Source organism: Methanocalculus sp. MC3 (assembly GCF_054767395.1).
In genome coordinates, this window is sequence record NZ_BAABMP010000002.1 from 341,162 (window position 1) to 396,180 (window position 55,019).

The 55,019-nt window shown below is 49.8% G+C and carries 62 protein-coding genes and 2 tRNA genes (2 of these 64 running past the window's edge); 14 read left to right on the forward strand and 50 right to left on the reverse strand.

Translation table 11 applies throughout. The features are described 5' to 3' along the window. The 17 genes in view from ACYUBO_RS05330 to ehaB are tightly spaced (at most 5 nt apart) and all read right to left on the reverse strand, a layout consistent with a single transcriptional unit that may run on beyond the window. Positions 1-11, reverse strand: partial view of a formylmethanofuran dehydrogenase subunit A gene (locus ACYUBO_RS05330; RefSeq protein ID WP_460372915.1) — the 5' end (the start) only. Its footprint begins 1,690 nt before the window's first position; 11 of the gene's 1,701 nt are visible here — the first part of the coding sequence; the start codon lies at positions 9-11; the stop codon falls past the left edge of the window. After that, positions 4-1,296 carry a formylmethanofuran dehydrogenase subunit B gene (locus ACYUBO_RS05335; protein WP_300331715.1) on the reverse strand — a complete coding sequence of 431 codons (1,293 nt, stop codon included), beginning with the start codon at positions 1,294-1,296 and terminating at the stop codon, positions 4-6. Before ACYUBO_RS05335 ends, ACYUBO_RS05330 begins: the two co-directional genes overlap by 8 nt. Beyond that, complete coding sequence (locus ACYUBO_RS05340; protein ID WP_460372917.1) at positions 1,286-1,675, reverse strand: molybdopterin dinucleotide binding domain-containing protein; 390 nt, start codon at positions 1,673-1,675, stop codon at positions 1,286-1,288. Before ACYUBO_RS05340 ends, ACYUBO_RS05335 begins: the two co-directional genes overlap by 11 nt. Further along, positions 1,672-2,274 (reverse strand): 4Fe-4S binding protein, encoded by a 603-nt coding sequence (locus ACYUBO_RS05345; protein WP_460372919.1) that lies wholly within the window; start codon positions 2,272-2,274, stop codon positions 1,672-1,674. Before ACYUBO_RS05345 ends, ACYUBO_RS05340 begins: the two co-directional genes overlap by 4 nt. Positions 2,275-2,279: 5 nt before the next feature. Next, positions 2,280-3,365, reverse strand: coding sequence for a hydrogenase large subunit (locus ACYUBO_RS05350; RefSeq protein ID WP_460372921.1), 1,086 nt, complete (start codon positions 3,363-3,365; stop codon positions 2,280-2,282). After that, complete coding sequence (locus ACYUBO_RS05355) at positions 3,362-3,817, reverse strand: NADH-quinone oxidoreductase subunit B family protein (RefSeq protein ID WP_300331704.1); 456 nt, start codon at positions 3,815-3,817, stop codon at positions 3,362-3,364. The genes ACYUBO_RS05350 and ACYUBO_RS05355 overlap by 4 nt, the downstream gene beginning before the upstream one ends. Continuing rightward, positions 3,814-4,194, reverse strand: a complete 381-nt coding sequence (locus ACYUBO_RS05360) for an EhaM family protein (RefSeq protein ID WP_460372923.1) — start codon at positions 4,192-4,194, stop codon at positions 3,814-3,816. Before ACYUBO_RS05360 ends, ACYUBO_RS05355 begins: the two co-directional genes overlap by 4 nt. Further along, complete coding sequence (locus ACYUBO_RS05365) at positions 4,191-4,439, reverse strand: hypothetical protein (protein WP_300331698.1); 249 nt, start codon at positions 4,437-4,439, stop codon at positions 4,191-4,193. The genes ACYUBO_RS05360 and ACYUBO_RS05365 overlap by 4 nt, the downstream gene beginning before the upstream one ends. After that, positions 4,436-5,278 (reverse strand): respiratory chain complex I subunit 1 family protein, encoded by an 843-nt coding sequence (locus ACYUBO_RS05370; RefSeq protein WP_460372924.1) that lies wholly within the window; start codon positions 5,276-5,278, stop codon positions 4,436-4,438. The genes ACYUBO_RS05365 and ACYUBO_RS05370 overlap by 4 nt, the downstream gene beginning before the upstream one ends. Before the next feature lie 5 nt (positions 5,279-5,283). Then, a complete protein-coding gene (locus tag ACYUBO_RS05375; protein WP_300333032.1) occupies positions 5,284-5,487 on the reverse strand; it encodes a hypothetical protein in 204 nt (67 codons plus the stop codon). A gap of 2 nt (positions 5,488-5,489) precedes the next feature. Next, on the reverse strand, positions 5,490-6,146 hold the full coding sequence (locus ACYUBO_RS05380) for a hypothetical protein (protein ID WP_300333035.1): 657 nt from the start codon (positions 6,144-6,146) through the stop codon (positions 5,490-5,492). Next, a complete protein-coding gene (locus ACYUBO_RS05385; protein WP_460372927.1) occupies positions 6,139-6,741 on the reverse strand; it encodes an EhaG family protein in 603 nt (200 codons plus the stop codon). Before ACYUBO_RS05385 ends, ACYUBO_RS05380 begins: the two co-directional genes overlap by 8 nt. Further along, positions 6,738-7,193, reverse strand: a complete 456-nt coding sequence (locus tag ACYUBO_RS05390; RefSeq protein WP_460372929.1) for an EhaF family protein — start codon at positions 7,191-7,193, stop codon at positions 6,738-6,740. Before ACYUBO_RS05390 ends, ACYUBO_RS05385 begins: the two co-directional genes overlap by 4 nt. Then, positions 7,190-7,429: an EhaE family protein gene (locus ACYUBO_RS05395; RefSeq protein ID WP_460372931.1), complete on the reverse strand. Its 240-nt coding sequence runs from the start codon at positions 7,427-7,429 to the stop codon at positions 7,190-7,192. The genes ACYUBO_RS05390 and ACYUBO_RS05395 overlap by 4 nt, the downstream gene beginning before the upstream one ends. Then, positions 7,426-7,659: an EhaD family protein gene (locus ACYUBO_RS05400; protein WP_300333050.1), complete on the reverse strand. Its 234-nt coding sequence runs from the start codon at positions 7,657-7,659 to the stop codon at positions 7,426-7,428. The genes ACYUBO_RS05395 and ACYUBO_RS05400 overlap by 4 nt, the downstream gene beginning before the upstream one ends. Further along, the gene (locus ACYUBO_RS05405; protein WP_460372933.1) at positions 7,656-7,904 is read right to left on the reverse strand and encodes an EhaC family protein; all 249 of its coding nucleotides are present in this window, start codon (positions 7,902-7,904) and stop codon (positions 7,656-7,658) included. The genes ACYUBO_RS05400 and ACYUBO_RS05405 overlap by 4 nt, the downstream gene beginning before the upstream one ends. Next, entirely contained in the window at positions 7,892-8,377 is a 486-nt protein-coding gene (gene ehaB / locus ACYUBO_RS05410) for a [NiFe]-hydrogenase-3-type subunit EhaB (RefSeq protein WP_460372935.1), read from the reverse strand. Before ehaB ends, ACYUBO_RS05405 begins: the two co-directional genes overlap by 13 nt. Before the next feature lie 122 nt (positions 8,378-8,499). Between ehaB and ACYUBO_RS05415 the strand changes: the two genes are divergently transcribed. Further along, the gene (locus ACYUBO_RS05415; RefSeq protein WP_460372937.1) at positions 8,500-9,522 is read left to right on the forward strand and encodes an AI-2E family transporter; all 1,023 of its coding nucleotides are present in this window, start codon (positions 8,500-8,502) and stop codon (positions 9,520-9,522) included. A gap of 288 nt (positions 9,523-9,810) precedes the next feature. Further along, positions 9,811-9,895: transfer RNA gene (locus ACYUBO_RS05420), tRNA-Leu, on the forward strand. Positions 9,896-10,419: 524 nt separating this feature from the next. Here ACYUBO_RS05420 and ACYUBO_RS05425 read toward each other — a convergent pair. Then, a complete protein-coding gene (locus ACYUBO_RS05425; RefSeq protein WP_460372939.1) occupies positions 10,420-10,647 on the reverse strand; it encodes a hypothetical protein in 228 nt (75 codons plus the stop codon). Position 10,648: 1 nt separating this feature from the next. Here ACYUBO_RS05425 and ACYUBO_RS05430 point away from each other — a divergent pair, with 1 nt between their 5' ends. The 3 genes from ACYUBO_RS05430 (at position 10,649) to ACYUBO_RS05440 (ending at position 16,081) form a co-directional block, all read left to right on the forward strand. Then, on the forward strand, positions 10,649-14,425 hold the full coding sequence (locus ACYUBO_RS05430) for a hypothetical protein (RefSeq protein ID WP_460372941.1): 3,777 nt from the start codon (positions 10,649-10,651) through the stop codon (positions 14,423-14,425). 181 nt (positions 14,426-14,606) lie between these two features. Next, on the forward strand, positions 14,607-14,759 hold the full coding sequence (locus tag ACYUBO_RS05435) for a hypothetical protein (RefSeq protein WP_460372943.1): 153 nt from the start codon (positions 14,607-14,609) through the stop codon (positions 14,757-14,759). Between the two features lie 941 nt (positions 14,760-15,700). Beyond that, a complete protein-coding gene (locus ACYUBO_RS05440; protein ID WP_460372945.1) occupies positions 15,701-16,081 on the forward strand; it encodes a DUF2080 family transposase-associated protein in 381 nt (126 codons plus the stop codon). 156 nt (positions 16,082-16,237) lie between these two features. Here ACYUBO_RS05440 and ACYUBO_RS05445 read toward each other — a convergent pair whose 3' ends face one another. The 5 genes from ACYUBO_RS05445 to ACYUBO_RS05465 all read right to left on the reverse strand — a co-directional run bounded on the left by ACYUBO_RS05445 (position 16,238) and on the right by ACYUBO_RS05465 (position 19,742). Continuing rightward, positions 16,238-16,555: a hypothetical protein gene (locus tag ACYUBO_RS05445; RefSeq protein ID WP_460372947.1), complete on the reverse strand. Its 318-nt coding sequence runs from the start codon at positions 16,553-16,555 to the stop codon at positions 16,238-16,240. Further along, the gene (locus ACYUBO_RS05450; RefSeq protein ID WP_460372949.1) at positions 16,552-17,115 is read right to left on the reverse strand and encodes an MT-A70 family methyltransferase; all 564 of its coding nucleotides are present in this window, start codon (positions 17,113-17,115) and stop codon (positions 16,552-16,554) included. The genes ACYUBO_RS05445 and ACYUBO_RS05450 overlap by 4 nt, the downstream gene beginning before the upstream one ends. Next, a complete protein-coding gene (locus tag ACYUBO_RS05455) occupies positions 17,112-18,998 on the reverse strand; it encodes a hypothetical protein (RefSeq protein WP_460372951.1) in 1,887 nt (628 codons plus the stop codon). The genes ACYUBO_RS05450 and ACYUBO_RS05455 overlap by 4 nt, the downstream gene beginning before the upstream one ends. Further along, positions 18,991-19,176: a hypothetical protein gene (locus tag ACYUBO_RS05460; RefSeq protein WP_460372952.1), complete on the reverse strand. Its 186-nt coding sequence runs from the start codon at positions 19,174-19,176 to the stop codon at positions 18,991-18,993. The genes ACYUBO_RS05455 and ACYUBO_RS05460 overlap by 8 nt, the downstream gene beginning before the upstream one ends. 401 nt (positions 19,177-19,577) lie before the next feature. Beyond that, complete coding sequence (locus ACYUBO_RS05465) at positions 19,578-19,742, reverse strand: hypothetical protein (protein WP_460372954.1); 165 nt, start codon at positions 19,740-19,742, stop codon at positions 19,578-19,580. A gap of 286 nt (positions 19,743-20,028) precedes the next feature. Between ACYUBO_RS05465 and ACYUBO_RS05470 the strand changes: the two genes are divergently transcribed. Then, a complete protein-coding gene (locus ACYUBO_RS05470; protein WP_460372956.1) occupies positions 20,029-20,619 on the forward strand; it encodes a hypothetical protein in 591 nt (196 codons plus the stop codon). 5 nt (positions 20,620-20,624) lie between these two features. Here the strand turns inward: ACYUBO_RS05470 and ACYUBO_RS05475 are convergent, their stop codons facing one another. The 4 genes from ACYUBO_RS05475 to ACYUBO_RS05490 all read right to left on the reverse strand — a co-directional run bounded on the left by ACYUBO_RS05475 (position 20,625) and on the right by ACYUBO_RS05490 (position 25,697). Then, positions 20,625-21,764, reverse strand: coding sequence for a site-specific integrase (locus ACYUBO_RS05475; RefSeq protein ID WP_460372958.1), 1,140 nt, complete (start codon positions 21,762-21,764; stop codon positions 20,625-20,627). Between the two features lie 166 nt (positions 21,765-21,930). Beyond that, positions 21,931-23,514 carry a tetratricopeptide repeat protein gene (locus ACYUBO_RS05480; RefSeq protein WP_460372960.1) on the reverse strand — a complete coding sequence of 528 codons (1,584 nt, stop codon included), beginning with the start codon at positions 23,512-23,514 and terminating at the stop codon, positions 21,931-21,933. Between the two features lie 225 nt (positions 23,515-23,739). Then, positions 23,740-23,970, reverse strand: a complete 231-nt coding sequence (locus tag ACYUBO_RS05485) for a rubredoxin (protein WP_300328282.1) — start codon at positions 23,968-23,970, stop codon at positions 23,740-23,742. A gap of 77 nt (positions 23,971-24,047) precedes the next feature. After that, positions 24,048-25,697 carry an ATP-binding protein gene (locus ACYUBO_RS05490; protein ID WP_460372963.1) on the reverse strand — a complete coding sequence of 550 codons (1,650 nt, stop codon included), beginning with the start codon at positions 25,695-25,697 and terminating at the stop codon, positions 24,048-24,050. 93 nt (positions 25,698-25,790) lie between these two features. Between ACYUBO_RS05490 and ACYUBO_RS05495 the strand changes: the two genes are divergently transcribed. Beyond that, entirely contained in the window at positions 25,791-26,996 is a 1,206-nt protein-coding gene (locus tag ACYUBO_RS05495; protein ID WP_300328276.1) for an FAD-dependent oxidoreductase, read from the forward strand. Here ACYUBO_RS05495 and serS read toward each other — a convergent pair. The 5 genes from serS to ACYUBO_RS05520 form a co-directional block, all read right to left on the reverse strand. Further along, positions 26,981-28,258: a serine--tRNA ligase gene (serS, locus tag ACYUBO_RS05500; protein WP_300328273.1), complete on the reverse strand. Its 1,278-nt coding sequence runs from the start codon at positions 28,256-28,258 to the stop codon at positions 26,981-26,983. The genes ACYUBO_RS05495 and serS overlap by 16 nt on opposite strands. Positions 28,259-28,415: 157 nt before the next feature. Then, positions 28,416-28,616, reverse strand: a complete 201-nt coding sequence (locus ACYUBO_RS05505; protein ID WP_292735060.1) for a CxxC-x17-CxxC domain-containing protein — start codon at positions 28,614-28,616, stop codon at positions 28,416-28,418. A gap of 290 nt (positions 28,617-28,906) precedes the next feature. Further along, the gene (locus ACYUBO_RS05510) at positions 28,907-29,095 is read right to left on the reverse strand and encodes a CxxC-x17-CxxC domain-containing protein (protein WP_300328267.1); all 189 of its coding nucleotides are present in this window, start codon (positions 29,093-29,095) and stop codon (positions 28,907-28,909) included. 93 nt (positions 29,096-29,188) lie between these two features. Continuing rightward, positions 29,189-29,521: a hypothetical protein gene (locus ACYUBO_RS05515; RefSeq protein WP_300328262.1), complete on the reverse strand. Its 333-nt coding sequence runs from the start codon at positions 29,519-29,521 to the stop codon at positions 29,189-29,191. Positions 29,522-29,576: 55 nt separating this feature from the next. After that, positions 29,577-31,595 (reverse strand): thioredoxin domain-containing protein, encoded by a 2,019-nt coding sequence (locus tag ACYUBO_RS05520; RefSeq protein ID WP_460372965.1) that lies wholly within the window; start codon positions 31,593-31,595, stop codon positions 29,577-29,579. An 87-nt stretch (positions 31,596-31,682) separates the two neighbouring features. On the opposite strand from ACYUBO_RS05520, the gene ACYUBO_RS05525 reads away from it, so the two are divergent. Then, a complete protein-coding gene (locus tag ACYUBO_RS05525) occupies positions 31,683-32,483 on the forward strand; it encodes a hypothetical protein (RefSeq protein WP_460372967.1) in 801 nt (266 codons plus the stop codon). A 55-nt stretch (positions 32,484-32,538) separates the two neighbouring features. Here ACYUBO_RS05525 and ACYUBO_RS05530 read toward each other — a convergent pair whose 3' ends face one another. Continuing rightward, positions 32,539-34,695: a PAS domain S-box protein gene (locus tag ACYUBO_RS05530; protein WP_460372969.1), complete on the reverse strand. Its 2,157-nt coding sequence runs from the start codon at positions 34,693-34,695 to the stop codon at positions 32,539-32,541. A 93-nt stretch (positions 34,696-34,788) separates the two neighbouring features. Here ACYUBO_RS05530 and ACYUBO_RS05535 point away from each other — a divergent pair, with 93 nt between their 5' ends. Next, entirely contained in the window at positions 34,789-35,529 is a 741-nt protein-coding gene (locus ACYUBO_RS05535) for a SagB/ThcOx family dehydrogenase (RefSeq protein WP_460372971.1), read from the forward strand. Positions 35,530-35,666: 137 nt separating this feature from the next. On the opposite strand, the gene ACYUBO_RS05540 is transcribed toward ACYUBO_RS05535, so the two are convergent. The 16 genes from ACYUBO_RS05540 to ACYUBO_RS05615 form a co-directional block, all read right to left on the reverse strand. After that, a complete protein-coding gene (locus tag ACYUBO_RS05540; RefSeq protein ID WP_460372973.1) occupies positions 35,667-36,464 on the reverse strand; it encodes a tetratricopeptide repeat protein in 798 nt (265 codons plus the stop codon). 464 nt (positions 36,465-36,928) lie between these two features. Beyond that, positions 36,929-37,038 (reverse strand) — tRNA-Met (locus ACYUBO_RS05545). A gap of 141 nt (positions 37,039-37,179) precedes the next feature. Then, entirely contained in the window at positions 37,180-38,667 is a 1,488-nt protein-coding gene (locus tag ACYUBO_RS05550) for an acetyl-CoA carboxylase biotin carboxylase subunit (RefSeq protein ID WP_460372975.1), read from the reverse strand. Continuing rightward, positions 38,664-40,406, reverse strand: coding sequence for a pyruvate/oxaloacetate carboxyltransferase (locus ACYUBO_RS05555; protein ID WP_460372977.1), 1,743 nt, complete (start codon positions 40,404-40,406; stop codon positions 38,664-38,666). Before ACYUBO_RS05555 ends, ACYUBO_RS05550 begins: the two co-directional genes overlap by 4 nt. Positions 40,407-40,482: 76 nt before the next feature. After that, entirely contained in the window at positions 40,483-41,745 is a 1,263-nt protein-coding gene (locus ACYUBO_RS05560; protein WP_460372979.1) for an ATP-binding cassette domain-containing protein, read from the reverse strand. Then, positions 41,742-42,350: an ATP-binding cassette domain-containing protein gene (locus tag ACYUBO_RS05565; protein WP_460372981.1), complete on the reverse strand. Its 609-nt coding sequence runs from the start codon at positions 42,348-42,350 to the stop codon at positions 41,742-41,744. Before ACYUBO_RS05565 ends, ACYUBO_RS05560 begins: the two co-directional genes overlap by 4 nt. Continuing rightward, positions 42,347-42,883, reverse strand: coding sequence for a biotin transporter BioY (locus ACYUBO_RS05570; RefSeq protein ID WP_460372983.1), 537 nt, complete (start codon positions 42,881-42,883; stop codon positions 42,347-42,349). Before ACYUBO_RS05570 ends, ACYUBO_RS05565 begins: the two co-directional genes overlap by 4 nt. Before the next feature lie 43 nt (positions 42,884-42,926). Continuing rightward, positions 42,927-43,907 carry a biotin--[acetyl-CoA-carboxylase] ligase gene (locus tag ACYUBO_RS05575; protein WP_300331203.1) on the reverse strand — a complete coding sequence of 327 codons (981 nt, stop codon included), beginning with the start codon at positions 43,905-43,907 and terminating at the stop codon, positions 42,927-42,929. 5 nt (positions 43,908-43,912) lie between these two features. Next, positions 43,913-44,335 carry a DUF2111 domain-containing protein gene (locus ACYUBO_RS05580; protein ID WP_460373600.1) on the reverse strand — a complete coding sequence of 141 codons (423 nt, stop codon included), beginning with the start codon at positions 44,333-44,335 and terminating at the stop codon, positions 43,913-43,915. A 31-nt stretch (positions 44,336-44,366) separates the two neighbouring features. Next, the gene (locus tag ACYUBO_RS05585; protein WP_460372985.1) at positions 44,367-44,906 is read right to left on the reverse strand and encodes a hypothetical protein; all 540 of its coding nucleotides are present in this window, start codon (positions 44,904-44,906) and stop codon (positions 44,367-44,369) included. A 38-nt stretch (positions 44,907-44,944) separates the two neighbouring features. Beyond that, positions 44,945-46,378: an RtcB family protein gene (locus ACYUBO_RS05590; RefSeq protein ID WP_460372987.1), complete on the reverse strand. Its 1,434-nt coding sequence runs from the start codon at positions 46,376-46,378 to the stop codon at positions 44,945-44,947. Between the two features lie 11 nt (positions 46,379-46,389). Beyond that, entirely contained in the window at positions 46,390-46,797 is a 408-nt protein-coding gene (locus tag ACYUBO_RS05595) for an archease (protein ID WP_300332395.1), read from the reverse strand. After that, positions 46,787-47,071, reverse strand: coding sequence for a hypothetical protein (locus ACYUBO_RS05600; RefSeq protein WP_300332397.1), 285 nt, complete (start codon positions 47,069-47,071; stop codon positions 46,787-46,789). The genes ACYUBO_RS05595 and ACYUBO_RS05600 overlap by 11 nt, the downstream gene beginning before the upstream one ends. Positions 47,072-47,143: 72 nt before the next feature. Then, on the reverse strand, positions 47,144-47,458 hold the full coding sequence (locus ACYUBO_RS05605; RefSeq protein ID WP_300332399.1) for a DUF2551 domain-containing protein: 315 nt from the start codon (positions 47,456-47,458) through the stop codon (positions 47,144-47,146). Between the two features lie 523 nt (positions 47,459-47,981). Then, entirely contained in the window at positions 47,982-48,764 is a 783-nt protein-coding gene (locus tag ACYUBO_RS05610; RefSeq protein ID WP_460372989.1) for an ABC transporter permease, read from the reverse strand. Between the two features lie 3 nt (positions 48,765-48,767). Beyond that, positions 48,768-49,733 carry an ABC transporter ATP-binding protein gene (locus tag ACYUBO_RS05615; protein WP_460372991.1) on the reverse strand — a complete coding sequence of 322 codons (966 nt, stop codon included), beginning with the start codon at positions 49,731-49,733 and terminating at the stop codon, positions 48,768-48,770. A 70-nt stretch (positions 49,734-49,803) separates the two neighbouring features. Between ACYUBO_RS05615 and ACYUBO_RS05620 the strand changes: the two genes are divergently transcribed. Beyond that, positions 49,804-50,166 carry a hypothetical protein gene (locus ACYUBO_RS05620; protein WP_300328961.1) on the forward strand — a complete coding sequence of 121 codons (363 nt, stop codon included), beginning with the start codon at positions 49,804-49,806 and terminating at the stop codon, positions 50,164-50,166. Positions 50,167-50,177: 11 nt separating this feature from the next. Here the strand turns inward: ACYUBO_RS05620 and ACYUBO_RS05625 are convergent, their stop codons facing one another. Next, positions 50,178-51,560, reverse strand: coding sequence for an MFS transporter (locus ACYUBO_RS05625; RefSeq protein WP_460372993.1), 1,383 nt, complete (start codon positions 51,558-51,560; stop codon positions 50,178-50,180). 291 nt (positions 51,561-51,851) lie between these two features. On the opposite strand from ACYUBO_RS05625, the gene ACYUBO_RS05630 reads away from it, so the two are divergent. The 4 genes in view from ACYUBO_RS05630 to ACYUBO_RS05645 are tightly spaced (at most 2 nt apart) and all read left to right on the forward strand, a layout consistent with a single transcriptional unit that may run on beyond the window. Beyond that, a complete protein-coding gene (locus tag ACYUBO_RS05630) occupies positions 51,852-52,646 on the forward strand; it encodes a 2-amino-3,7-dideoxy-D-threo-hept-6-ulosonate synthase (protein WP_300328967.1) in 795 nt (264 codons plus the stop codon). 2 nt (positions 52,647-52,648) lie between these two features. Next, on the forward strand, positions 52,649-53,434 hold the full coding sequence (locus ACYUBO_RS05635; protein WP_300328970.1) for a 2-amino-3,7-dideoxy-D-threo-hept-6-ulosonate synthase: 786 nt from the start codon (positions 52,649-52,651) through the stop codon (positions 53,432-53,434). Further along, positions 53,431-54,417: a 3-dehydroquinate synthase II gene (locus ACYUBO_RS05640; protein WP_460372995.1), complete on the forward strand. Its 987-nt coding sequence runs from the start codon at positions 53,431-53,433 to the stop codon at positions 54,415-54,417. The genes ACYUBO_RS05635 and ACYUBO_RS05640 overlap by 4 nt, the downstream gene beginning before the upstream one ends. After that, positions 54,407-55,019, forward strand: partial view of a prephenate dehydrogenase/arogenate dehydrogenase family protein gene (locus tag ACYUBO_RS05645; RefSeq protein ID WP_460372997.1) — the 5' portion only. Its footprint extends 230 nt past the window's final position; only the first 613 of its 843 coding nucleotides appear in the window; its start codon is at positions 54,407-54,409; the stop codon falls past the right edge of the window. The genes ACYUBO_RS05640 and ACYUBO_RS05645 overlap by 11 nt, the downstream gene beginning before the upstream one ends.

Here is a 55,019-nt window from a genome sequence, read left to right on the forward strand (position 1 = left end):
ATCTCAGCCATGTGATCTCATCTCCCGAATACGTGTGACTATCCGCTCAAGAATCTCCTGATCGGTTGGAAACTCGGTTTCAAGTACTTTCTTCATCCTGATCGGAACTCCATCCATCCGGTATGCGGTTCCGGCAGCTTCGATCCCGGTAATTGCAACAGGTATCTGCACCTGGCAGAGAGCGGTTGTTGCATTGACACAAGGATCAATCTGTACTGTTGGTATCGCTGCCATATGTTCAATCGTTGATTTTGGGAAATGTGCACCGGGATCGCTTGCTACAACCAGGCAGGCATCCGGCTCTTTTCTCTCAAGGAGATCGATGACGGTAGTCTCGCCGGGATTATAGAAGGCGATACCCCGTGAGAAATCAACTGCAAACGGATACCCTGCCATCCAGGTGAGGACTTCATTGAATCCATAGACATTGAAGTGGCCACGCATTGCACTGATAGTAAATTTCGTCTTCCTGTTGAGCTCTGATACGAGTTCGATTGCATTTCTGACATTCTTGTATTTGCCACGGCTCATCGTGACCCCGAGTCCAAAGAATACGGCGCCAAATTTTGCTTTCATCATCAGATCAGCGACACGCTGGAGCTGGACTTTTTTCACACCGGCAACAGAATCCGGTATTACATCCCCTCTTCCGCGGACAATTGCACGGAGGGCTGAAAGGACAAGATAATCGCCACCCGGTTTCACCTGTATGAATTCATCTGCAATCTTTGCCCCCTCGGATCTCCTGATATCAACAACAATGACTTTTCTATCGGTAGCTGTGTTATCGATGAAGTATCCGTCGGCATAGGTTGTGTACCTGCTCATGTGCCTCGGATGTGCTTCAATCGGATTGCATCCCCAGTAGACAACGAGATCGGCACGGTTCTTCACCTGGCCGAGAGTACAGCCGGGGTGTCCCACCTCCTGGATTGCCAGGATGGATGGATTATGGCAGACTGAGGTTGTACTGTCGATAAGTGCCCCTATCTCTTCTGCAAGGTGGACACCAACAACCTGTGCCTCTCCAATCGTTCCACTCCATCCATACAGGAGTGGACGCATTGCGTCTGAGAGGATGCGGGCTGTCTCATCGATCGCCTCTTCATAGGTTACTTCAACCCATTTCCCGTCTCTTCTCATGATTGGGTGTTGTAGCCTGCCTTTTGAGAGGAACTTGGCATTCCCGAGAGTACAGCAGTTTTCAACGCCGGTAATCCTGTTATCCTCTAGCCGGACACTGATATCGTCACAGAGACACCCACAGAACGGGCAGGGAACATCCTTAATGTCCATAGCGAAGCCCTCCAACTATCTCCATCAGATCCCATACGGTGGGCACAGGATCGTCTGTTGGCTCAATTTCAACGGTAATATCCTTATAATCGGGCATCCCGGTTGCATGGGTATAGCCTCCTGTGATCGCATTCGCATATGGACCGAGTGCGATATAGACACAGCCTGTCTGTATATCCTCACTTGTTTCTGTGGTAAGAACAACAGAACCAAAGTCACTTGTAACATGTACCCGGTCACCTGATTCCAGTCCAAGCTCCATGAGATCGAGTGGGTGAATGTATATCATTGAGGTTGCCCTCTGGTATCCTTTCGAGAGCTTATGTTCGATGAATGAACCCTGGGGGACTGTCCTTCCGGATGAGAGTGCAAATCTCATTCTTCCACTCCCTGGAGCGCTTCAACAACACGGGCAACCCGGATAGCCTGGTTTGAACAACTCTCTTCACAGGTCTTGCATCCTGTGCATTTCTCTTCATGGAGCACCTTGTTCTGGCCGGTGTCCACACGCATGATCACCTCGCCTGAGCTTGATGTTCCGCTGGAACGGAGTGACGGATCGATCTCCCTGTTCACCGGGCATGCAACTGTACAGTTCCCACATCCCATGCACTTAGACTGGTCGATCTCAATATGAAATGTGCCCTTGAGTGTGAGCTCTTCTTCTTTTTTGTATGCCAGTATTCTTCCGCTTGTAAGCACATCTTCAGGACATGCCTCAATACAGAGTCCGCACCTGATACAGTGTCCTTTTGTGATCTCTGGCCGCCAGATTTCCTCCCGCTTTACAACAGTAATTGCATCAGGAGCCGGGCAGATCATCATGCAGGCAAGGCAGTGTGTGCATTCCTTGTCTGTTAACTCTGGAAAATCCCGGAAGTACGGGGGAGTCACAAGGGGGGCGGTTTTCGCTGTGAAGAATGTAGTAATCCATTTGGGCCGCAGAAATTCCCTGATATAGTAGATGATCGAGAACACGGAACTTACCTCTCTGTACAGGCGATGCAGGGATCTGAGCTGATGAAGATCGAGGTTATATCAGCTGCCGACTGCGCATCTATCAGCATTGCATGGGAGCAGACCTGGATGTTCGGAATTGATGGTGTCTGGATGGCTATCTCAAGAATCCTGCCATAATCGTCTGTTTTGAGTTCATAGAGGAGTTCGCCTCGCGGGGCTTCACCCCGATAGCTGATCGACCCTGCTTTGATTACGCCTCCTCCACGGATCGGCCCTTCTTTCATGGCGGCAAGTGCCGATCGTATGAGGCTTGTGCTCTGGAATACCTCTTCAAACCTGACCATAATACGGGCATAGTTATCCCCTTCCTGCCTGATGATGGGAGAGAAACCAAGTGCCCTGTATGTGGGGTGAGTTGATCGCTGATCATTGTCGATTCCGCTCGCCCTCGCAGTAGGGCCGACAGCATGCGATTCGATAGCCGCTTCCCTGGTGAGTATGCCGATCTCTCTTGAACGGAGGGCGATGAGTGGCCCTGTCTCAAATATCTTCACAAACCGTGACAGTTCGGCATCTATGTGATCGAGCGCGGATTTGAGTTTTTCTGCATCATCCGTGGATAGATCAGAGCGGACCCCTCCCGGTACAATATATGCGCAGGTAACCCGTGCTCCCGTGATCAGCTCGAGCTGATCCATCACCGTCTCACGGAGGTTTAACAGGTACATCGCAAGGGTTTCGTGCTCGATTGTATAGCAGTATGAGTAATTTGCAAGGAGATGGCTCTGCATCCGGTCGAGTTCGTTTACGATAACTCTCAGGAACGCGGCACGTCCTGTTGGGACAATGCCACTGATATTCTCCACTGCTTCAATGAAGACAAAGTTATGAATCACCGAACAGATCCCACATACACGTTCTGCAAGGAACATCACTTCCTGCCAGGGCCTTCCCCGCATGATCCGCTCGATCCCTTTCTTCACATAGCCCAGTTCAACCTCGGCTGAAAGGACATATTCGCCCCGTGTTTCGCATTTTATACGGCATGGTTCCTTAAAGCAGGGATGCATCGGGCCAACCGGGAGGGATATGTCGACTGTCTTTTTCATTTCTTCGTCTCCTCGTAATCTTTGAAGATTATTGGTGCCAGCGAGAGGATGGTACTGATGATCTCTGTCGGGCGGGGGGGACAACCCGGGATCTCAGCTGCTATCGGGATATGTTTTGATACCGGCGGATCGACAAGGGTCTCCGGACGGTTGAAGACGCATCCTGATATCGGGCAATTTCCGATGGCGACTGCAACTTTTGGATGAGGGATCTTATCCCAGAGCGGCTTGAGCTTGTCTTCCCACTGCGGACTGAAAGCTCCTGTGATCAGGAGAACATCGGCTTCTCTTGGATTGTTGTGCACATAGATTCCGTACTGTTCGATATCATAGCGGGGAGAGAGACATGCGAGAATCTCGATATCACAGCCATTACAGGATCCGACATTGACATAGGCAACATGGATTGAGCGTGATCGGACGGCATTTTTGAGACTTTGAAGAAGACTCATGATCGGATCATCTCCAGCACCTCCATCTGTGCCTTGGAAATCGCAACCTCCTGTGTGATACCATTCTGTATCCTCTGAAGGTACTGTTCCCTGACCCGGGCCCCCTCTTCCCTTGACAACAGATGAAAAGCCTGGACAAGGAGAGGGATGCCAAGCAGCCTCTCAGTCTCGTCCCCCGTTTCTCTTGCCGCATCAGAGCGTGCTGGAAGATTCTCAAGAAACATCATATCGGAGCTCTCAATGAGTATCTTTCTGAGCTGCTGGCGTTTTATACCAAGGGTTGCGGCAAGCTCCTGCACGACTGCATCATGGCGTCTGCTCTCGAGGATGATGAGTTTCATCTGCCTGAGATCCTTTTCATAGAGATACCTGTTCATAGAATCCCTCCGGCAACCAGGAGTCCGTATATCGCAAAAACCAGTATGGAACACCAGATTAAGATCATCTCAACCCTCTTCAGCTGTTTTTCATCAGAGATGAAGAGTGTGGAACCAATTCCAAGAAGAATGAGGATTCCGATGATGGCAGCAACAAGTACAGCGCCTGTGGCTGTACCCTGTATCAGAAAAATACAGATATACAGGAGAAGACCTGCAAGAAGGCAGTTACGAATCAGGTTCATGCAAATACCCCAAGATAAATGATATAAATCGCAATGAGTCCGGTTGTGAGTGTCTGAACGGTAACGCTGTCATAGGGTGAGAGCATCGGGGTGGCTGCACAGACAAATGAGAGTGTTATCATCAGGATCAGAATTGCAAGCAGCGTGAGGGGAAGGCCGATTGGCCCGATGAAGACGATCACAAACGTATACAGGAGGACAAACGTCTTCAAACCAAATGCAGCATTCATCAGGCCTCTCCAGACACCGAAGTGCTCTGTCCAGTATCCGCTCACGATCTCTTTTGCCTCAACAATCGAGAAGGGGCCATAGTGGATCTTTGAGAGAATTACCATATAAAGAGCGATTGCTGCCGGGAATGCCACAAAAAGAAGCGGCCCGTTGACTGCCTGGTATGCCTCGATATCACGGAGCATAAGCGATCCAGTGATGAGATAAATGAGGGCGACACTTGAGAGGAGGGGAAGTTCAGATGCGGCTGAGACAACTGATCGTATTGCTCCGAATTTGGCATAGGGTGATCCCGAGGCAAGACCGATTCCGTGTTCGACTATCTTGTGGAGCACGTAGAGTGCAAACAGAAGGAGAAGGCTCTCCTGCGTGATCAGGAGCATCAAAGCTGCGGTCCAGATCGCAATTGAGATCCCAACCACGGTAACAAAAACACCCTGGCTTGCTGTTTTTGGTATCCATGACTCCTTTGCAAGGAATTTAAGGGTATGAAGTATCTCCTGCCAGATCGGTGGCCCCGGCCTTCCCTGTATCCGTGCGATCACTTTCCGGTGGATACCGTGGAGCAGGAGTCCGGCAAACATTGCAGCAATGATGTATTCGATCATAGATTCTAGTACCCCATAAACGGAATGTCCCCGTCAATTACTTCAGCCGAGAAGAGAAGCCCGACTGAGATAAGAAAAACAGGTGCCAGTACGATACTCAAAACAGCAGCAACAGGCACCGATACAATGCCCTGGTGTCCTGATACTGAAAGTACAATAAGAAGGATGCCGGAGATGATGGCAATCAGCTGGACATAACTTTTCTTCATCTTCAAATCACCAGGACTATCTCTGTTACCCGCAGGAAGAGCAGGAGTGAACTGAAATGGATCATCAGGACAAAGGGAGCTCCCTGTGCCCTGATAATCTCGGCTTTACCGATATACAGCGGTGCGATACCCTCTCCCATCACGCCGAGGATTAACAGCGCCTTTGCAAGCAGAGGCACTGCTCCCATCCCGGCAAGCGTCCAGATCGAGAGTGTTCCTGTGGTTGCCAGGATGATTGCGGCTGCGCCAAAGAGTGGAACCGTTGCGATCATTGCAACGATTCCATACTGAAATGCAGCATTTAAGACATGGCGGTTCCCGGCAGATGCGACAATTGCGATATTTGTGATTCCAACCAGAACCGCAAAGAGGGTGAAGTTGAAGATATCGCCTGTCAGCACTGCTCCTAGCGTGGCAAAACCACAGGCAATCGCCATGAACCGGGAGAATCGTGTGTCATCTTCTTTTATCTCCTTTTCATAGTACGCATCACCGCCAAATATGATATTCAACTGCCGCTCAGGGTGGTCGAATGCCGAGATCAGGATGAAGATCAGGACAAATGCAGCAAGTGTGGCAGAATAAATACTAAAGTACGGGACAATATCTCCAAATGGAAGTGCAAAGAGTTCTGCACCCTCAATATTCAGATCAAACATCTGATTCACCCCGCATGGTGCCGATTAGGGAGAGCTTCGCTGTTACTTTGATGAGGATTGCGCCACCCGCAATCATCACCGCCAGGAACCATTGTGACGGGAAGATCAGCATGATAAAGAATGCACCAATCCACGCAACCCAGGCATATCCGCTCACTGTCTCAATCAGCTCAAAGCGTTCCTGGTGCCCTTTGCAGATGATATAGAAGATGACTCCGAGTCCTGCGACTGCACCGCCGGAGAATCCGGAGAGGAAGATCCCGTATAGTACCAGGATCGACGCCAGGATTGCGGGGGCACTCTGGAGCACCTCAATATCAAGTGTCCTTACCGGCTGGTTCCCCCAAATCCCCTCTTTCACAAGGTAAATCTCAGCAAGTGCCATCAGTTTTGAGATGGTGACCACAAGGCCGGGGAGAATCAGCGCCTCAGCAAGGTCGGTTCCAACAAGCGCAATCAGGAAGAGCGCCATCACCGAGGCGAGATCGGTGAGGAGAAGCCTGTGCAGGTCATCGGTCTCTTTCATAAACGAGAAGAAGGCGATGATGATGCAGAGGGATGCTGCAAACATCCCGGTATGGAATGTTTCGATCATTCGTCCTCCCTCCGGCGGAAGAGGTATGCGGCAACGGCAAACCCGACAAAGAGAATTGTCGTCTCTACAACGGTATCGAGGCCACGTGTTGCATAGAGAATCTCATCAATGATCCCGCCCGGATGAGCTACAATGGTTGTTCCCATATGCGGAGTTGCGCTGGCGAGTGCAAGGGAAAGCGGAGTAAGATACGCCGTGATGTACCCAAGATATGGTGAATTGCCGGGATACTCTGCTAAGATGCCTGTTGATTCAAAGGGGATGCCGCCCCGATCATAGGGATCGAGCGGACTGTCGCGATCGATCGTCTTCGGATAGAGGCGGTCACCCTTGTAATCGAGGGAAGGGATGCCCGCTATCCCGGCAAGCACGACAATGATCACCAATATGGCATAGACCCGGGAGAGATTCGTAAAGTTTGAGAGGATCCCGGAGATTCTGCGGATGATCATTTTCTCGCCTCCTTCTTCTCGATTGCACGGACAAAGAGGAATGTTGAGATGGCAGTGACAGCAATAAAGGTCAGGAGTGCCAGCGTCTCGTCAAATGAAAGCATCACAAGGAGGATGCCAAATGCCGGAAGTTCGAGATTTATCAATCGGGTGATATAGTCTTTTGGAGATGGCCAGGCTGTGGCAACAGTTCCGAGGATAATGAGACCAAACCCGATAATAAACTCAGGACTCATCGGACTTCCCTCCCGAGGAGGAGGAGAACCAGAATTGTTGTTATTGGAATGACAAGGGAGATGACGATTGCAACATCAAGATAGCCACGCATTACAATAAGCGGAATAACCCCCGCAGAGAGGAGTGAGAGGCCGATCAGCTTGTCAAAGGGATTCTTCCAGAGGGCGGTTGCTACCGCTCCAAGGAAGATCAGTCCCGCGAGGGCGAGTGTAATGATCTGCTCGATCATTCCTGCCTCCTCCGTGCAATTGCGCTTGCTATCGCATTTGCTTCAAGGGTGGATCCAACAAAGTATGCGGCAGCGGCAACAAGGGTGAGCGGATGAGGAAGAATAAAGACGATTAAACCGGCGATCCCAAAGTTCATGACATTGACAAACGGGAGTTTCAGGAGTGTTTCCTTTTCAAGGACTGTTCGAACTGCCCCATAGAGAGCGATACTCATGCAGATTGCTTCGGCAATCAGGCTCTCCACCTCCAGAAATATCCAATTAACCGGCTGGCATGGATATGGGAGATCCCCTGTATTGTGAGGATGGCCAGTACCATTCCGGCAATGAAATCTGATGCGAAAAATCCGATCTGCATAAATCCGGCAATGATAAGCGTCGCTATCAGGGCTCCGCTTGTTCCTGCATACCCCTTATCATGGCAGATCCGGTTTCCTATATAGACGAGAACAGCGGCTGCGATCCCCCCCGGGATGCCTGCAACAAAGACACCACAGGCGGCAAGGAGGGTTCCCGCCGATGCATCAGGTGAGCAGACGATGTTGCCCATCATCCATCCGCCATGCTGATCTCCATCACGGCCGGCAATTGCCTCTCCAATTGCATCCGCGCCACTAACGCCTCCCTTTTGGGGAAGGCGCCAGAATATATCGAGCGATAGAAAGAGAATCCATGCGATGACGGCGGCAACCACTATTCTTCCGAACTCTTCAAGCATGGTGCATCAGAATTGAAACGTTATATCAGCACCAAAATAGTAAAACCTTCTGATATTACCAATTGGGTTTTTCCGGTGTATCTGCCTATCTTATTACCTATTGAGGAGAATCACTTTGCTATATGATGGGTGGGAATTATCCTGACAGATATGTCATTATTACGGTATGCGCAATAATGATTGCCGCCGCCCTCGCCTTCTGGCAACTGATTGGCGTTATAATCCTTGCAGGTACTCTTGCTGTTGTTCTTCTTCCCATTCACCGGAAGTTCATCCGTGTGATAAATCCGGCTGTCTCTTCATTCCTTATCGCATCGCTTGTGCTTCTTGTGGTAACGTCCGCAATCGGTTTCACAATTACCATTTTGTATACGCACTCTGAATACATCTCTCTCATCATCAATACAATCCTTGTATGGGTCTCCTCACTTGCTGCAACAGGAACCCCCACAATCGGGCAGAGTGAGATGAGTGAGTGGATTATGCTCCAGCTTGACACGTTCTCCGAATGGACATCAGCCCTGATCTACCAGGCACCGATGATCCTTGTCAAGTGCGTGGTCTTTTTGATGGCCCTCATGGCATTCATTTACAAAGGGGATGAGATCTACACAGAGATCGTCGAGTCACTCCCCGGCCGCCTCTCCTCGGGAGTGAAGGAGATCTCAACAACAGCAGTTGGAACCCTCTATGCGATCTATGTCGTGCACGTGATCACGGCAGTCATCACATTTCTCCTCGCCATTCCATTCTTTTATTTCCTCGGATATGATTACGTCCTCTTTTATGCGACAATTGCAGGGTTGTTCCAGCTCATTCCGATCCTGGGGCCCTCACTCCTGATGATCTTCCTTGCAATCTATGCACTATCCATCGGGGATCTGAGGGGTGCGGCTCTTATAGCGTTAATAGGCTATCCGATCGTCTGTGCGGTCCCGGATCTCGTTTTCCGCCCTCTTATCATGGGAATGCGAGCCAAGCTCAGTCCTCTCCTGATGTGGATCGGCTTCTTCGGCGGCCTTGCAGTGATGGGACTGATCGGCTTTATCCTCGGACCACTCATCATCGCACTTGTAGTATCCGGGTATGTGATCCTGATCAGGGAGCTGAAGGCTGCAAAAGCAGAGGAGAATGCAGTATCGTAGCGAATACACCCGTTATCGCGTGATGGTGTGAAGAAGAAAGAGTCATAATGAGTGTTGGGGGATGAGTTGAAGAGGGTGATTCCTCTCCCTGCCGCCGGAGCGCCATACCATCATTTTGCTCACCTTTAAAAGAATTGCAGAATAATCGAGGCTTCTATTTTTATCTTTTGAAGGCAAATATGCATGGTGCAGATTCATTTGCATTATTTATTCTGAGCGAGGGTTGCCAAGCCAGGCCAAAGGCGCTGGGCTTAGGAATCTGCACGAAGTAAGGCACAAGGTAACGGGGCGTGAGTAGCCGAGCCTGGTCAAAGGCGCAGGATTTAGGGTCCTGTCTCGTAGGGGTTCGCAGGTTCAAATCCTGCCTCACGCATACTTTTATAAATTAGTTGATAGACTTTATGGCATGCCTAAGCGTTCCCTGCCCTGTCCCCGGTGTAAGGCCCCGATGCAGCGGATCTATGTCCGGGGTGTGATCGAGGGTAAGAGATCCTATCTGCCAGTGGGGTATCTTTGCCAGGATCCATCATGCAAGTTTGTATCAATGGATTAATCATATAAATCATTTGAGAATCGCAGACTTTATTGATAGGTTCATGACTGTTTTTAATCAAATCTTCCAAAAAGATCATGATCACGGTGCTTCGTCCTCCGATGGCAAACGGGGCTTAATCCTTCGAGGAAAACTATCATTCTGGGAACTATCAGAATCGGGGGTATGCTATGGCATGGGTAAACCCACTTTGTGAGCTGTAACCCCTCCCACAAGCCATACTGGAGTGTTTTAATTGATTCTGATCGATCACCGACCTGAAGGTTATCAGCTCCTGGTGATCGGCTTGTATTTGATGTTAATATTGGTGCAAAGTTTAATGAACTTGGTTAACCTTTGAGAGATCATGAAGACACAGATACAATACGAACAGCCGAGGAGGTCTTAATCATGTCAAGAGGCGGCAGCGGTACCGGCGGCAGCAGCACGATGTCAACCAGATCGACCAGACCGGGCCTGCCGAGCTTGGCCGGCGGCACCGGTACCGGCGGCAGCAGCACGATGTCAACCAGATCGACCAGACCGGGCCTGCCGAGCTTGGCCGGCGGCACCGGTACCGGCGGCAGCAGCACGATGTCAACACCCGCCCCATCAATGAAAGATGTCTATACCGGGGCGCACCTGCCCGGCACCGCCATCACAATTGAGGGCCACATATACCGGATAGATAGTGCTCCGGGTCAAGCTGCAATCGCCGCCGGTAATGTCTCCCATATCTTTGATTTCGACCGGGGCGGCTCATCGCTTGATGTCTACGTCACCCGGGCGGCAACCCGTGCTGCAGAAACACAGGCGGAAGTGCTGGCACAGGATATCCGGTTAGCCGAAGCCCGGATCGCCACTGCCGGCACAATTATCGAACGAAAAACAGCCGAAGCCGAACTGAAGATCCTCCAATCAGCCGTAGGCAAGAACTGGCAGGCGATAGATTCGGCCAGGAAATCCGCAGCAGAGGTTGAAACCGCCGTTAGAACAGCAGAGAAGGCAAGTATCGAATCCAAACTCACCGCGATCTTCGGTAGTGTCGGCGGCCAGCCGGCACCCTCTGTCATCTCTCCTCCGCCGGCTCCCCGGTCACAGGTCACCATGACCGATCCCGTCAAAGCCGCCACAGCCGGTATGATTACGGGTATGGGTAATCTACAGGCCACCTCAGCCCGTGCCCAGGCAGCCCAGTCACGGCATGATTATGATGCCTGGATGCAGACACAGCAATCCATCGACCAGACCCGATCACAGCTCTATACAGATGTCGGCCTCGATGCCCCGGCCCCGTCAACCTGGGACTGGTCTCCTCCACCCTCAGCAGCCCGACCGTTCACTGAAGCAGACTCGGCCGCCCTCCAACGCCAGATGGCTGCTCAACCGAGCGCTCCCGGTCACAGCTCGATGATGAGCTCCCCCCCAACCAAAGCACCCGAGCCAGAGATCGGATCGATCCTCTGGTCAGAGAAAACCGGCCAGGTCACATTAGGCACGCCCTCCGCAATGGCTCCGGGTCCCGACCGTGACATTCAAAGGGGCTGGGAACAGGATTTGCTTAATTTCAGGACAGCAGAATACCAGCTTGACCGGGAGATGCAGCGGATCGCCTCCGATCCCCTTACGTCATTCAGCACCCCGGCACCTTCCACCAAACACCAGGCACAGCACACAGGCCATCCCGCGATCGGCGTTGTCGCTCCCTCGATCGATGCGGGGCTTCACCGTGCACTCGAGGACGTTGATAAGACATACAGTCTGCTTATGCGTGAACGTGGTGGCGGCGGGTTGCAGGTGATACGGCATCAACCTGTGCCATATCGATCTGATATTCTCACCTGGGAGGGTGAGGTGAGATCCGGCGTCCGGGCTCATGAACAGATCACCGGATACCTTGATGCGGTGCATACTGCCAGGGTGAAAGGCGCCCCGCTGCCCGATATCCCGTATGGGTTTCACGATCGAGTGACTGTTGCCGGTTATGATGAGTCGGTCAGGACAGAGATGTTTGCCTGGTTATCCGGAGAAGACGGTGTCCCTGTGGAAGGAGCCAAACCCGTCAAGAGCCCTTCGGGATCGGAGCCGGTGCGGGTGGATCAGATGAGTATGCTTGACCGTGCCAGCTTTGAGCTGACAAGAGCACAGTCAACATATGATAAACAGTTTACTCAGAGGCTTGACCGTCTTGATGTGGGGGTATCAGACCATTCAGTATTGAGTTCGATTGATATTGCCATGAAAGCCGCAGCCATCCCGATAATGGGCCCTATGGCTATCCGGCAAGATTCGCATGTCGGGGTATCCGGGGGATTAGGTATCATTGAGGGGCCGGGCAGCCTGGCATTTATGACAGCAGGCCTGGTTATCGCATCGCCCCGGCTGGCTTCATCAGCCTGGGATATGGTTACAACCCGGCCAGCAGAGATCCCGGGTGCTGCTGCCAGTGGCGGGATCGCAATGGGTGAGCATATGCTGGCACAAGCCGCCACACCTCGCGGGTTAACCCGTCTTGGCACAGAGATGCAGCTGGGCGGGTTAGTTCTTGGGAAAGCCTGGGGAGTGGTTGCACAAAGCAAGTATGGTGCGTATCTCGGAGATGCAACACTTGGCCGAGTGAGAACGGCATACCATGCCATCCGGCACCCAGGTGAAGCCGGAGTTATCCGGGCAGCTGGTGCAACTGCCCGAGATGCTCATTTCATCCCGGCATCAACCACAGAACGGAGCCTGGCACTCGTCACCCGGACACCGGTAGATGATCTGGTAGCAAAACAGACCGCTCACATCATCGGGAAACACCAGGGAACCGTGTTTGGGAGTGTGACAGCTCACCAGAACATCCGGATACTTCGCCGGACAACAACCGCTGCTGATGTCCGGGGTCAGGTAGGCCGCCTGGCAAAAGACATTGATCTCCGGGTCACCAGTCCTGAGAAGTTTATTGATGATCTCTGGACGAATGTGTATAGCAAGTTACCGGGATACAAAAGGACACCGACCGCGATCGAGACAGCTGCCGGCCAGCATGTGTTTGATGTCAAAGACGCGGTCGGTCAGGGGATCCCTGGTGCTGCATCCGTAACCCCTCCATCTACTCCACCGGGCACAGGGTTCTTTACAACCATCGTCCGGAGAAGTGCAGCACCTGGCACACATGATATCATCAGGACCGGAGCATATGGGCAGGAGGCATACGCCTTCCAGCTGTCACAGAGGAAGGCTGCGGGCATGTATGAAATTCTACGAGGCCGTGCACATGCTGGCCGAGTGAAGGATGTCTATGATTTTGTCGAGGGGCACCGGATTCTTGCCGGTTCAATCCGGGAATCGGCATCACAGGCTGGCACGGTAAAGGGTGCTTTACTCACCCGGAAAGCTGGCCGCCTGGAAGCCAGGGGAGAATATCTGAAAGGTCACCCGGCCATCAAGCCGCATTATGATGCTGCTGCGATCGAGGTGGCAGCCGGGCAGGTCTCTGATGTTCAGCGGATCTCCCAGGTGCTGAAACTTCAGCCAGGACAAATCCCACAGACGATACCAGGCGGGGTTTCTGGTCCGGCACCGGTAAGGATCCGGGTATCATCATCCCCCCCGGCACCGAAACCGATCACAGGCCTGATAGTGGGGAGTATATCGCCTGCCATAAGCCGGAGCGTATCCCCGGCCATTCATTCACCATCTCCGGGATTGCCGTCATTCTCTCCGGTGAGATCACCATCTCCGAGAAGCAGCCCGGCACCGTCTCAGGGATTGCCGTCATTCTCTCCGGTGAGATCACCATCTCCAAAGATTCGGGTATCATCATCCCCCTCACCCTCACCTGACTTCTCCATATCTCCGAGACTGGTATCAACGATACATGGAGGCAGCCCATCCGGATCCCCGCCATCATCTCCACCGGGATCCCCGCCATCACCCCCGTCACTACCTCCATACATACCAACGTATAGCCCGCCGGGATCCCCGCCATCACCCCCGTCACTACCTCCATCTTCGCCACCATCTCCTCCGTGGGCTCCTCCATCTTCACCGCCACCCCCTCCCATCAAGCAGCGGACGGATCAGCGGGGTCGCCGTGATGCCAGGGATCTCTATATCGATTATGAGGATCTCATCTCACCAATAGCGCAGCTGGAGCGAGCTTATACCGATGTCCGGGATCCGAAGATAAAACCGGTCCGGGCTGTCCGTGACTTTGCCAGGCTGATCTTTGGAGATCAGGATCTTCTGCCCTCGACCAGGTCACCGGGTAAGCTGCCAGCGGTGAAAGTGAAGAAGCGGCAACCCGATCCCCTGTGGACCAGGAACCCGAACCAGATTGATCTTGCGGGGATGCTTTCAGGAAAACCGAAACGGAGGAGGAGATAATGGGCGGTGTTTGCAGCTATTGCGGGGCTGTCATCGAGGAAGGGAGAACCGCTTGCCATGCTTGCAGCATGTGTTTGCTTACCTGGAGGCATCATTTGGCATATGATGCGAGCGTGTCCCTCAGTGAAGAATTGGGGTATGCGGATCATTGGGACACACACATAATCATGGGTGATTAATCATGCCCCTAAGCATTCGGATTCCAGCGAAGATCAGGCAGCAGGCCGGGCTTGAAGTAGGAAAAGTGTATCGCCTTAATCAAGCACTCTTTTTAATTATTCAATCTGATCCATCCTGTCCGGTCGTCCGGGCAGCCTGGCGTGTGGGCAAGTGAGCAGGAAAGCTGATGTGGTGGGCGGTGGCCTGTCCGGGAGGATCCGGGAGACAGGACGGAGATCCTGGCAAGGTCTCCTGCCACACCACACATCTTATTGTAAAGATAATCTCTTTAACTTTGCCTCCTGTTAATGAAAAGTTATTTACTTACAGGGTGGAGATAGAACTCTATGAAGGTTGCACAGTTCAACGAGCAAACGGATCTTATCTGTCCTGGCTGTGGCTCATCGGATCTTGTGCCTGGAGGATCAAAGCTTTTAGAAGATGGTCGCAGGTTGAAGCGGTATCGCTGCCGGGCCTGTGGCCGGAAAACACAAAAGCCTCTTTTATCTCCGGAGAAAGCCGCGGCTGTGTCGAATCATATAATCGTTTATGATGTATCAGAACTGCCTCCGGCTTGTGCTTGTGGTTCTTCTGACCTGGTTGCCGAAGAGACATTCTTTGTCTGTTATCGGATTCTCAGGTATCGGTGCAAGACCTGCCGGACCGTAAGCCAGACAGGCAAATAACTCTTTTTTCCCTTTGTAAACACCTTTTGAAAATGTTTGAAAGAGACCCCAGGGGGCGGTGGAACTCGAAAAATGATCGCGGGATATATAACTCCCCCCTCTCTACCCATATAATTATTATTGAATTGTCGATAATATTCTTTATTTAAGATAAAATATTGGTGTATTTCTAATTAATAATTAACTGTTTAATAGGGGTTTCAATAGTTAGGTGCTGTGGATGATAGTTGATGCCCCTGTGCCCCTATTCAGTCGGCGGTGCTTCCCGTTGGCAAATTGTTTGCTCTTGGCACCGTGTATTGGCAGGGGGAAATTGTTACCTCTTGGCACTAACTATCAGGGATAGCCGATATATTTATTATAGTGTGGTGTGATATAAGCATATTATACGCACTATGGTTGTATGATATGCGTATAGGAGAAGAGAAGAATGGAAGAGAAGGTTAAGTTTGAGCTGATAGGGCAGGAGCTCATCAGGAAGGAAGTCAAGCGGTATGGCAGCGGGACGAGTGCAACCCTGTATCTGCCTGGTGATTGGGCCGGTCAGATGGTTGCCGTTATCCGGCTTGGTCCGGCAAGTGATAAGGAAGATACAGAGCTCCTGCCCTGGGGCCAGTGGGTGAGGGATCTGCCTGGTGAGGGTATGCGGGTTTGGCGGTGTCCGTATTGCCTGGAGGAGATACACTGTGAGGCATTCCCTGACGGGCCGTTTGAGTCTGACGAGCGTGTTCTTTGCGAGTGCGATCGATATTTCAAGATCGGGACGGGTGCCAGGTGGAAGCAGCAGATTGCTCTTGAAGAAGAAGAGTGAAAAATTAACCCTTAATTATCTTTTCTTTTTTGAATCGGGATGATATTATCCCTTGAAAAGTGGGTTTCTGGGAGAGGTCTTTTCTCTCAGGTGTTGAGGTGTGGGGTAGATGGGCCATCCCCCCAGAGAAGGAGAAATAAACCAATTTAAGCGATTTTAACCCCATACAGTGATATCTTTGACTGTGGGGTAGATGTATTTAGGGTTTTGTTGTGACTGGCGTGATAACCACATCAGGGCTTTGGCGGAGGCTCGATAGACGCGACGGCCTTTCAGCACAATTACGATCTCTCGGCTCTGAATTATTTTCAGACGGCGGTTTGGTGTCCCAACCTCGCAACCGGATACGAACCCTCCAGGAGGGATCTTGAACTTGTGTCTTTCATCTCCATGAACGAGCTCGAGCTCATCGGCCTGATCGGGGCTCTGCCTCTTGTGGAGATATATCCTGGGTTCTGGTTCTTGGGTGATCATGATTGATCACCCAACTGGATTTCATTACCGAAAGCATCCCACCCTGATCGCTGCAATCGTGCAAACAACTCGATCCTCGGTGAGAGTCCCTTTTCATCAAGACAGGGCTCTATCAACTTCCAGAACGTTTCTGGTTTTTCCGAGTGGCGGCGTGCCTTTTCAGTGAAAAGATTTCGCTCACTGGAACGGAAAGCAGGAACTTTCCCCCGGATACCGATCAGGCATGGCTCAATCTGGCCTCTATACCAGAAACCCATGCCATATCGGTCTTTATCCCAATAGAGAGCGGCTTTGTATTGATACCCCCATGCCTGGAGTAGTTCGATACCTTCAGGAAGAAGCGGAGAAGTCACCCACAGAATGAGAATACTATCTCTTGCCGAAATATCCCGGACGGGGATCGATTTTAGTTCTTCGATATCCAGATTTGGGTACTTGGTGGCTGCCCCAGACTGCATTGATCCCCCCGTCTTTTTGTTTCGGTATGACCAGGGGGGATCGGCTACAATGACCTGATATTGATTCCTAGGGATTTCATCAAATGAGATATAGGCAGTCATGATCGATCACCTTCCGGGTGGGGAGTTTGGGAGTTTGGGGAGTTTGCCGTCAGCCCATCTCTATCGCGTATACGATCACGTATATCATCTCTATTCTCGCGCGTAGTAGGGGCTGAAACAAACTCCCCTAACTCGTTAACTCCCCTATCTGATACTTCGGGTTCAAATCTCTTAACAACCCATTCTGTAGCCCGATGTGATATCCCTCCTCTTAAAAGCATTAAACCGGATGGATACCTCCGATCCACTTTTGCCTTGAAGGCGTTCCCCATCTTCCTCGAAAATGATTGGCGGGGATCTGCCCAGGCGTCAGCCAGGGGGTCCGGGAGTACATCAAGCAGGCTATATGATGCATCCTCTGCCTGATCAATAGTGGATTGTCTTTCTTTTCGACCATCCGCCTCCCCACGAATCCTCTTTTCAAGTGCTGATACTGTAAACGGATTCCCTTCTCCACCCCATAAAATCAGGGTTTCGAGGAACATCTCCCATTGTTTCAGCTCAACATCAGCCTCTTCATAGACCGCCCTGGCATTCTCTAAAAAGGAAGGAACCTCAGCAACCTGAAGAATCCCGCCAACAGTATGAAGCCACGCTTCAAACTTGGCAAGGGGTGGAAGATCGGGCTTTGGTCTTCCAGCTCCAATCCACGCCCTGACAAGCGTATGGATTGCAGCAATAATTTCTCCTCGTTTCTCCTGGCACCATCCTAAAAGATTGGGGTGTTTGAATCCTCCCCTCAGGAAAGGTAAAGCGGTTTGGGGGTCGATCCGTGACAGGAATATTCTTCGGGCCATATCCCCCCCTATCTGAAGGTTATTGCCGTTTACCATCAGGAAACCCCGGTTTTTAAGCCGTATCATCTCACTTTTACCCAATACCCTTCCCTCAAAAAATTCAGAAGTTACAAGGTTTGCAAGCACTCCGGAAGAGAATTTGCGATCAATGTTGTCGATGATATTGATTAGATTTCCACCCATCAACATCGATAATATGACTTTTTGAAATTCTTCCTTCGTTGTTGGCATATCCTGTTTTGCCGGGGTATCTCCAGCTGCGATCTGACCTACCACTTCCTGGAGAAGTGTTGCACCTGATCCCGCCTGAGGCTTATCACATACCCAGACAGGAACCAGGCCAGGAATGATTGGTCTGATAACGGCGGTTATCAGTGCTGCATATGCGTTTGCCCTGGATGATTGATCTACGAATGGAAAATCATAGAATATATCATCGAGAAGATCAACAGCCTCTTTTATGTCCTGGTCTGAAGGTTCTTCAGGAACGGGTTTTGAAACGAATCCCTCGCGCCCGACATAATATAACCAGGAAACCGGATCATAACCCTCTTCTTCCCATATTGACCCGTCCGGGTGAATGATTGGATAATCAACGATACCGGCGATTGGCGGGCACTTCCATAATGAGGGTGGGGCTGCCAGAACATCCTCCAAAACACTTTTCGGACATTGAGATGGATGATAATCAACCTCCTGGGTCTTCGGGTTGTATTTGGCCTCGTTATACCGAATGAGGCGTTCTAAAATGAAACGAAGGCTGGGAACATCTAAATTCCTTATCGTTGGTCGTTTCGTTTCATCAACAACAACCCTGCATAACTGCCCCGATCTTACAAAAACGAAAGGAGGTTCGTTCCTTTTATGAAGTGTATTGAGCGATTGTTTCGTCATTTCCTCGATATGAAGCCGATTTACAATGATTTTTGGATAGCGCTTGGGCTGCTTTGCCTTCCAATCATCGTATGCTGCATCCTCTTCCTTGGTGGTATTGACCGTGATCTCAAAAACTTCTGACTCTCCGGGCTTGCTGATGATCTTTGAGGATGTCAAATACTCCCCGACTTTTTCGGTAAAGTCACTCATCGGATCCACCCTCCTCCAACTCCTCCAGCGGGCAGCTTTCCGGGAACTTCTTTGAATCCGGGCATGGGCTCTCTCGCGCACCGGCGTATGATCGGTAATAACCACATCCATACTGCCCGTTTTCCTCCAGGCGGTAATGGCAATCGGCGGGGCTATCAATGAGCTCAAAGCGAGTCATTACACCTGACCCCCCCAGAGCGGCCGGAGCTTCCCCGGCTGTGGCCTGCCAGCATCATTGATGAAAAGACAGGGCAAAGTTAATATTAAAGAACACCTTATAAAAGACAAGGTTACTTTAGCCGGTGCCCGTCTGGTTGCGCCTTGAGGAGGGCGCTTCCATCCTTTCATTCTGAATCACCGCCTATTCTCCGGTATGGCATGAATTTGTAGAGGGGGCATGTCTTATTTTGACAATCAACGCCTCCATCTGCGTAAAATCCCGCGCAATCAAAGCATTTTGCCAGAATCCGCTCCCTCTGTGTGCAATACTGCCCTTTGAGGATTTTGATATATTCTGTGCGTCCTATCCTCCGGGGTCCCCTCTCAATTTCTCTGATAAGGCGGCGGCGGGCCGGATCTTCAGTCAGCTGCATCAGCTTTCACCCCCGGCTCTCGAAGTCTCCACTTCCCCTTTCCTACCAGGATATCTACTGTCATCTGATGCAGCGGTCCCAGGTGATCATAGATGTCACGGTCAATCGTGACAACCTGATCAGAAGTTCCTTTAACATCTGAGGCAGACATTTACTGCCCTCCTGGCGAGGGTGCCCGGTGCCCATCTATCGTTTGGTCGCGGCGGATGGGCCGGGGCTGATAGTATTCTTCTTTTTCAACATTCCAGTGCCTTGAAGTGCACTGGGGGCATGCAACAGGCCGTGGCACTCTGGGTGTCCAGTGATACCCGCATCTGTGGCAAACCACTACAGGGAACGCTATCACGTTTTCCATACTATACCTATATGTTAGATTGGGAGTATATGCTCCGAAAAACGTAACTCATTTATATATGAAAGTGTAACAGTATGTAAGAATGAAGCCGCCTGACCTTGATGAGATCCAAAAGCAAGAGAGGGACTTAATGAAGCCTGTGAGAAAGGCGCTTGAGGAAGGCATGACACACATGCAAAAGCGGGGTGGGAAGCAGGCCCGGCTTAAACTCATCCATCTATTAAAGAATAATTCCGATTGGAATGATATTATCCAAGGTCTTAACGAATTACGGAAAACCGATCCTTTCATTGAGGAGGCATTTAAACCGTTTGATAAGGCGATTGATGAAACAAACGAGATGATTCCCGAACGCACCGTGCTTGTAGGAACCGGTTTGGGGGGGAAGAAGCTTGGCATTATTCGGGGCTCTCCTGAAGAGTCCCCACCCCGGTCCGCGACATCATATATTATGAAAAACTATCCGGTTATTGAGAGTGCTAAACCCCCCAAAGAAATACTCAATAAAGCAGAAGATATCCAATCAAAACTTAAAAAGGAGTTAAAACAGAAAAAGAAAAGGTGTTATGAAAAAGTCTGTGTGGTATGTCATAAACCATTCTTGACAGATCGGGCTCATACAAAAACTTGTAGTGATGCATGTCGCATGAAAAAAAGCAGAATGGGGATATAGAATCTCTATCCCATAAGATCCTGCCTCACCTTCTCCTTCATTGCACCCAGAAGCGCCTGGTATTCGGGTGTCTCCTCTACCTTTGCCTGTGTCGTTTCAACAAGAGCAATGGCTTCTTCTGATAGCATCATCCCGCAAGCCATACAGAACCGTGCTCCTGGTGCGTTCACATATTTACATCCCGATCGAGGACACTTGACCGGGTCCATCGGGCTCTTCTGGATCTCGTCCTCCTGGAGGAGGCCTGCCAGCTGAAGCTCCTTCGTCTCCAGGTCACGGCCTGACAGGTGCACATAAACCCGGCTCATCCCGGATCCCGGCTGCCATCCAAAGCGAAGGTTCATCTCTGCCTCTGTCAGAACCGAAGCCTTCTCAGTTGCTCTCCCATGCCTGAAGCCGTGTGGGTGCACCCGCTTTGATACCCCTGCCTTCTTCTGAAGATGTTTGAGGATGCCATGAATACGCCTGGTAGATAGCCGCCTCCGCTCTGCTGATCTCAGTTCGATGAAGAGCGGGGCATGTGGATCGCTTGCGCATGGATGCATATTGATCCAGAGTTGCAGATCGGGCACTGCATCAATGAGCCTGGCACGCCTCCGGCCGGTCTTGCCATCGAGGATACAGACTCCTCCATATCGGTCAAATTCAACCCGGCCAACATCGAGATCGATCAGCTCACCCAGGCGGCAACCCGTATCCCACATCAGGGCCACTAGTGCCCGGTCTCTCTGGTTATCACATGCCTCAAGCAGCCTGGCTATGTCTCCGGGGCTGAGGACTTCATCAACCGGAAGGGTTGTCTTTGGCCGCTTCAGGTTCAACCCGGAAAACATATCCTGGTATTCATCGGGTTTCAGCCATTTGTAGAACCGCTCATACTCAGTAAAGTCATTCCATACGGTGCGTGGTGTCTGGTGCTCTCTCCGGTGAAGATAGAAGGTCTCTATATCCTCCCTGGTCAATGTGGATATATCCCGGTATTCGAAGAACTTGATCAGAGTGACGAGTCTCCATAGCTTTGTGGCTATGGTCTGGTCTTTCAACCCGGTGAGTCGTTGAGTCCTGGCAAAGCGGGTGATAAGATCCCGGTTCACCGGATCAGCCTTGCTGATGATCGGTTCAAAGTCTATGGTCGCGGCTTGCATACACTATGCTTAGCGGTGAATATGATAAGCCTTGTGCCATAGTTGGAAGGTAGCTTAGGACCCAGTCCCGTAGGGGTTCGCCGGTTCGAATCCGGTCCCTCGCATTTTGCCTTTTATAAGTGTTAATATTCCCTGAAAAACGTTTAATTGCACTCCTTATCCACTCTCACAAATACTGCTTCTGCGGCCGCTGGCTGATGAAACTCTGGAGCAAAGCCTCTTCCCTCTTCACTGCCTCTTCAAGAAGGCCAAGCCGGGACTGCTCTCTTTCCACGATCGTCCTCTGTGAGTTGACTCTTTGCTGGAGGCTCTGTGCATACTGGTATTCTGTATGGGTCAGCTGTCTGCCGACATAGGTATTCAGCTCATCCACTAGCGTATTGTAATAATCGACCTCTCGTTTCCATGTAGTGTATGCATTGAGGTAGTCTGCCTGAGTGTTCCGCAATCGTTCAACCTGGTCGTTATGACGGGTCATCAGGTCAAGATAGTCCTTGAATTCACGAGGATTATCGAAGAAGAATCCCTGGTAATAATTCCGATTATTCCCACGTGTCACGGTGAAGCCGCCTGTTGTCTCAAGGGCAAGCCAGGTGCCGGGAGCGATCTCAGCCATAACCCATGCATGATTATATTGTGTCGGAGAGGCAGCTGCATCATCAATATTTCCAACAGCAATCACTGCATTGATCCCCCGTGTCTCTATCATATTCCAGACACCAATCGACATGTCTGTACAGACAAAGAAGTCGATCTCGCTGTAGGTATGGCTTTTGTAGTATTCCTGCACAATTGCCCCTACGATCCAGGTATTCTTCTCTTCCTCCGATATGGTTGCTCCGGGATAGTCCGGGTCGATTGTGAGCACCCTGTTGTATGCCGAAATCGCATCATCGAAACGTCCGTTTTTACGAAGAGCGCTCCCATACTGATACCATATGTCGGCATCATCGGGATTGATGGAGATTGCTGTTTCAAATGAGGAGATCGCTTCAGCTACACGTCCGGTCTCTTCATACATCACTCCCCTTTTAAACCAGATTTCAGCATCTGTCGGGTCAATTGCGAGTGCTTTTTGAAACGATTGAATCGCCTCGTCGTATCTTCCGTTATTTGCCTGGATGATACCACGTGATTTCCAGATACCCGGATTCCCCGGCTCTATTGCAAGAGCGTTATCAAAACTGGCAATTGCATCATCATACCTTTTGAGGTGTGAATAAGCAAACCCGCGGTTAACCCAGGCATCGGTGTAGGCCGGATCGATTGCAAGTGCCGCATCATATGAATCAATCGCATCCCCGAATCTTCCAAGGGCAATAAGTGCCTGACCCCGGTTATTCCATGCTTTAGTATGCAGAGGATCGAGTGTGAGAGCTTCCCTGAATGAATCCAATGCATCATCTGTTCTCCCAAGGTCAAGAAGGATCACTCCACGGATAAACCAGGCATCTCCATTCTCAGGATCAATGGCAAGAGCACGATTATAGGAAACAAGTGCTTCATCAGGATCGCCGAGTTCACGATAGGCATCACCCCGGTTCATCCAGGCGGGTATGTACCCGGGATTGATCTCAAGTGCCTGATCAAATGCATCAATGGCTTCATAATAGAGCCCTGCCTCTGCAAGTGTAACACCCTGGCTGGTTAACTCCCGGGCCTGATCAACACATCCCGCTGAAAGCGAAAATGCGAGAAGGAGAATGATGACTGGAACGAGTGCAAGCCCTAATGTGTTACCCCGATCCATGACAGTCACCTGTATGTATCATTTATACTGCTATTGCAGATAATTATGGTTTTTCAGATAAAACTTTACATGACTTCCAGATAGTCAGGGGAAATATGAAGTGTACAAGAGCACATTCTTATTCATAAGAGTGCATTGAACCGGATTCAAAGAAAATCACCAGGGAGTATCTGTGACCAACTTGAGATATGAAAAGCAAAATCCGGTCTATGGGCAGTTCGCCGCTTATGCACCGTTCCAGGAAGCCCCGTCAGGCCCACAGGTCTGCCCGGCAGTTTCAATCCTGACAAAAGCAGAGTTCTGTGTCAGGACGGATACCCCGCAGACCGGGCAGGTATAATCATCAGGAAGATCTTCGAATGCGGTTAAAGGCTCAATTCCCCGTCGTGGATCGCCCCGTTTTGGATCATAAATAAACCCGCATACAAGGCATCGAAAAGAATCCATTTCTTCCATATTCTTTCAAAGACGTTGTTTATGATATAAATTCCTCTCCAAATAGATGGAAAAGGCAGTAATCAGCCCCTGTTCTGTCAGGGGTGAGGCATTCCATTGATCTCGCGCCCGGTCACCCCATCAATAAAGATCCGCCGCTCACCAGAATCTGATGCGATCATAGCTTCATAAACCGGATAAAAGATCACTTTGATCTTTGTTATTTCGGCTGTTCTTTCAAGACCCTTGATGATCTTTCTGAGTTCATCTTCAGTGAATGAAGGGCCTCTGCTCTCTCCGGAGAGGGTGGTGAGTTTCATGGTTTGTAACTGGTTCAGATTTGAGAGTTTTGGGATCGGCTTTTCGAGAAGGGGTATGTAAACAATGACTCCATCTTCTGTCTTCTTCGTGGTGATACGTTTTTGTTTCTGGAGGCTTTTCAACGCTTTTTTTACATCTGCTGGCATAAGGCCGGCATCAGCTTCGATCTCAAGCGCTGTCAGCCCGGCAGTCGTCAGGATCTTCAGAACCGCAACTGCCGCCTCATCAAGCCCGATCAGCTCGGAGAAACCCGGCCGCACCATCAGGCCATCCGAGAGATCGGCTCTATCTCCGTGAAATCCCTCCAGGATAAATGATGAACGCTTCGTCGTCTTCTTCAGGATACCACCATGGTACTTCACCTCAACCGAGAGCAGTGGCCACGATACCCGATCCAGAGAGATGATCCGATCCAGATACGCTCGTCTCCAGAAACTCCTTTTGCAGAGGCTCTGTACAACCCTGAGCGCCTCATCGCGTTGAAGGAGTGTCGGGATGGCATTCTTTGTCCCATCCTCTTCATCGGCAGGCCCTCCACTCAGAATAACCTGATCTGCGTCTTCTGCTTCTACCTGTACAGGTTGTGGTTCCGGAGGGCTCTCCGGCTTTGCCTCTGGAATTGGATCTGTTTCTGCCTCTTTTTTCTCATGAGGCCTGCCGGGGAGAATCTGAGGCGTAACCCCCCGATGTTGTGTCTCCCGATCTCCAAATTTCATCAGGATCTTCTCCCGGACAAGTCCCCCCATCACAAAAAACTCACCGGGATCAAGAGTGATCAGCTCCTCAACCTCTTTCCGTGCATCAAAGAAATGGGATACAGCCTTGAGATCGTTGTCAATTGTCAGTTTGCCGATAATCTGATTGTTGCACTGGCTGAGCACATTCTTCTGGACAAGAGAAGGGCGCTGGGTTGCTACAAGAAGACCAAGCCCGCGTTTTCTTCCACGGCGGGAGATCTCCTCGATCATCTTGATGGAGTCACGGGATTGCGGGATAAATTTGTCAGCTTCTTCAACGATCAGCAGAAACGGTCTCCTCAGTTCTGATTCAAGCTCATAGAGGATGTTCACAAGGGCTGTTGCTTTTGCCCGCATATCAACTTCTGATACATCAAAGACAACAAACCGTGAGGATAGGATTGCATCCCGCAAAACCGAATGGAGATCAACTGATTCAATATCGTAATCACAGCTTTCATCAGATCCAATCCAGATGATTGGAAACCGATCCTTAAGGGAGAAATATTCGCCTTCGGTATCAATTAAGCAGAATCCAAGATATGATTTGCAGAGATGTTCACAAAGAACAGCTATTCCCCAGCTCTTCCCGGCTCCTGACTGGGCAATAACGCATGTCCTACCCGTAACCAGCTCCTGCGCACTTATGCCAAGATCCTGATCTCCTACCCGTCCAACGCCCAGATCCATACTATCTACAGAAAAATGGATGGAGAAAGAGTTAACAGTTGGGGCTGATCGATTGGGAAGATACTTAATCTTCGCTTCCCCCTATCGATCATCATGGCGATAGTGATCGGATCTGGTGCCGGTGGTGCAGCTGCTGCCAGGTATCTTGCAGAATCTGGCCATGATGTTCTTATTATTGAACGGGGTCCGGAGGTGCCGGGAAAAGATGCTGGTCACTATTATGCAAATGTCGATGCCGGTGTTCGCCTGATGCGCACCTTCTGCCTTGGCGGGACAACGATGGTCTCCGGCGGCAATGCACTCCGCTGCCTTGAAGAAGAGCTGAAGGCTCTTGGAATCGATCTCAGAGATCACTATGCAGCTGTTGAAAAAGAGCTTGATGTACAGCTGCTCCCCGATGATCTGCTTGGTGATGGTACCCGCCGACTGATGGATGCTGCTTGCAGAATCGGCCTGCCTGTACATCGGATGCCGAAGTTCATCAATCCTGATCTCTGTTGCAAGGACGGGCTCTGTGCTTTTGGGTGTCCATTTGATGCCCGGTGGTCAGCGATAAAATTTATCAGAAAAGCAGAAGAGTTTGGAGCACGGGTGATCACAGAGAGAGTTGCAGATGAGGTGATCATCCGTCATGGCGAAGCAGCCGGGGTCAGGTGCGGAAATGAGATCTTCTGGGATGATCGTGTAGTGCTGGCAGCAGGGGCGCTGGAAACACCCGGATTTCTGACTGCCCTCTCACTTCCGACAGCCCCTCTCTTTGCCGATACCTTCGTCTCAATTGGAGGTTATCTCCCAGACATCGGCATGAACCGTGATGTTCCTATGGGGGCGTATATCCCCTTTGATGGTGGAATCATCCTCCCCCATTACTCGCGCCCTCTTCATGCCATCATGAATGACAAAGGGATCCCCGCTCAGCCAGAAGATATCATCGGAATGATGGTGAAGATCAGGGATGAGGATTTCGGATCTGTACATGAAACAATCCAGAAGAACGTCACGGTGCGTGATGCAGGGCGGCTTATTTGTGGCTCCACATATGCTGCATCCATACTCACAGAAGCCGGCGCCGATCCGGCGACATTTGTGACCACTCCCCTCAGGGGCTCGCATCCTTGCGGAACAGCAAGAATCGGCGTCTCGGTTGATCTGAATCTGGAGACAGCTATTCCGGGACTCTCTGTTTGCGATGCATCAGTACTTCCGTCTGCACCCGGTGCCCCGCCAATTCTGGCAATAATCGCCCTTGCCAGATATGCTGTAGAAAAAATGAATGTGAGAGATCAGAGGAATTCCTGATCGTTCATATACGGTCTGAGCACGTGTGGAATCTCAACAGAGCCGTCTTCGTACTGGTAATTCTCAAGGATGGCCCGGATTGTTCGGGAGGTGGCCACTTCAGTTGAGTTTAAAGTGTGAATATGATGTTTGGTCTCGAAATCATCGGGATCACGCATCCTCATTCCTAATCGGACAGCCTGGTATGAGGTACAGTTCGAGCAGGATACAACCTCCCGGTATGCCTCTTCCCGTGGCATCCAGACCTCGATATCATACTTCTTTGCAGCAACCGTTCCTATGTCGCCGGTGCAGATGAGGACGACATGGTAGGGGAGGCCGAGATTTCTATAGAGCTCCTCGGCATTTGCAAGGAGTTCTTCATGAATGGCAGGAGAATCATCCGGCTTGCAGAAGACAAACTGTTCGACTTTATGGAACTGGTGAACGCGGAAGAGCCCTTTTGTATCGATCCCGTGAGATCCAATCTCTTTTCTGAAACAGGGGGAGAGTCCTGCTAACCTGAGTGGAAGATTCTTCTCTTCAAAGATCTCGTCCTGATACATCGCGCAGAGGGGATGCTCGCTTGTTGCGATCAGGTATGATTCCGAATCCTCGATCTTGTACATGACATCCTCGAAATCCGAGAGATCGGTCACTCCTTCATATGAGGAGCGGTTCATCATGTACGGGGGGATGATCGGGGTAAAGCCCTTCTTCACCAGGAGGTCGATTGCATATCTCTGAAGTGCCATATCAAGGAGTGCAAGGTTTCCTTTCAGGTAAGAGAATCCTGCACCTGCTGCACGTGCTGCCCGTTCAAAATCGGCCCAATCCCTCTCAACAGCAAGCTGACCGTGATTTTTTATGGGAAAGGAAAATTCACGCTTTATCCCGACCTTCCGTATCTCAACATTTCCGCTCTCATCTTCACCAACAGGGACACTTTCATCGAGGATATTTGGAAGCCGCATCAGGTAGTACCTGACCTTTTCAAGAGCTGCATCTTTCACCGAATCAAGCTCTTTTATCTTCTCAGGAAGTGCTTTAGCCTCTGCCAATAGAGCTGAGGTGTCACGACCCGCTTTCCGCTCGGTATTGATCTCGCGGGAGATGGTGTTTCTCCGCTGGCGAAGCTGGTCGATCTCGACTTTCAGTTCCCGCACCTTCTTATCGGTCACTAAAAGGTCATCAACCCAGGAAAGTTTCTCTGAATCATTTCTTTTGATCAGATCGTTTTTGATCGTCTGGGGATATTCACGTACAAATTTAATATCAAGCAAGTAAGCCACCCTCATCTGAAGAGAATCTATCTATGATCTCTGTATGCAAGGTGTTTATGGTTTTCACCGGAAGCTTTCAGGAGAGATGTGGATCACTAAATGATCAGAAGATACATGACTCCGCGCAGGTAAGCGGACTATGTTTAAAAAAAGGTATTTAGAACCGGGGTTTCCGGTGCTTTGGGAGGCAGTCACGGCAATAGACGGGTCTGCCCTCTGTTGGCTTAAAGGGGACTTCACATTCACAACCGCAATCTGCGCAGATTGCCTTTGACATCTCACGTGGACCATCAAAGTTTCTTGGGCCGCCGAAATTACCCCGGCCGCCAAAATTTCTTCCTTCCATTGTATAACTCATGCAGTTTTTAAGTTCTGCACATAATATATGTTCTTTTAGTATAAAATACCCTCATAAGATACTGAGGAAAGAGCTGTTGGGATGAAGCCCGGAGATTCAGTCAAAAAACTCAATATTCCTTGTATTTTGAAGTATAGAATCCATAATGAACCTTTCTTTCAATAAAGAGAATCCTCAGGTGATACATGATAGCGGGAGTGTGGTGTGTTTCAAAATCATTGATATCTGTGAATCTGGGTATTAATCAATCACAATGAATGCCACTCTTTCAGAGATGGCGGAAAAAAAGATTAGAACCGGGGTTTCCGGTGCTTTGGGAGGCAGTCTCTGCAATAGACTGGCCTGCCCTCTGTTGGCTTAAAGGGGACTTCACATTCGCAACCGCAATCTGAACAGACTGCCTTTGACATCTCACGTGGACCATCAAATCTTCTTGGGCCGCCGAAGTTACCCCGGCCGCCAAAATTTCTTTCTTCCATTGTTTAGCTCATGCAGTTTTTAGGTTCTGCAAAAAAATATTGATCCCGAGACTATAAAAGACCATCCCAAGAAGCAACAATCCTTCCGTTCACCTATTTCTTCTCAATTGCTCTTTTTGCAGCCTCTGCAAGCTCACCAACAGTCTTCTGGAGTTCGTCACCAATCTGGCGGGTTTTATTCTCAATATGGTCACGTCCCTCCTGTGTCATGAAGAGCTTTTTACCAAGGACAATAACACTCTCAACGGTCAACTCCACATTTTTTGAGGTGAGCTGGATGAGATCTTCGATGGATGGGGTTTTTGATGTGGTGTCGTGAGAAGCTTCTTCTCCTGTAGATCCTTGTTCCTGTGCCGCCGCCACTGGCTCTTCATCAATGACATACCGGCCTTTGACAAACCGTCCCTGTCTCTCTTCTGTTGTCATGGGGATGAATTATGATGCTGACACTATTGAACCCTTCGACTCTGCACAGACACGACTACCCGGGAGTGTGATGAAATGCAGAATGGAGCAGTTCTCTGAGTTCATCTGGGTCCCGTACCGGTGGAAGGCAGCCTCCCTGCCTGCATGGATAGGCAACAGGTTCATCGGTATCTGTTGGGTAATCCTGAAATTTTGGCATTATTTCATTGAATTTTTCGAGAGTATGCGAGAGGTGAAGATGGGTTGCAAGCAGGTTGCCGGATGATCTGATTGCATCATCAAATATCCCGCTTTTACCGGTAGTTACCAGATCGATTGCGGCAGGAGAGAGATGATGATATGAACTTATACTATGGATATAGGCATTTGGGTGCTGGAGGAAGGCAGGTTGCAGACTCGACATCATTGAATCAGCAATTTCCCAAAAGTCCGGATTTCCGGTAATTCTGTTGAGGAGGAGAAGGTTATGAAGCATCACTGCATTACCTGATGGCCCGGCAGAATCTTCAGTATCCCGTGTCCTGAAGAGTGTGGTATCACCTGCTTCAAACCAGAACCATCCGCTTTTGGGATTGTAAAAGCAGCGAATAGCTGCTTCTGTATATTCAACTGCGAATAGAAGGTACTCAGACTTCTGCGTTCCCTGATGGAGCTCAATTGATGCTGCAATCAGATCAGCATAATCTGAAATGTAGGCAGATGAGGTGATTGTACCATTTATCATGGAATGGAAGAGCGACCCTCCGAATTCACTGAAGACTGATTGAAGCGTTGAAAAGGCATGTTCAGCTCTCAAAATGAGCTCCGGTTCCCTGAGGAGAAAACCAGAGCGTGCCAGGGCACCAATGATCTTCCCATTCACATCGAGGAGAATCTTCTCATCACGGAAAGGGCGGGGACGGGTTCTGCGAGCCTCAGCAAGTCTTTCTCTCACTCCGGGCAGCCATGAAGAATCATCTGTTTCAGAGGTGAGGGATAGGGGAAGCTTCTCTTTATCGGCTGCATTTCCAAGCAGGAAATTGGCAGCTTTTTCTCCCTCTTCCTCATCAAAAAGTGATCGGATCTCCTCTTTTGACCAGAGATAGAAGCCACCCTCTTCTCCTCCGCTCTCAGCATCCTCAGCTGTATAGAAAAGCCCTTCTGGTGATGTGAGATCGGTTTTTATATAAGCTGCAATTCGGAGTGCTTCGGTTTTCAGGAGTGGATCTCTGGTAACGGCGTATCCTTCGGAAAAAGCATGCAGAAGGAGAGCCTGATCGCAAGCCATCTTCTCATAATGAGGGATCTTCCATTGCCTGTCGGTGGTATACCGGTGAAAGCCGCCACCAACCTGATCGTTTATCCCGCCTCTTCTCATTGCATGAAGAGTTGCAAGTGCCATCTCTGTGGCTTTTGGAATGCCTACAATACTCCCGTGACGCAGAAGGAAGCTGATACAGTGGGGTGAGGGAAATTTCATACGATCTCCAAATCCGGCATACTCCCGATCAAATGTTCTCAGGAGGGAATCATATGCAGCATCTGAGGGATTCTCTTCCTGTTGAAACCTCTCTGCCACCAGTATATCTCCGGCAAGGTATGATTGAACATTTCCTTCGACACGCCTCCCAAGTCTCTCAGCATCTTTGCGCCTCTCCTGCCATAACTCCCAGATCCGATCAAGGATTACGAGAAGTCCTGCACTTCCATACCGGGGGTCTTTTGGGATATAGGTCCCGGCAAAAAAGGGGCGCTTATCCGGCGTCAGAACCAGTGTGAGTGGCCACCCCCCGCTTCCGGTCATCAGCTGGCAGGCGATCATTGCAATCCGATCAACATCGGGGCGTTCCTCGCGATCCACTTTTACCGCAATAAACCTCCCTGAAAGTGCCTCTGCCACCTCCTGACTGGAGAATGACTCCCTGTTCATAACATGACACCAGTGGCAGGTTGAATATCCGACTGAAAGAAAGACCGGAATATCCGCTTCCCGTGCCTTCTCAAATGCCTCATCAGAGAACGGGTACCAATCAACTGGATTTTCTGCATGCTGACGGAGATAGGGGCTCTTCTCATCCAGAAGCCGGTTTGCCATACCGGATAATCGCAACTGATATGCTATTAATCCTCTCCTGCGGGCAGAGAGAAATCGGTATATACCTTAATTGAGTATTGTATTGATATGGAAAGACGTGGATTAACGCTTCATATCGCTTTATTTCTCTTTTTGGCAGGATGTATACTTTTTGCAGGGTGTGTTGGCGAGGAGACCGGACCACAGGCTCCGCTTCCAACAGCCACTCCAACGCCCACTACAACACCGACAGCTGCACTCACAAACGATGGTGCTGTTTCTTTCTCAGGAGCCGGGGATCAGAAGACCGTAATGCCCCTTTCGGCTGGTGTTCACCTGATTACACTCGAAATCGAGAAGCCGGATGGATCAGAACCCGGTGTATCAAGAGTCTCTATCTCAGGCGAGAAAGATGCCATTATGGTTGAAGGTAATTATACTCCTGAAGTCCGGTCTGATGCAATTATTGACGGGCATTACCGCTGGACATATGCATTCATGCTTTCTGAGAAAGCCGATGCAACAGTTGAAGTCAGCCAGACGGCACCCTGGAAACTTACCTTCGGCTTCCCTGAGATGATCAATGGGATCCCACCACAGACATTTACTGGTGTTGGCAACAAAGCCACTCCGTTTTTCATGATCCCGGCTGGAAATTATAGCTCTCAGATTACAGGTGAGAATCTGACTGTCATCAGTGTGTGGCTTATGGATTACAATGGAAAATTCCTGATGGATGGTGATAGTGTTGCACCCCTTCCCTTCCACGAGCTACGGAATGACGACTTTGAACTCTATGTCGGGGATTATGCAACAACGGTTCCTGTTACAATCAAAGAAGGCGGCAATTATCTCTTTAACGTCGTCTGTGATGGCAGCTGGTCTGTTATATTCTCACCCGTAGAATAAAAGAGTCGGCAGGAGAATGGGAGAGATCTCTTTGATCTCCCCGGAGAATCGTTTTTTAATTGAAGCTATACACCTCTTTTGGAATAATTATCTCAAACTGTGCCCCATCACCGGGGGTGCCTGTCTCCCTCATGAGCATGCCGGTAATCGCGAGGATCTCCCGAGAGAGGAAGAGTCCAAAACCGGTATTTTTACCAACTCCGCGTTTAAATATGGCGTCTTTCTGATCGTTGGCAACACCGACTCCGTTATCTTTCCAAATGATATGAAGATCCTCATCACTCCGGCGGCAGTCAATGGTCACGGTGGTGGCATGCTCACCGTGACGAATGGTATTATCAAGAAGGTTTGAAAAGACCCTCTCAAGCATCGGATCTCCAAAGATTGAGATGCTTGTGCAATTATTTGTGATTATTACCGGATCTTTTGATTTCGGAATAAGCGCAGCAAGCTTCTGCCATTCCGGCTCGCTGATACCAAGGTTCTCATAGAGGCGGGTGAACTCGATATGGCGCTGGATTGTTCTCCCCGCCTCCCTCACCTTCTCCAGATATTTCCCTACCTCCGGATCATCACTCTTCTCTTCGGCAAACTCCAGATTACCGAGCAACACCATCACCTCATTGAGGATATCATGTCTCGTGATGCTGGAAAGAAGCTGGAGCTTTGTATTTGCAATTCGAACTGCCTCCTCTGCAATTCTCCTCCCGGTAATATCCTGAAATATCCCTCTTGTCTTCAGCTTTCCGTCCTCGACGAATGAATTGACATTCCCTTCGATATGGATCCGACGCCTGTCTTTTGTAAGAAAGACCGCCTGAACCCCACTCACCGCTTTTCCCAAGAGAACATCCTGAAATATGCTCTGGCAGTGAGCAAGGGAATCCGGATGAATTATCTCAAAGAGAGAAAGGTTCTCTATCTCCTCATCTGAAAAACCCATCTTCTCTTTCCATGTCCTGTTAACAAAGATGAAACGCCCCTCTTCATCAACACTCTGGATCATCACATTGGCATTATCAAAGAAGTCGCGGTACCTCTCTTCACTCAACCGGAGCTCCATCTCAATCCGCTTCTGGTTTGTAATATCCCTGCTCGATCCGACGATATGCGTTATTCTTTCATCACGAATAACTGGTGTAAGGAGTGTCTCCCATGTTCTTTCACCAGCGGGAAGGATTAGTGTCTCTTCATAGATGATCGGCCCTTTGGTATCGAGACACCGCTGATAGTTCTCTGATACAACTGATCCAGCCTCTTCACCCAGGAGCTCTTCCGGTGTTTTCTCATGTAACATCTCTGTTGTCAGTCCCGTTGCACTCTCATGTGCGAGATTATTACGGATGAATCGGAACTTCCCATCATCTGTCACCCTGAGGAGGAATATGCAATCCTGTGTTCCATTAAAGACTGTTTCATACTCGGTTGCGATGCTCCGGATCTCCTCCTCAACCCGCTTCCTCTCGGTGATATCAGAGATCTGCTCAACGATGAAGATTACTTCTCCATTATCATCCAGAACCGGGTAGGATCGGCAATCCAGATAGCGATTCTGCTCAGGAAGGTACTTCTCTACCCTTTCCAGCTTTTTTGAACGAAGGGCCTTTTCTGTTGCACAGATGTCACACTGTCGACTTTGCCCGATCAACACAAAGCAGCGTCTCCCTCTCACCTCATCCGGCCGCTTATTCAGAAATGCGTACCCCGCCTGATTGTAATAGACAATCTTATGATCCGGCGTCTGGATGCCGATAATATCAGGTATGGCATCAAGTGTTGCCTGAAGGAGAAGTCTGTATCTCTCAAGATCTCTCTCCCTCCTTCTCTTCAATGCAGCATCTCTGATCCTGTTTTTTATAATGACTGCTATACTCGCAGGATCTTCTGATTTCCTGATATAATCAACTGCCCCCTGTTTATATGCCCGGAGAATGGTATCTGCATCATTCTGGCTGGAGAGAATGATGCAGGGGGTCTTGTCATTTTTCTCTTTTTGGTGAAGGAGTATGTCTGTTCCTTCTCTCTCAGAAAGGTGATATTCAGAGAGGATAACATCAAATTGGAATGTATCAAGGATCTCAGCTGCCTCTTCTTTCCGTGCAGTTGCAACGATGATATCCCCATCATCTTCGATAAATCCCCTGTATATTTCTCGCAAGGCACCATCGTCTTCGATATAGAGAGCTGAAATGAGATCAGGATTATCGGGCATATTCAGCATGAGGAGCTAGTCTGTATTAATTCTTCGTCTATTGTTCTATTGTTGATAGGATAATTCATAATCTCCGCTGATCATAGAGACGGTATGCAGAACGCTGGCAGAGTTTTTATGGAGATGACCCGGTATATGCATCTGACAGCATCAGATCAGCAGATGGGTATAACTCCGCCCCCACTTGAAAAGCCTTATCCTGAAGATGGAACATTCATTCAGTTGCCGCCGGTTGATCGTGTTCATGATTCAACAACCTCTCTTCTGGAGGTTATCGAAGCCCGCCGTTCCATACGCACTTATTCACAGGAATCATTGGCTCTTGAGGAGCTTGCGTACCTCCTCTGGTCAACCCAGGGGATAATGGATAGCAGGGCACCCCACTTCACTCTCAGAACCGTGCCCTCTGCCGGAGGCCGCCATGCATGTGAGACGTACCTCCTGATCAACCGTGTAGAGGGAATCCCACCGGGACTGTACCGGTATCTCGCCTTCTCGCACCGCCTGATTGAGATCGATACATCATCAGGGATTGTTGATAAAGTGATGTCCGCCTGCCTCGGCCAGCCGTTTGTAAGATCATCTGCTGTCACATTCATCTGGTCATGTGTTATTTACCGGATGAGCTGGCGATACAGTGAGCGGGCATACCGGCTCGTCCATCTCGATGCCGGACATATCTGCCAGAACCTCTACCTTGCGGGTGAGCAGATTGGTTGCGGCACCTGTGCCATAGGAGCGTTCGATGACGAAGAGATGGCACGGATTATCGGGGCAGACGGGATAGAGGAGTTTGTCATCTACCTCGCAACAGTCGGCAAGAAGAAAATATGAGGGGAATGTGATATCCCAAAAGATCAGTTCTCTGCCGGATCTCCGTCAGTCAGAAACAGGAGGAGGGGTATAACGATCTCTTCCTGTGCTGATGCTGTGAGCGCGAATTTAGGTTGATCTTGCTATTCCTTTTGTAATTATCTCTTATCTTTCTGTAATTGTTTCTGCCTTTCTATATCTGCGAATTTATCTTTATTTTCCTTAATCCGCAGATATATTGATCGAATAGAAATAAAAATTAGAGCTATAATTACAATTAAGAAGGGCCAGTTGGATATTATCCGTTGTAAAAGGATTGTGTCCCCATGATCTTCAAGCAAAATTCGGCGTTTGTTCCACGTAAAGGCATCGTTTGGGTCAATCCCGACCGCCCGATCAAAGGATTCCAAGGCTTCGGCATACCGGCCGAGTTCGCCAAGCGTCAAACCGCGATTTAACCACCCTTCTGCGTCCTCCGGATCAATCTCAACCGCCCGGTCAAGGGATTCCAGAGCATCAGCATACCGGCCGAGCAGGAAAAGCGCATAGCCACGGTTGTTCCATGCGTTGGCATACTTCGGATCAATACCGACCGCCCGATCAAAGGATTCCAGGGCATCGTCATACCGTCCGAGCAGGAAAAGCGCCACACCGCGGTTCGTCCATGCACTCACATGATTTGGATCAATTTCAAGTGCCTTGTTACATGCCTCCAAAGCCTCTACATTCCGATCCATTCGCCAGAGTGACCATCCACGATAGTTCCAGGCATCGGCATTTTGGGGATCTAATTCGATTAGTTTGTTAAACGCTTCCAGAGCTTCGCTATATCTCTCACTTTCAAAAAGCATAACCCCCTGATCATAAATCGCTTCAGTATTTTCTGATGCCTGAACAGCTCCTACAAAGCAGAGGAGTAGAATTATACATATATATAAAGTGCCTTTATGGTTCATATGACTCACAATTGTTCCTATTATTATTACCCTGTACCTCAGAGATCTGTTGCCATTGATAACCTTTTGATTCTATTATAACGATAAAGATGACGATCTGTTGTTCAGGGTGTCGATCATTTATACCTATTTTGTATTACCAGGTGTTCTACTCTGAAACGAAGAACAATACAACCTGTCCATATGATAATTATTTAGTTTAACTTCAATTTTTTTATAAAAATTTGCACAAAAAAGGTTAATATGATGTGGGAACGATTGTAAGTCCCCGAATTCTGGTCTCCAGATCCCGATAGGATCAAAGACTCAATGTGCCCCATGTGCGACAGGTGTATGTGAGTGGGTATGCGATGGTTTATAATGCACTCAAATCTGCATGATAAAGAACATACTCAGAAAGAAGAATTGAAAAAACAGCACAAATCGTTCTGTTTAGGTTTTAGATTACTAACCTACTGTTGGAGTGCTGCGAGGGGGATCCGAACCCCCGACCTCCAGATATCCCAGATGATGGCGCCTTCGATTGCTCAAAACCCTATGAGTCTGGCGCCCTAACCAGCTAGGCCACCGCAGCATCTGATGTTTGCACGGCTTGTGCATAATAAGAAGGGCGCCTGTTCGTAAATAGCTTGCCATATGGCTTCAGGGAACCTGATATCCTGAGAACCCCGGCAACAGAAAGAAAAAAGAAAAAAATCTGATAGAATTGGAGATTTCAGGCTTGTTTGCCCTTATTCATATGCTGGATATACACATTGACTGCTGCCGTAACCGCTGCCGTTTCCTTTCCCTGACGGAGGGAAGCGGCGAGAGTCTGCATACGGGACTCTTCATCGCGGTAATAACTCTGGAGGTTCCTCATGATCTGCTGATCCACAAGGAAATGTGTGTGCGTATTGCCCTGGATGAACTGTCGGTTATGCATAAGGGAGTGATGGAGTGGCAGGGTCGTCTTCACTCCCAGGATCACATATTCATAAATGGCTCTTCTCATCCGCTCGATCGCCTCTATCCGGGTGAGGCCATAGGAACAGAGTTTAGAGATCATTGAATCATACTGGGGCGGGATTGCATACCCGACATGGATACCTGAATCAACCCTGATGCCGGGTCCGCCTGGAGAACGATACCTGACGATCTTACCAGGATCTGCAGCAAAATCATTCAGGGGATCTTCGGCATTAATCCTGCATTCGATTGCATGGCCGCGGAGAGAGATATCCTCCTGTTCATAAGCAAGCGGTTCACCGGATGCTATTGCAAGCTGCTGGCGGACAATATCGACTCCGGTTACCAGTTCTGTGATGGTATGCTCCACCTGGAGACGGGTATTCATCTCCATAAAATAATAATTGCCCTCAGAATAAAGGAACTCAACGGTCCCGGCATTTGTATAATTACAGACCTTGGCAACCGTCAATGCCGAATCTGTCATCTTCTCCCGAAGCTCAGGCGTCATGATCGGACATGGCGCCTCCTCAACAAGCTTCTGGTGCCGCCTCTGAATCGAACATTCGCGCTCATAGAGGTGTATCCCATGGCCATCATAATCAGAGAGCACCTGCACTTCGATATGGCGGGGCTTGTCAAGGTATTTTTCGATGAAGATTGTCGGATCTCCAAAAGCAGACTGAGCGATCCGCATTCCTTTCTCGATCGCCTCGGCAATGCCGGAACTGTCCCTGACGATCTGCATTCCGATTCCGCCGCCACCGGCGCTTGCCTTCACAATAACGGGGTATCCAATCTCTTCTGCAAACGCAATGCCTGCCTCAGTCGATGTAACTCCCCCCTTTGTCCAGGGCAGAACCGGAACCCCGGCAGCGCTCATCGCCTCTTTGGAATCGAGTTTTGATCCCATCATGTGAATGGTCTTTGAAGATGGTCCGATGAATGTGATGCCTGCCTGCTCCACATTCTCAGCAAAATGATAATTCTCAGCTAAAAAACCATATCCGGGGTGAATCGCCTCTGCCTCACAGAGTGTGGCAACCTCAATGATTCGATCCCGATTCAGATAACTCTTCGAGGGGTGTGCTTCTCCGATGTGAAATGCTTCATCGGCATATTTCACATGGAGTGCATTTTTATCGGGGGTTGAATAGATTGCAACCGTCTCAATACCCAGTTCCCTGCAGGCACGCATAATACGGATAGCGATCTCGCCCCGGTTTGCGATGAGTACCTTATCAAAGAAGGTCATTGGACCACCAGTAAAATATCTCCGTTTTGTACGACCGCTCCGGCATCGACAAAGATCTCCTGGACCTTTCCATCAACAGGGCTGTGAATCGGGTTCTCCATCTTCATCGCTTCAAGGATGACCAGTGTATCTCCTTTCTTCACCTCCTGACCGAGACTCACCTTGATATCAAGAACCATCCCCTGCATATTGCTCTTGATACCGCCGGGGAGATCCCCGCGTGGGATCTGTGATTTAGTGGAACTGCCAACCGGAGAAGACAATGCACTCCCTTCAACCGATACGATCCTGACAGAGAAGATCTCCCCATCAACCTCGACTTCCATCGCGTGGGGGAAATCAACAGATCCTGATCCCTCCTTCTTTGGAACAGGTATAGGCTCGGGGGTCTTCTCTCCTCTGAGAAATGCAGGGGCAATCGCCGGATAGAGGATATATGTCAGGACATCCTCTTCTTTTTTGACAAGACCCATGTCCGTTGCCTCTTTCTTCATGCTCTCATAGATCGGCGCAAGCAGATCTGCCGGCCGTACTGTAATCATCTCTTCCCCATCGATGATCTGTTGCCGGATTGCATCAGGAATTGGTGCAGGCGGCTGTCCATACAGGCCATGTACATAATCCTTCACCTCTTTGGTGACATTCTGGTACCGCCCGCCCATCAGAACATTCAGAACAGCCTGTGTGCCGACAATCTGGCTTGTGGGGGTGACAAGTGGAGGGTACCCGAGATCCTTACGCACATGTGGGATCTCATCGAAGACTGCCTGCAGCTTATCGATTGCATCCTGCTCCTTGAGCTGGGAGACGAGGTTTGAGATCATTCCGCCCGGCAGCTGATAGACAAGGACGTCGCTATCAATCCGCTCGGAGATGGGATCAACAAGGGCATTGTACTTCTTCCTGACATCCATACAGAGGTTCCGAACCTTTCGGAGTGCCAGGAGATCGATTCCTGTCTCACGTGGTGTGCCGATCACCGAGGCAACAATACTTTCGGTGGCTGGCTGCGATGTACCAAATGCAAATGGTGACATCGCGGTATCAAGAATATCAACTCCCGCTTCAATTGCCGCCTGGTAACTCATCGGAGCAATGCCGCTTGTAGAGTGGCTGTGGAGATCAACCAGCACATCCACACGCTTCTTAATCCCCTGGATAAGCTCACGGGTGGTTTTTGGCATGATCAGCCCTGCCATATCCTTGATGCAGATCGAATCGCATCCAAGTGAATAGAGCTCCTCAGCCATATCGATGAACGTTGATATGGAATGTACAGGGCTCGTCGTATAGGATATTGCTCCCTGCATATGTGCTCCAAGATCGGAAACAACCTTCATGGAGCTCTTCATATTCCGAATATCGTTCAATGCGTCGAATATTCTGAATATATCGACGCCATTTGAATGGGCTGCTGTGACAAAACGCTCCACAACGTCATCGGGGTAATGCCTGTACCCGACAAGGTTCTGCCCCCGCAGGAGCATCTGAATCGGTGTATCCGGCAGCACTTCCTTGAGTGAACGAAGACGCATCCATGGATCGTCATTTAAAAAGCGGATACAGCTATCAAATGTAGCACCACCCCACGCCTCCACAGAAAAGAAACCGATTTTATTGATCTCTTTGGCAATCGGTATCATGTCTTCAGTCTGAAGGCGGGTTGCGATGAGCGATTGATGTGCATCCCTCAGCGTGGTATCTGTGATGTATACTCTGGAATCTTTTGATTTCGTCATCTAAACACCTCGTGGGCTGAGGAATTGTTAAAAATCGAGCCTCTCAGAAATTACACCTGATAGTATAAATAATTCTCTAAAATGACAGTAAACTGTAAAACAAGGGAATTATGGCAATTAAAGTAAGTAGGAAGTCCCTTTTTCTCCCAGGAAAACAAGGTACATAGGTACCCCCCCCATTGAAACCCCTGAGTGCGAGAAGGCGGGCAGTCTCATCTGATCGGCGTATATGCATCAGGAGCAATGATATGGCAGCAGGAATGAATGTTTTAACTCCAATTTTCAATCCTTTAATTGAATATGCCCTTTGAATCTGTTGAAGATCTGAGCCTGCGAGATATATCCCCTGCATCGCCATCTCAGCCGCAAGCCCGATATCAAAACCCTTCCGTTCTGATCCAGCCCAGACAAAGAGATCCAGCATTTCACCTCCCTTATAATCCGTATATACCCAGAATGAGATGAAGAGAATCACTCCCATCCTGATACCATAGGATAATCCACCCCCCGTAAAAAATTCTGTTACGAGAGCCGGCAGGAGGATGAGCATTCCAAGAGCGAGTATGAGATGCTTGTTTGGAATCTCCCACCTGCGCCAACAGGCAACAACCCACCAGAGTAATGCAAGGATTGCCCCTCCAATCGTGAGAAATGCTCCGAGCGAGAGGAGGATCACAGAGAGCAGCCTGAGACGCCCATCTCCAAAAAAAGGAGGCTTCTCCCCGACATCTGTGGGGATTTCAACGGCTCCTTTCAGTATTCCAGAAACAGCGTCTCCCGGATAGAGAGAGCCGTTTCTCATACTGAGATGAAATGCAGTATCAGGAAGGATCTCACGTTCATGGGTAAAGATGATGGTTATACCTGATCTTCTCCTTTCAATCATCGTACAGAGCCATTGCTTCATTTCGGCGTCAAGGGAAGAGAAGGGCTCGTCAAGAATGAGGAGATCGGGTTCTCTGGCGAAGAGACATGCGAGGCTGAGTCTCTTTAATTCTCCCCGGGAGAGCTGAAGCGGGTCACGGTGATAGAGTGTTTTCGGCAGGATTGCACTCTCTATCATATCCGGATCCACGCCCCACGATCGGATCTCTTCAAGTACGGTTGCCCCGGTGATATGGTACTCCGGAAACTGTAGTGAGATGGCTTCTGAGGTGATCCCGGTTTTATGAATACTCCCTGAATCCGGCGGGAGGTGTCCGGAGAGGATGAAAGAGAGCGTGCTCTTCCCCGATCCGATGGGACCTGTAATCAGGTAGATGCCGGGAACAAATTCCTGATTCACTGAGAGGGCGAATCTCCCCTGCTGGAATGTGATCTCATCCAACCCGACTTTCATCTTTGATCATCCCGGCTAATCTTCCCATTCTCTAGAAACAATATGTGATCAGATTCTGCTGCTATATCCCTGTACTGGCTGCTCTGGAGGGTATATTCCGGGGGATGGGAGAGTATTGCCTCCTGAACCCTCCATGCGGTTTCACTGTCAAGGTGTGAGTCCGCTTCATCGATAACGAGGAGAATGGGATCGATAACAAGAGCACAGGCAAGGGCGACAAGCACCTTCTCCCCACCCGAAAGTGTCCGGGTCTTTCTATCCAGAAGATGCGTAATTGAAAGCCGATCTGCAATCTCTGCTGTTCGTTCCTTAATCTGTTCGATCGAATCATGGCGGAATCTGAGTGGCGCCGCAATCTCATTGAAGACCTGATCAAAGAGGATATTTCTGTCAGGGAACTCGGAAACCCACCCTATATCCAGCGATCTCGGGGAGAGGGTGTCTATGTGAACCCTTCCATGATCCGGGAGGCAGACTCCGGCACAGAGAGAGAGCAGTGTCGTCTTCCCCGCCCCATTCCGACCGAGAACTGTTGTTATGCCACTGGATATCTCAAATGAGGGGATGCGGAGTATGCCATGGGAAAGATCCTCAATTGATATCATGCAATCCTTTTACCAATGGCAAGTGCTGCTGCACCTTTGATTATGTCACCCGGAATGAATGGAATGACACCGATCATGGCTGCTGCAACAAATGGCATTCCGGTTGAAACCGAGAGCCATGCAGTACCCAGTGCATAAATCATGATGCTGGCAGCTGTAATCGCTGCAATACCAATAAATTTAATATCTTTTTCCAGCAGAAGCCCGGCTATTAGTGCTGCGGGAATAAAACCGACGATATACCCTCCTGTGGGTCCAAGGAGAACTCCAATCCCCGCTGTTCCATTATGAAAAACCGGAAGGTTGCAGATCCCAAGAAGGACATACAGGGCAACCGGCAGGACTGCATACCTCTTCATAACAACTGCCGCAAGGAGGATGAAGAGTGTCTGGAGTGTGAAGGGAACGAGAGGGAGGAATGGAATGGTTATGGAAATCCATCCACTGATTGCAATAAGTGCGGTGAATGTTGCTGTTCTCGTCAGCATTTGTGCATATCTGATATTGCCATACATCGTCAACCTGATCATCATTTGATGGTTTACGATAAAAAATATGGTGTGAAAAAAATGAGGTTTAGAGAAGATAGCAATCTCCGGCGATGACACGCTCAATCTTCCCGTTATCTTTCCGGATAATGAGGGCACCATGCTCATCCAGATCGATTGCTTCACCTTCAAATGTCTTTTTGAGTGTCCGGATCTCTACCCTCTGTTCAAGTGTGCAGGAGAGGCTCTTCCATTCACGTATGAGGGCCTCAAATTCACTCCGCTCAAGAAGATTATACCGGCGTTCAAACTCCGTCAGCACCCTTGCAAGGAATTTTGCCCTGTCGACTTCATATCCGAGCTCTTCAGAGATGGAGGTGACTTCCCGGTTTAATACCGGCATAAGATCGGATACCGAGACATTCACATCAATTCCGATACTCAGGAGGCAGTAATGTATCACATCCGCTTCGGCTGAGAGTTCAAGGTGCATGCCTGCGACCTTTTTATCTCCAATGAAGATATCATTTGGCCATTTGATCAAAGCTCCGATATCATATTCTTTCCTGATAGCACGTGCAACTGCTACTGAGGCTGCCATCATGATCATGTAGGCACGTGAGATCGGAATCTCCGGCTTCAGGAGGATGGTTGTCCAGACTCCTCCGGCAGGAGATGCCCATGATCGTCCGAGCCTCCCGATACCACCTGTCTGCTCCTCGGCAATGATAACAAGCCCCTCCTCAATCTCATCATCGATCTCACGCATCATCTGCTTACCGAGCCAGATTGTCGAGGGGGTGGTAATGGCATAGTGAAGATCTGACCCGATCCTTTTTGTTTTCAGGTGCCGCCTGATCTCATAGGGGAGAAGACGCTTTGTGCGCTGTGCAACATTATATCCTTCTTTCTGGGATGCGTCAATCTCATATCCGAGATCACGGAGTTCCTGGATATGTTTCCAGACTGCAGATCTGCTGATGCCGAGTTCCTTACTAATCTTTTCACCGGAGATCTTTTCCCCGGAACGATCGAGAATCCTGAGGACATTATACGCAGCGTTTGTCATTGTATTTACCTTTTTGAACTGATTTGTTCGGATTCAATCGGGCAGGGATCGGTTCCGCATACCTGACGGAGGATGAAACTCTGGTGTTCCATCAGTGTTGCAAGATCAAAGATGCCGGTGATATCAACAACTCCGATTGCACCAATCGCATCTCCGTCCCTGTCGCGAAGTGGTGCAACCACGACGGGAACCCCTTTGTATATGCCCGTCTCCGGCCGTCTCTTGATCAGCTGATTTTTTGCAATCGCTTCCTCGAGAACCGGACCGGTATAGGTACGGTCAATGACCTTTCCCTCTTCAATCCTGATTCCTGGTTTGTCTGCCGATTTACCTGTAACCGGGAGTCTTGAGACGATCGTATGGATCGCCATTAAAACAGGCTCCAGATCATCGGAAGATGAATTGTGGGCAATGGTATACTGATGCATCATCCAACACTAAGAACCATACCTGCTCCATCTAAAAGAAGGTTTCCTTTCTACAGGCACAGAAACTGGTAAGAAATCCCCGGGACGGATATTCATGGATTGTTGTCAGGATAACACGACCGGATCCAATCTCCTCTTCAATGAGGATTGGGTGTCCATCATGTGTGGTTGCAACAGGATCGCCATCGTACCCGGTACAATACCCGTCGCATTCGAATGCATCAAGGTCATAGCCTTCGAGGAGTAAGGCTGAATCAGTTTCTTTTCTGATTGTAATCTTCTGTGGCGCATATTCAAAATGGTATCCAACCGGAAACGGGAGCCAGTCATAACAGTCGGGGATATCGCCTCCCCCTCCAAAAACAAGGATCTCTCCGCCAGATTCAAGAAAACGCTTCATCCGGCTTTTTGTAGCCCTGAGGGCAGGGAGGACACGTGAATACTCCTTATTTGCAAAGCCTGTCGGAACGACAAGTGCTCCAAATGATCCCCTATAGAATGGGGCTGCAAGCAGTTGTGGTGTGACCAGCTCACAACAACCCACACAGTCGTCGATCAGCCTCTGAAACATGAGTTTATCCTCCCATATAACAGCCGGAGATCCATTCTTCATCCCTTGATCACCCCAAGTGGCAGGAATGTTGCAATGATTCTGGAGAGTCCTGCTTCATCGACGACGCGCACAACTTCATCGCTTGGTTTGTACATTGAGGGCGCTTCTTCAGCGATGGCATCGCCAGAAGGTGCCATGACAATAATCCCCTTCTTTTTGAGATCTGCTGCGACCTCGTTTCCACTGAGAGCATTTCTGGCAGCTTTCCTGCTGCTGACCCTTCCCGCTCCATGGCAGGTGCTCCCAAAGGTCTTCTGCATGGCAGTTTCTGTTCCTGCAAGCAGATAGGAGGCAGTCCCCATGCTTCCTGGTATAATCACCGGCTGGCCGGTTGCCTGATATTTCTCCGGCAACTCGGATCTTCCGGGGCCAAAGGCGCGTGTTGCCCCTTTCCTGTGGACACATACGCGCTGCTCTTCACCCAGGACTGTATGCACTTCCCATTTGGCAATGTTATGTGCAACATCATAGACAAGAGGCATCTCTTTGTAATCAATGCCAAATGTGTCCTCAAAGAGCAGACGGAGTTCATGAGTGATGATCTGGCGGTTTGCCCAGGCATAATTGGCAGCTGCTGCCATGGCACCGAAGTAATCCTGCCCTTCCCGGGAGGTCAGGGGGGCACAGGCGAGTTGCCTGTCGGGGAGCCTGATCCCATATTTTTTCGATGCCTTCTCCATTGTCCTGATATGATCGGTGCATACCTGGTGTCCAAGCCCGCGTGATCCGCAATGAATCATGCAACAGATGGTGCCTTCAGTGATGCCAAAAGCCTGCGCCGTCTTAACATCCTGTATGCTGGAAACAACCTGGAGTTCAAGGAAATGGTTCCCCGATCCAAGCGTTCCGCATTGGGGAATACCCCGTGTACGGGCCTTCTCACTCACCAGATCGGGGTTGGCTTCTCTCATACACCCATTCTCCTCGCAGAGAAGTGCATCATCGGGAAGCCCGAGCCCTTCATTGATGACAAAAGTTGATCCCCCACTGAGAAGCTCATCCAGTTTGGATCCCGAGAACCTGAGAGATCCTTTTGATCCGACACCGGTTGGAACCTTCTTATAGAGTTTGGAGATGATGGATCGTCTATCCTCAAGATCGTCCAGGGTCAGCGGTGTTGTTATCAGCCTGACTCCACAGTTGATATCAAAACCAACACCGCCGGGTGAAACAATCCCCTCACTTTCAGAGAAAGCAGCCACGCCGCCGATAGGGAACCCGTATCCCCAGTGAATATCGGGCATACCAAATGAATGTCTGATGATTCCGGGTAGTGTGGCAACATTGGCAAGCTGGCGTGCTGCACCTTCCTCCAGTGTTCTGCCAAGAGCTTCCGAGAGAAAAAGCCGACCTGATACACGCATATCGGGAACGTATCCAACGGGTATCTCCCATTCATGCACACCTGCTTGTTGAATCCCGTTCAGCATCGCAGATCACCTCATATGTCAAAGATAATCTCAGCACAGATCATCGTATCAATCTTCCTGATGAAGAGATCCGAGTATGAGATACCCTTGATTTCCCGTCCTCCTCCATGCCTTTCAGGGTCAAATGTCTCTCCACGGATAGTAGCAGACAGCCCGCCCTCGATAAAAACCACTTCTGTTTCACAGACAACAAACGATTCAACTTCAGAGACGAAGAGGAGTTCGGATAAAAACTCCCATAAGAGATCCTCAATGGTATCCGCGGAAACCTGAAGTCCCCTCTCTCTTTCTATCCTGCAATCTCCTGAATAGAGGGTACTGAAGAGTGCAGAAGATGCGGTTCTGAAGAGTTCTTCATAACTCTCTGCTCTGATGCGTATTTTAACATCAGCTGTATGTTCAAGCTCTTCAAAACTCATCTGATTGTCCGTAGCTGAAATAACGGGGAACCATCTGCATGGTGATCGACTGGATCCATTTCACCTGGTACCGTGAGACATAGAGTGTGTAATCTCCGACAGCTATTGGTATGTCCGACGATTTTGGATTTTTTATAGATGTTGGGAGGAGAATCGGACCTCCACAGGATGTACACACCCGAAAGTCACATCCTCGTTCATTTATATAAGCGCGAACATCATCATCAACGGTGATCTCCGGCGTTTCAGGGATCTCTCCAAATGGTCTCCTCATGTATCTGATTAATGGGAAGGGGTTGATTAAAATAGTTCTGTTAGAGCCAGAGTTTTTCTTGAAAAAGAGTGTTCAGGTTGTTGCAACAACACGGGTCATGAGATCAAGATACTGTTCTTTAACCTCATAGATGCTGGTTGTTCCCTCGACATTCCGCCGAACATGAAGAATTCCTATACGGGAAGCAATGGTCCCGACCATGGATGCTACTGCTTTGATGCTGATACTGAACCTCTCATTCAATCGTGAATGGATCTCAGAGATGGTAAGTGAACGTATGCGTATGAACATTGAGAGCAGTTCTTTGCGAATGCCCGATCTGTCTCTTGAGAGATACGCCTTCAGGCGTGCTTCGATCTCCTTTTTAATCTCCCCCGCTGAGAGCATACACTGTATACTTCACTCTTCCTATATATTTGTATCGCTTTTATCCTGTAAAAAAATTGACTATTAAGGAAAAAGAGTCGATTGAAATCTCTTTTCTATCAATGAATACAGAATAGATCAGTGTTAATATAATGATGGTGTCTGTGTGTTCGGTTATATGCAGAAATGATATCTCTGTCCAATTTTTGTTCCATACGACATAATTTATATATGATTTTTATTCATCATAATCTGTTCCTTTAGGAGTTCATCTTCTGAACAAAACATTCTTCGAAGACAAAGAATACATTAGTTTTACCTATCTATTCGGGAAGTGGATGGAGTGTTGGATCATCGCTGTTCAATCTGTGGAGAGAAGGCAGTTGGGTGCCAGGTATATGGCTGCTGCGGATCATATGTCTGCCTTCTGCATGCGGATGCACATCTCCAGAGCCTCAAGCCTGGAGAAAGGAAGGAATGGGGAGCCTGTTATTACCTCAGGTTTTCAGAATCAAAAGAAGATGAATGAGTGTTTTTCTTCAGATCAGTTCACAAGCCTCCGCTTCATCAGGTTGAGCCCGATAATAAAGAATAACAGGGCAACCAGAAGCACCCAGACGATGTTGTAGAGGAGCATCGGGGAGAACTCAGCCATCGTTATCGCCCTGTTGACATTGACAATATTTGCAAGCGGCAGAAAGGCAAATGCAAAGTACTGGAGCGTCTGCGGAAGGATGCTTATCGGGAAAAACGTGCCTGAAAAGAGGAACATCGGGGTGATGAAGAGGAATGCCGGGTAATTGAGTGCGTCAATGCCTGGAGTGACTGCTGTGAAGCAGATCCCAATGGCTGAAAATAAAAATCCGGCAGGGAATGCAAAAGGAATCAGCAGCAGCGATGTCGGCATATCGATCACCCCGAAGAGGAAGAGTACCGGAATCATCAGGGCCGCATAAATTGTTCCCCGTGTTGCTCCCCAGAGGATCTCCCCGGTGATCACATCTTCAATCGAAAGGGGTGTGGCAATCATCGCATCAAATGTCTTCTGGTAATACATCCGTACATAACTCGAGTAGGTGCATTCAAAGAATGCCGAGTACATCACTGATATCGAGACAAGAGCTGGTGCAATGAAGACCGGATAGGGTATGCCATCCACATCCTGGATCAGGGCGCCGACACCATATCCAAGGGCAAGAAGATAGAGCACCGGCTCAACAAACGGGGGAATAAAATTAACCCGGTACGTCTTGATAAATGCATCCAGGTTCCGCCGCCAGACCGCCAGCGACCCCCTAGAAATCCCGCTCAATCCACTGTATGCCATAGATCACTCCCTCAATGTCCTTCCGGTCAGCTTCAGGAAGACATCCTCAAGGGTTGCCCTCCTGACCGTGATCCGCTCCCTGCGGCATCTCTCCATCAGGATCCGGGCAACGATCTGCGGGTCATCTGCCTGCACCTGAATGATGTCGCCAAATACTTCAAACCTGACCCTCTCCTCCTTCAGGCAGGCGATGATCTCCGGGCTTGCTGCCGCCTCAACGATCTCCTCACCGGCATATTTTTTTACGAGCTCAGCCGGGCTCCCTTCAACAAGGATCTTTCCTGTATCCATGATAACGAGCCGATCACAGAGCCGTTCAGCCTCGTCAAGGTAATGCGTGGTCATCAGAAGCGTACAGCCTCGCGATCGCAGATGACGGAGTTTCTCCCAGATGAGGTGGCGTGCCTGGGGATCAAGGCCGATTGTGGGCTCATCAAGGATCAAAAGTTCCGGCTCGTTCATCAATGCACGTGCAATGATCAGCCGCCGTTTCATCCCGCCAGAGAGTGTCTCTATCGGCGCGTCACGTTTCTCAGAAAGCTGCATGAATTCAAGGAGCTCTTCAGCCCTTTCTTCTGCCTCTGTTCGAGGTATCCCAAAATAACGAGCATAGATGGTGAGATTTTGAAATACAGTAAAATCCGGATCGGGATTATTCTCCTGTGGCACCACCCCAAGCCGCTGCTTGATTGTACGGGGATCTCTGTCGGTATCCATCCCAAATACCAATAGATCTCCCCGGGTTCGTTTTGATACGCAGTGGATCATCTTCATTACAGTCGTCTTCCCGGCACCGTTTGGCCCGAGAAAACCAAAGATCTCACCTTTCTGAACAGAAAAGCTGATGCCATCAACTGCTGCAAGGGTGCCAAAGTATTTTTCAAGATTATGTGCAGTGATGATCTCCATAGGCAATCGCTTTTCCATGAACTTCTTCTTGTTTGGGAATGATGATTCTGATCCTCTCATATGCCAGCACGATCAAACAATCTGGTAGATAGAGTTTGAAGGGTTACGAACCGGCACTTCAGGAGAGCATATGAGCTGGCAGGATATTGCTATTACGATCATCACATTCCTTCTTGCAGTCATGCTCCTCCCCCAGCTTCAGGATGTCCTGTACCGTGGGGCGGTGATGAACTTCTTTACTGCAAGCTTTACCAGCTTTCTTGCATATATCCTCTGTGTGGTCTTCGCATCTCTTGGCCTCTGGATATCGGTCATTGGCCAGACCACTGTTGCATCAATATGGTTCCTCCTTGCATATTTCTCAGTCAGAAATGTTCGGGATGACCAGTATCCGGATAAATCACTCTTCTTTGTTGCAAGAGATTTCCTTTCTGTATGGATGATGGGAACTGCCTTCTCCCTCTCCGTTTTCGCAAGAAAAATCTTTAGATAGGGTGAGGCTGCTCACCCTTTCCGGCCTCGTGCAAGCGAGATGACAAATCCGACAATGCAGAGCAATGCAAAGATTATAAATGCATATCTCTGGGTGATAATAAAGCCGGATGCCTGCTCGGCTCCAATCTCAACCGCACCGATGAAGATGGTGAAAAGAAAGAGGGTAATTCCCATTGAGAGTACCATGCCAAACTGCCTCATCGTCGCAATAGTGCCGGAGGCGATCCCATAATCTGTCTTTTGTACCGATCCCATCACCGCATTGGTATTTGGGGATGAGAAGAGGGCAAACCCAAATCCCAGGAAGAGGAGAGCCAGTATTATGATGGGAAGCGTTGTTTCTTCGGAGACTCCTGCGAGAATAAAGAGCCCGATGGCATTCAGCCCCATCCCGGCAGATGCGATATAACGGGGTTCTATCCGATCGGAGAGCCTCCCTGCCCACGGGGAGAAGAGCACCTGCATCAGGGGCTGGCTCACAAGAACAAGTCCGGCAGATTTTGGATCAAGACCTTTGATGATCTGGAGGTACAGGCTGAGAAGGTATCCGATTGCAAAGGTCGCACTATAGTTGATCAGGGCTGCAATATTTGAGAACGTAAAAACACGGTTGTTTTTGAATATCCGTATATCAAAGATCGGATTGTGTACCTTTGTTTCATGCGATAGAAAGATGGGAAGGAGGAGGAAGAAGAGGATGAGCGCTACCACTCCCTCCTTGGATGTGATCGAGGTGATCCCAAATATCCCGCAGAAGACCACTGATGCATAGAGGAGGGCTCCCACCAGATCGAATGAAGGGACATCAGCAGCTGCCCAGTCCACTGTAATCCAGCGTGTCACAGCGAATATTATGAAGATACATAATGGCACGAGAATGAAGAAGAGGCTCCTCCACCCGAGGTAATGGGTGAGCAGCCCGCCGATGACCGGACCTAGCGAGAGGCCGGCATAGACGCCGGTTACATTAATCCCAAGTGCCTTGCCGCGCTGCTCTTTTGGAAAGACTGATGAAACGATTGCAACGGATGTTCCAAAGATACATGCGCTCCCTATCCCCTGAAGGCCACGAAGCGCTATGAGTACCGGAAATGTCGGTGAAAAGGGAATGAGAAATGATGTGAGTCCGGTGATGATGATTCCTATGAGGAAGACTTTTTTTCTCCCGTATATATCACTCAGTTTTCCAACAGGTATGAGAAACATCGCCGAACACAATAAAAAGATAGTTGGAACCCATCCGAGCTGGATTGCATCAGCTGAAAATTCTGCTGCAATCTGGGGTAGGGCGAGATTGACCATTGAGCCGATGAACGGTGTCAGGAATGATCCAAGCGTCGATATAATCAGTATCAACCGAAGCCACGATCGATTATCGGATTGTTCCAACATAAATCGAATATGTGTTTGAATTCGCACCCGATTAAGCCATGGGGTATCCTGCTCACCCACACCTTTTTATATTGTTCACGATAACAATACTATAATGCGTGGTGGATGTTTTTTCGCCGGTGAATGCTTTTATCTCCGGTAGCTTGGCATCTGTTCTTTTCGCAGACATTCTTCTGAAGGCTGACTCCCAAGCGGAGGCTTTCTTTGGTTTTTATCGCTTTTTTAGCTACGCCTGAAGACACCAATGTTTAATCTGGTGTCAGAAGGCAGTATGTGTGTTGTGGTTATACTATGCATGGAAAAGATATTCGCATGGAACGGATCATGGATCGAAAGTCGGGGAAGATGATCATCGTCCCGCTCGACCATGGGGTATCGCAGGGCCCGATAACGGGTTTAATTGATCTTTGTGGAACTGTTGACGCAGTCGCAGAAGGAGGGGCAACCGCAGTCCTTGGGCATGTCGGCCTCGCCCTTCACGGGCACCGTCGATCAGGAGAGGATATCGGGTTGATCCTGCACCTCTCCGCCAGCACCTCGCTTGGACCGGATCCCAATAACAAGGTGATCGTGAATACCGTCACCCAGGCACTGAAGATGGGGGCAGACGCCGTCTCGGTGCATGTAAATATCGGTGCGGATTCTGAGGCATCGATGCTTTCCGATCTCGGGAGGATCTCAATTGAATGTATGGAATGGGGGATGCCTCTCCTTGCAATGATGTACCCGAGAGGCAGGAAGATAACTGACGAAAACGGATGCGAATACGTGAAGCTTGCCGCACGGGTGGCATCTGAGCTTGGGGCTGATATCGTCAAGACTGTCTACACGGGAGATCCGGATTCCTTCCGCGAGGTGACAGAGGGGTGCAGCGTGCCGGTGGTTGTTGCCGGTGGCTCCAAGATGAATGATCCTGAGATGCTTCAGGTGATAGAAGGGTCGATGCTTGGAGGAGCAGCCGGGATCTCAATCGGGAGGAATGTCTTCCAGCACAAAAATCCAAGAGCATTCCTGCATGCGGCACGGGCAGTGATGATGGAGAAGAGGACGGCTGAAGAGGCCCTGGAGATACTCAGGGGGAGTTGAAAATGATCGGAAAAGAGATACGTCTTGAGCGGATTATGGACAGAAATACCGGGCGGGCGGTTATTATCCCGATGGATCATGGGTTTACTCTCGGCCAGATAGAGGGGCTGCTTGATATGCAGACTGTCGTCAATGAGGTGAGTGCAGGAGGGGCAAATGCCATCATACTCCATAAGGGAATGGTAAAAGGAGGGCACAGGAGGCATGGCCGTGATATCGGCCTGATCGTCCACCTTTCCGCCAGCACCTCGATGAATCCCGATCCAAATGACAAGGTCCTGATCTGTACTGTTGAGGAGGCGATCACCCTTGGAGCCGACGGGGTATCTATCCATATTAATCTCGGGGCGCCACAGGAGTCAAAGATGATCGAGGCGGCAGGTGTTGTCTCACGGGAATGCAGCCGATGGGGGATTCCTCTCCTGATCATGATCTACCCCCGTGGAGAGGGAATCGATCCAAATGATCCACGTGCTGTTGCCCACTGTGTCAGGGTGGCAGAAGAGTTGGGTGCGGATCTGATAAAGACAAACTACCCGCAGGATGAGAAGGCATTCAGGCAGATCACCACTGCATGCTCGGTTCCCGTGCTCGTTGCCGGTGGTGAGAAGGGAGGCGATCTCGAGTCGCTGATGATGATCGATGATGCAATCACTGCCGGGGGTGCCGGGGTCTGCATGGGGAGAAACGCATTTCAGAGGAAGAACACCACCGAGTTTGTCCATACAATCTGCCGGGTAGTACATGGACGCGAAAAACCGGATAAAGCTCTTGGGAGGCTCTCATGAAGGAGTTCTGGGTTGATATCCGCCCATGGAACAAAGAGGCTGCACTTGCCGCAATCGAGGGTGGAGCAACAGCCCTTCTCCTCAACAGTAGTGAAGAGGCGAAATCTCTTGCAAGGATTCCCATCATTGCGCCCGATGGCGATCTCATCGAGGGAAGGGATTTTCACCGGATTGAGATCATCGACAAGGCAACCGAAGAGCAGGCGGCAGACTATGCCAGGGTTGGCCATGTTATTGTACGTACAACCGACTGGACCGTTATTCCCCTTGAAAACCTTGTTGCGGTATCCGATAGGATCATTGCAGAAGTCTCTGATGCCCATGAGGCAGCACTGGCTCTGGGCATCCTTGAGAAGGGTGTTGGCGGGATTCTGCTCAACTCACAGGATTCTGAAGAGATCCGGTCCGTTGCCGCTCTGCTTGAAGCGGATGGCGGCACTCTGCCACTCCTCCCCCTGACCATTACCCGGATCACGCCTGTGGGGGTCGGTGACAGGGTCTGCATCGATACCTGCTCCCTCTTTGATGAAGGTGAAGGGATGCTTGTGGGGAATACATCATCTGCCCTGTTCCTTGTTGCCGCCGAGACCCTGGAGAACCCCTATGTCTCCCCCCGTCCATTCCGGGTGAATGCTGGTGCTGTGCATATGTATGTCCTCTCCCCTGATGGCAAAACCCGCTACCTCTCCGAGATAGGCTCCGGAGATACAGGATGTGCCGTAACCGGGGAAGGACAGAGCCGTACGGTCTCTGTCGGGAGAGTAAAGATCGAGCGCCGCCCCCTTCTTCTCGTTGAAGCGGAGCATGAGGGGCGGGTTGCAAGTGCGGTCATCCAGAATGCCGAGACGGTCAGGCTTGTCGGGGAAGATGGTGTTCCGCGAAGCGTCGTTGAGCTGAAAGAGGGAGATCGGGTGCTTGGGCACCTGATGACCGGAGGACGGCACTTTGGGGTTGCCATCGATGAGACCATCCTTGAGAGATGATGGCCGCACCATCGGGATCATTGGTGGAACAGGCCGGATGGGAACCCTCTTCAGGCAGATATTCAAAGATGCAGGCTGCTCCGTGGAGGTGATCGGCAGAGCTTTGGCTTCTGAGTACCGCGGGCTTGCCGGGCGATGCAGTGTGGTACTGGTTACCGTTCCCATTTCTGTGACCGAAGAGGTGATCAGATCAGTTGCACCTTTTCTTGAGAAGGATCAGCTGATTGCAGATCTCACCTCCATCAAGGAGAAGCCGGTTGCAGCAATGCTTGAATCTGATGCACAGGTGATCGGCCTTCATCCGCTCTTTGGCCCGAATATGGCAACGATAGAGAATCAAAAGCTGATCATGACACCTGCGAGGGCAGATCCGGAGACGCAACTCTGGCTACAGGGGATATTCGAAGCGGCAGGTATGCTGGTTCATCAATCGACACCAGAGGTACATGACAGGGCGGTAGCGGTGACACAGGGGATCATCCATCTTCAGAGCATTGCAATGGCGCAGATGCTCAGGAGCTTAAATTGTACACTCGAAGATCTCCTCCCATTTGCCACCCCAAATGCCCATGCTACCTTTGCCTTCATGGCACGGACACTCT

Bases quoted from the DNA above. Each gene is read 5' to 3' on its own strand.
- ACYUBO_RS05640 (WP_460372995.1), top strand. From the start codon at position 53,431: ATGAAGGAGTTCTGGGTTGATATCCGCCCATGGAACAAAGAGGCTGCA.
- ACYUBO_RS05615 (WP_460372991.1), bottom strand. From the start codon at position 49,733: ATGAGAGGATCAGAATCATCATTCCCAAACAAGAAGAAGTTCATGGAA.
- ACYUBO_RS05445 (WP_460372947.1), bottom strand. From the start codon at position 16,555: ATGATCACCCAAGAACCAGAACCCAGGATATATCTCCACAAGAGGCAG.
- ACYUBO_RS05555 (WP_460372977.1), bottom strand. From the start codon at position 40,406: ATGACGAAATCAAAAGATTCCAGAGTATACATCACAGATACCACGCTG.
- ACYUBO_RS05620 (WP_300328961.1), top strand. From the start codon at position 49,804: ATGAGCTGGCAGGATATTGCTATTACGATCATCACATTCCTTCTTGCA.
- ACYUBO_RS05575 (WP_300331203.1), bottom strand. From the start codon at position 43,907: ATGACAAACGCTGCGTATAATGTCCTCAGGATTCTCGATCGTTCCGGG.
- ehaB (WP_460372935.1), bottom strand. From the start codon at position 8,377: ATGCTTGAAGAGTTCGGAAGAATAGTGGTTGCCGCCGTCATCGCATGG.
- ACYUBO_RS05610 (WP_460372989.1), bottom strand. From the start codon at position 48,764: ATGGCATACAGTGGATTGAGCGGGATTTCTAGGGGGTCGCTGGCGGTC.
- ACYUBO_RS05415 (WP_460372937.1), top strand. From the start codon at position 8,500: ATGATGGGTGGGAATTATCCTGACAGATATGTCATTATTACGGTATGC.
- ACYUBO_RS05630 (WP_300328967.1), top strand. From the start codon at position 51,852: ATGCATGGAAAAGATATTCGCATGGAACGGATCATGGATCGAAAGTCG.
- ACYUBO_RS05495 (WP_300328276.1), top strand. From the start codon at position 25,791: ATGGCGATAGTGATCGGATCTGGTGCCGGTGGTGCAGCTGCTGCCAGG.
- ACYUBO_RS05535 (WP_460372971.1), top strand. From the start codon at position 34,789: ATGCAGAACGCTGGCAGAGTTTTTATGGAGATGACCCGGTATATGCAT.
- ACYUBO_RS05595 (WP_300332395.1), bottom strand. From the start codon at position 46,797: ATGAGTTTTGAAGAGCTTGAACATACAGCTGATGTTAAAATACGCATC.
- ACYUBO_RS05605 (WP_300332399.1), bottom strand. From the start codon at position 47,458: ATGCTCTCAGCGGGGGAGATTAAAAAGGAGATCGAAGCACGCCTGAAG.
- ACYUBO_RS05550 (WP_460372975.1), bottom strand. From the start codon at position 38,667: ATGACCTTCTTTGATAAGGTACTCATCGCAAACCGGGGCGAGATCGCT.
- ACYUBO_RS05625 (WP_460372993.1), bottom strand. From the start codon at position 51,560: ATGTTGGAACAATCCGATAATCGATCGTGGCTTCGGTTGATACTGATT.
- ACYUBO_RS05580 (WP_460373600.1), bottom strand. From the start codon at position 44,335: ATGCATCAGTATACCATTGCCCACAATTCATCTTCCGATGATCTGGAG.
- ACYUBO_RS05335 (WP_300331715.1), bottom strand. From the start codon at position 1,296: ATGGACATTAAGGATGTTCCCTGCCCGTTCTGTGGGTGTCTCTGTGAC.
- ACYUBO_RS05590 (WP_460372987.1), bottom strand. From the start codon at position 46,378: ATGCTGAACGGGATTCAACAAGCAGGTGTGCATGAATGGGAGATACCC.
- ACYUBO_RS05505 (WP_292735060.1), bottom strand. From the start codon at position 28,616: ATGAGTTATACAATGGAAGGAAGAAATTTTGGCGGCCGGGGTAATTTC.
- ACYUBO_RS05525 (WP_460372967.1), top strand. From the start codon at position 31,683: ATGGAAAGACGTGGATTAACGCTTCATATCGCTTTATTTCTCTTTTTG.
- ACYUBO_RS05470 (WP_460372956.1), top strand. From the start codon at position 20,029: ATGAAGCCGCCTGACCTTGATGAGATCCAAAAGCAAGAGAGGGACTTA.
- ACYUBO_RS05450 (WP_460372949.1), bottom strand. From the start codon at position 17,115: ATGACTGCCTATATCTCATTTGATGAAATCCCTAGGAATCAATATCAG.
- ACYUBO_RS05460 (WP_460372952.1), bottom strand. From the start codon at position 19,176: ATGACTCGCTTTGAGCTCATTGATAGCCCCGCCGATTGCCATTACCGC.
- ACYUBO_RS05480 (WP_460372960.1), bottom strand. From the start codon at position 23,514: ATGGATCGGGGTAACACATTAGGGCTTGCACTCGTTCCAGTCATCATT.
- ACYUBO_RS05600 (WP_300332397.1), bottom strand. From the start codon at position 47,071: ATGAGGAGACCATTTGGAGAGATCCCTGAAACGCCGGAGATCACCGTT.
- ACYUBO_RS05360 (WP_460372923.1), bottom strand. From the start codon at position 4,194: ATGAACAGGTATCTCTATGAAAAGGATCTCAGGCAGATGAAACTCATC.
- ACYUBO_RS05400 (WP_300333050.1), bottom strand. From the start codon at position 7,659: ATGATCGAGCAGATCATTACACTCGCCCTCGCGGGACTGATCTTCCTT.
- ACYUBO_RS05370 (WP_460372924.1), bottom strand. From the start codon at position 5,278: ATGATCGAATACATCATTGCTGCAATGTTTGCCGGACTCCTGCTCCAC.
- ACYUBO_RS05635 (WP_300328970.1), top strand. From the start codon at position 52,649: ATGATCGGAAAAGAGATACGTCTTGAGCGGATTATGGACAGAAATACC.
- ACYUBO_RS05375 (WP_300333032.1), bottom strand. From the start codon at position 5,487: ATGAAGAAAAGTTATGTCCAGCTGATTGCCATCATCTCCGGCATCCTT.
- ACYUBO_RS05390 (WP_460372929.1), bottom strand. From the start codon at position 7,193: ATGATCATCCGCAGAATCTCCGGGATCCTCTCAAACTTTACGAATCTC.
- ACYUBO_RS05520 (WP_460372965.1), bottom strand. From the start codon at position 31,595: ATGGCAAACCGGCTTCTGGATGAGAAGAGCCCCTATCTCCGTCAGCAT.
- ACYUBO_RS05430 (WP_460372941.1), top strand. From the start codon at position 10,649: ATGTCAACACCCGCCCCATCAATGAAAGATGTCTATACCGGGGCGCAC.
- ACYUBO_RS05475 (WP_460372958.1), bottom strand. From the start codon at position 21,764: ATGCAAGCCGCGACCATAGACTTTGAACCGATCATCAGCAAGGCTGAT.
- ACYUBO_RS05350 (WP_460372921.1), bottom strand. From the start codon at position 3,365: ATGAAAAAGACAGTCGACATATCCCTCCCGGTTGGCCCGATGCATCCC.
- ACYUBO_RS05455 (WP_460372951.1), bottom strand. From the start codon at position 18,998: ATGAGTGACTTTACCGAAAAAGTCGGGGAGTATTTGACATCCTCAAAG.
- ACYUBO_RS05540 (WP_460372973.1), bottom strand. From the start codon at position 36,464: ATGAACCATAAAGGCACTTTATATATATGTATAATTCTACTCCTCTGC.
- ACYUBO_RS05530 (WP_460372969.1), bottom strand. From the start codon at position 34,695: ATGCCCGATAATCCTGATCTCATTTCAGCTCTCTATATCGAAGACGAT.
- ACYUBO_RS05485 (WP_300328282.1), bottom strand. From the start codon at position 23,970: ATGGAAGAAATGGATTCTTTTCGATGCCTTGTATGCGGGTTTATTTAT.
- ACYUBO_RS05585 (WP_460372985.1), bottom strand. From the start codon at position 44,906: ATGTTTCAGAGGCTGATCGACGACTGTGTGGGTTGTTGTGAGCTGGTC.
- ACYUBO_RS05380 (WP_300333035.1), bottom strand. From the start codon at position 6,146: ATGTTTGATCTGAATATTGAGGGTGCAGAACTCTTTGCACTTCCATTT.
- ACYUBO_RS05565 (WP_460372981.1), bottom strand. From the start codon at position 42,350: ATGATATCAATTGAGGATCTTTCCCATGGCATACTCCGCATCCCCTCA.
- ACYUBO_RS05365 (WP_300331698.1), bottom strand. From the start codon at position 4,439: ATGAACCTGATTCGTAACTGCCTTCTTGCAGGTCTTCTCCTGTATATC.
- ACYUBO_RS05570 (WP_460372983.1), bottom strand. From the start codon at position 42,883: ATGATGATCAGGTTGACGATGTATGGCAATATCAGATATGCACAAATG.
- ACYUBO_RS05440 (WP_460372945.1), top strand. From the start codon at position 15,701: ATGGAAGAGAAGGTTAAGTTTGAGCTGATAGGGCAGGAGCTCATCAGG.
- ACYUBO_RS05340 (WP_460372917.1), bottom strand. From the start codon at position 1,675: ATGAGATTTGCACTCTCATCCGGAAGGACAGTCCCCCAGGGTTCATTC.
- ACYUBO_RS05510 (WP_300328267.1), bottom strand. From the start codon at position 29,095: ATGGAAGAAAGAAATTTTGGCGGCCGGGGTAACTTCGGCGGCCCAAGA.
- ACYUBO_RS05560 (WP_460372979.1), bottom strand. From the start codon at position 41,745: ATGAAAGTCGGGTTGGATGAGATCACATTCCAGCAGGGGAGATTCGCC.
- ACYUBO_RS05385 (WP_460372927.1), bottom strand. From the start codon at position 6,741: ATGATCGAAACATTCCATACCGGGATGTTTGCAGCATCCCTCTGCATC.
- ACYUBO_RS05395 (WP_460372931.1), bottom strand. From the start codon at position 7,429: ATGAGTCCTGAGTTTATTATCGGGTTTGGTCTCATTATCCTCGGAACT.
- ACYUBO_RS05435 (WP_460372943.1), top strand. From the start codon at position 14,607: ATGCCCCTAAGCATTCGGATTCCAGCGAAGATCAGGCAGCAGGCCGGG.
- ACYUBO_RS05355 (WP_300331704.1), bottom strand. From the start codon at position 3,817: ATGAGTCTTCTTCAAAGTCTCAAAAATGCCGTCCGATCACGCTCAATC.
- ACYUBO_RS05490 (WP_460372963.1), bottom strand. From the start codon at position 25,697: ATGGATCTGGGCGTTGGACGGGTAGGAGATCAGGATCTTGGCATAAGT.
- ACYUBO_RS05465 (WP_460372954.1), bottom strand. From the start codon at position 19,742: ATGTCTGCCTCAGATGTTAAAGGAACTTCTGATCAGGTTGTCACGATT.
- ACYUBO_RS05515 (WP_300328262.1), bottom strand. From the start codon at position 29,521: ATGACAACAGAAGAGAGACAGGGACGGTTTGTCAAAGGCCGGTATGTC.